We start from the raw sequence: 46,876 nt of genomic DNA on the forward strand, positions 1-46,876 counted from the left end.
TCGAGAATTGTACGAATCTGCAGGCATTGTCACTGAAGTCGGTGAACACGATCGGAGCCGGTGCCTTCGAAGGATGTACTTCGCTGACCAGCATCACGCTCTATGGCAACTTGCAGGGGGGCGCTACCCGTGCAACAGCGGCAGGTGGCATCACCGACGACTCGTTCAAGGGCATCAACCCCAACTGTATCATCTATGTAGCCAAAGGTCTGGAAGGCGGTCTCTCTTCCAAATCGAATGTCGTGTTCAATGGTGACGGCAAGTGCGAGGCACTGACGGATATCGTTCTCGATGATGCTTCCGCCTTCAATATACCTGCCAGCTTCAATCTTGGAGAGAGAAACATCTCTTTGTCGTTGACGCTGGACTATCCGGTGAAGGATGCCGGCAAGAGCTGGAAGGGAATCGTCCTGCCGTTTGTTCCTACTCGGATTTTTGACGAGAAGGGGAATGACTTCACAGTGGGGTCTTCCGCTTTGCACACGGTGAGTATGTTCTCGTTCAACGAAAATGCCCCAGCGCTCGAAAGCCAGGCAGCGATAGAGGTCAACAAACCTTATTTGATGCGTCTGAATGAAGAGGTGGTGGGAACGGTAGACTTGACCTTCACCGCAAGCAGCACTCAGGCGGCGACAAAGGCCGACGGCACGCTGGCGTTTGATGTTCCCATCACGCCGGAAGTGGAAACCATCGTGAAGGCAGGCAAGGAGTTCACCCTGCATGGAAACTATGTTCCGCAGAAGGTGGTTCCCGGCATGTATGTGGTGGATGAAGAAGGATATAGCTTCGAATGCGTCGATGGAGATGAGGAGAACGGTCGGACGATTGCTCCCTTCTCGGTTTATGCGACAGCCAATACGCCGGAAGCAGAGAAGTCGTTCAAGATTGGTGAAATCATCTTCACCGGCATTGAAGACGGCGTGCAACTGGAGGGAGATAAGCTGCAAGTGTATAAGGACGGTGCGAATCTCGTGATGGTTTCGGCTGTGGAACGCGACGTCCGTATCTTCACAGTGTCCGGCATCTGTATTGCGACAGTTACCGTGAAGCCTGGCATGAACACAATCTCCCTTACTCCGGGCGTGTACATCGTAGATGGCATCAAGGTGATTCTGTAGTCATATCTTTTTCCGGAGCCATCCGGATGGATATAAATGACCGATCGGTCATAGAAGTTCCTTTGGGGCTTCTATGGCCGATTGTTTTTTTGCTTTATTTCAGGATGATGCTGCAAACGCGATTCTGCTGATATTTGTTTGCTGATAGCTGCTTTTAGCTGACACATGCGTTGGAACGGAATGTGCGGAATTATAGGGCTTTCGCGCAAAACATATGGAGTTATCAGGCAAAACATACGGAGTTATCAGGCAAAACATACGGAGTTATCATGCAAAACATGCGGGGTTTTCATGCGAAACCTGTGGAGTTTTCAGGCAAAACCTGTGGGGTTATCACGCCAAACCTGCGGAGTTTCATGCAAAACATGCAAAGTTCTTGTGCCGGAAGTTGTTTTCTGCCTTGAAAAGTCGGCAAACGGGCGTCTTGAAATAGGGAAAGACGGGAGATGGAAATCTATTTCAAATGTACGTATTTCTGTATCGAACTGTCTGATAGTGATATATGAAAAAACTTTTTCTTGTTTCCTTCGCAGCTGTAGGTCGGGGCGAAATACGGCATTCTCGCTGCATTTGAAAATACAAAATGACAGTTCGGGAGTCACATTCGCTCCTACGAATGAAACACGGCTCTTTCATTTACAGGAGTCGGAGGAGTAGTGCGAATGAAAGCACCGTGGATAATTGCCCTATTTTTGGGTATTTCACTTTTTTGTCGTACTTTTGGATTGGGAATATTTGTGGGAGTTATCCGAAGCCTGCTTCTGGCAACTCCTGCAACAGCAACTAAAGCGATTGGTAAGATGAAAAAGAGTATGAACATAGCCATAACGGTGCTGCTCGTGATACTGGCAAGCTGCCGTTCTGCGAAAGAGGAAACAACAGTGGCGACAACAGGCAAACAAAAGATAGAAATGAATCTACAGCCGGGCGGAGGCAGGATATTGTCGGGCGGAACTCCGTTCTCCACATCGCCCGTGGTCTATATCTATAAGACGAAAGCCGACTATTCGCACCAGGTTCCGGTGCTGATGGACGAGAGCCGCACCCGTATCTTGTCCTATCCCGCACCTTCCGACCTGAAGCTGGGAGACGCTCTTCGGCTGCCTACCCCCCTGAACGACGGCTACCTGCTGGACAATAAAGGGATCGGACCGAATGTAGCCTTCCTCACTTATACCTACGAAGCATACAGCCAACTGGCGGAAGCCCCCTCAATGGACGAACTTCTGGCGAACATTGCCGAGAAATATCCGTTATTAGAGATACGCGCCTGCGGCAGACGTGCCGACTACCAGGACATCGTTTCAGAATTAAATGAAAAGATTTCTAACGGATTTCTGGAAAAATAATTATATTTGTCGCCGCTAATAAACTTAATAATCAAGTCATATAGTAAATGAAAGAATTTGTAATCTCCGAAGCACAGGTGGAAACCGCGGTATTGGTGGGGCTTATCACAAAGACCCAAGACGAACGCAAAACGAACGAATACCTCGATGAACTGGCATTCTTGGCTGAGACAGCCGGGGCGGAAGTTGTGAAACGTTTTACCCAAAAGCTGGATCAGGCACACTCCGTGACCTACGTCGGCAAGGGTAAACTGGAAGAAATAAAAGAATATATCCGAAACGAGGAGGAAGCCGAACGCGAAATCGGTATGGTGATTTTCGATGACGAGCTTTCTGCCAAACAGATACGCAACATCGAAGCGGAACTGAAAGTGAAGATCCTGGACCGGACTTCGCTCATCCTCGACATCTTTGCCATGCGCGCACAGACTGCCAATGCAAAGACGCAAGTAGAGCTGGCACAATATAAATACATGCTTCCCCGTCTGCAACGCTTGTGGACACACTTGGAACGTCAGGGAGGAGGCTCGGGCGCCGGTGGCGGAAAAGGTTCTGTGGGACTGCGCGGACCGGGTGAGACACAGCTCGAAATGGACCGCCGTATCATCCTGAACCGTATGTCGCTGCTGAAAGAACGCTTGGCTGAGATCGACAAACAGAAGGCGACACAACGCAAGAACCGCGGCCGCATGATTCGTGCCGCATTGGTGGGATATACCAACGTGGGCAAATCCACCCTGATGAACCTGCTTGCCAAGAGCGAAGTGTTTGCCGAAAACAAACTGTTTGCCACGCTGGATACGACCGTGCGCAAAGTGATTATCGACAACCTTCCGTTCCTGCTTTCGGATACGGTAGGATTTATCCGCAAGTTGCCCACCGACCTGGTGGACTCTTTCAAGTCGACACTGGACGAGGTGCGCGAGGCAGACTTGCTGCTGCACATCGTGGACATCTCGCATCCGGACTTTGAAGAACAGATAGAAGTAGTCAACAAGACATTGGCGGACATCGGCGCGTCCGGTAAACCAATGATTTTGATATTCAATAAAATAGATGCTTATACATTCATCGAGAAAGCATCTGACGACCTTACCCCCAAAACAAAGGAAAACTTGACACTCGAAGAGCTGATGAAGACGTGGATGGCAAAGATGGAGGATAACTGCCTCTTTATCTCCGCCCGCGAGAAAATGAATCTGGAGGAACTGAAAAACGTGGTTTACACCCGCGTAAAAGAACTGCACGTGCAGAAGTATCCTTATAACGATTTCCTTTATCAGACCTACGAAGAGGAAGTTTAATCAGACGAAAGTCGGAAGAAATGGAAAGTGGAAAATGGAAAGGTGAAAATGGAACTTTCCATTTTCCATTTCTTTAGGCTTTCGTCTAAAATTTAAAGTAGTATGAGTTACAGACATTTGACCGAAGACGAAGTACTTCGGTTGAAGAGCCAGTCCTGTCTGGCAGATGATTGGGGAAAAGTAATGGTGGCGGAAGGTTTCGCTACCGAGTTTGTGCACCACACTCGTTTCTCAGGCGATGTACGTTTGGGCGTGTTCCTTTCGGAATTCACGCTGCCGGGAGGAATCAAGAAGCATTCCGGTCTGCGCCACGTAACGCTCCATAACGTCACGGTGGGGGATAACTGTTGCATAGAGAACATCCAGAACTATATTGCCAATTACGAAATCGGGCACGATACATTCATCGAGAATGTAGACATCATCCTGGTGGACGGCGTAAGCAAGTTCGGCAACGGAGTGGAAGTCTCCGTGCTGAATGAGACAGGCGGACGTGAAGTGCTGATCAACGACAAGCTCTCCGCACATCAGGCATATATCCTGGCGCTCTACCGCCACCGGCCGGAACTGATCAGCCGGATGAAGTCCATCACGGATTATTATTCCAACAAACATGCCTCTGCTGTGGGCAGCATCGGCCATCATGTGATGATACTCAACACCGGTTCCATCAAGAATGTACGTATCGGCGACTATTGCCACATCTGCGGAACGTGTCGTCTCTATAACGGTAGTGTCAACAGCAACGAAGAAGCCCCGGTACATATCGGACATGGAGTAATCTGCGACGATTTCATCATCTCTTCCGGTTCGCACATAGACGACGGCGCCATGCTGAGCCGCTGCTTTGTGGGACAGGCATGCCGCTTGGGACACAATTATTCGGCGTCCGATTCACTCTTCTTCAGCAACTGCCAGGGAGAGAACGGTGAGGCATGTGCCATCTTTGCCGGTCCGTTCACGGTGACGCACCACAAGTCCACACTGCTGATTGCCGGTATGTTCTCTTTCATGAATGCCGGTTCAGGTTCCAACCAAAGTAATCACATGTACAAATTAGGTCCCATCCATCAGGGCACGTTGGAACGTGGTGCCAAGACCACTTCCGATTCTTACATCCTGTGGCCTGCCCGTGTAGGTGCTTTCTCGCTTGTAATGGGACGCCACGTCAACCATTCCGACACTTCCAACCTGCCCTTCTCTTATCTGATCGAGCAGAACAATACCACTTACCTCGTGCCGGGTGTCAACCTGCGTAGCGTGGGAACTATCCGCGATGCACAGAAATGGCCGAAGCGCGACGGACGTACGGATTCCAACAAACTGGATTTCATTAATTATAATTTGCTCAGTCCCTATACCGTGCAGAAGATGTTGAAAGGAATGGCGACATTGCAGAATCTGCGCTATGCTTCGGGCGAACTTTCGGATATCTACTCTTTCCATAGTGCCAAGATCCGTAATTCCGCTTTGGTGAAAGGTATTAAGTTCTATGAGATTGCTATCCATAAGTTCCTCGGGAACTCTGTCATCAAGCGGTTGGAAGGCATTGACTTTAAGAACAACGAGGAGATACGTGCCCGCCTGAAACCCGAAACCGCGACAGGCAGCGGCGAATGGGTGGACATCTCCGGTCTGATTGCCCCGAAGAGTGAGATCGACAACCTTATCAGCGATATCGAATGCGGCAAAGTGGACCGCTTGAAGCACATCAATGCCGCATTCGAAAAGATGCATCAGAATTACTATACCTACGAGTGGACCTGGGCATACGAGAAGCTGGAAGAGTTTTATGGCATCAATCCCGAAAATATTTCAGCGGCGGACATCATCCGCATTGTAGAGAAGTGGAAGGAAGCCGTAGTAGGACTGGACCGTATGGTGTATGAGGACGCAAAGAAAGAATTTTCACTGGCTTCCATGACCGGCTTTGGTGCCGACGGCTCCCGTGTGGAGAAGGAAATGGACTTCGAACAGGTGCGCGGCGACTTCGAAAGCAATCCCTTTGTGACGGCAGTGCTGAAACATATTGAGGTGAAGACCGCACTGGGCGATGAACTTATCGGGCGGATGTGTAAGGTGTCATCCTTCTCTTAATTCGTTATCCCTTAACCCAGCATCGATATCTGCCAATATCCGGCGGATATCGGTGAGAAGGGGATGAAGTTCAGAACGAGTTATGTCAAGCACCAATTCTGGGTCTATTGACAAATATTCATGGGAGATGATGTTACGCATGCCAATGATTTGTTTCCATGGGGTAGTAGGGTAAAGGGAGAAAAGTCGTCCTTCTGTTCGGTCATCCACTTGCCGTATAACTTCACCAATGCTTTGTAAACACATACAAGTGGAATTAAACAATACCATGGAGTCTTGTGAAGCCAGAAATTCATGGTATGTGCTTACTTTGGCTGTAGTTTCGATAGTGAATACGATTTGCCGTTCTACAAATCGTATCATGTCTGTAAGTTCATATTTAGATGTATATTGCATCTCGTTCAATGTTTTGACGAAACAGCTTGCGCATGTTTTCGTGTAAGGTTAATAAATCTATTTTTGTACAGAATATATTTTCAAGTTCTTCTTTGACTGCCATATATATGCGAAAAGTATTATTTCGCAATTTGATGCACACATCAATATCGCTCCCCTCCTTTTGTTCCCCACGGGCGGTAGAACCGAAGAGGGCAAGTTGTTCTATTCCGTACTTTTCGCCGGCAGTACGCTTGAATTCGCGCAAGATTTCGAGTACTTCCTCAGTTGTTTTCATATTGATATATCCTTTGTTTCTCACAAAGTTAATAAATTAATTGATGATTTGTCGCCTTTTTGCTCTAATTAAAGAATTATTTCGATAATAGTTTATACCTTTGCTTTGTAAAGGCGGATTTGTGTTGCCTTTACCATCAGAATCACTTTTAAACATTAAATATATTAATTATGGCAACAACACCTTCGTTCCACTATCAACCTATGTTTGAGCATGGGGAAGATAAGACTGAGTATTATCTGCTTACCAAGGATTATGTGTCCGTAAGCGAGTTTGAAGGAAAACCTATGCTGAAGATCGCAAAAGAGGGTCTTACAGCAATGGCTAATGCGGCTTTCCGGGATGTCTCATTTATGTTGCGCCGCTCACACAATGAGCAAGTTGCTAAAATATTGAGTGACCCCGAAGCAAGTGACAATGATAAATATGTGGCATTGACTTTCCTGCGCAATGCAGAAGTGGCTTCCAAAGGCGTACTTCCTTTCTGCCAGGATACCGGTACGGCTATTGTACACGGTGAAAAGGGACAACAGGTCTGGACCGGCTATTGCGATGAAGAAGCACTTTCGCTGGGTGTATATAAGACTTATACCGAAGAGAACCTGCGTTACTCGCAGAATGCTCCACTGAACATGTACGACGAAGTGAACACGAAGTGTAACTTACCCGCACAGATCGACATTGAGGCAACCGAAGGTATGGAGTATAAATTCCTCTGTGTGACCAAAGGAGGCGGATCGGCAAACAAGACGTACCTGTATCAGGAAACCAAAGCGATCCTGAATCCGGGAACACTGGTTCCTTTCCTTGTCGAGAAGATGAAGACGCTGGGCACGGCGGCTTGTCCTCCTTATCACATCGCTTTCGTCATTGGAGGTACTTCTGCCGAGAAGAACTTGCTGACCGTGAAGCTGGCTTCTACCCACTACTACGACGAACTGCCTACTACGGGTAACGAATACGGCCGCGCTTTCCGCGACGTAGAACTGGAAAAGAAAGTGCTGGAAGAGGCTCACAAGATTGGACTCGGTGCACAGTTTGGCGGTAAATACCTTGCTCACGATGTACGTATCATTCGTTTGCCGCGTCATGGTGCTTCCTGTCCGGTAGGTTTGGGTGTTTCCTGCTCTGCCGACCGTAACATCAAATGTAAAATCAATAAGGACGGTATCTGGATTGAAAAACTCGACAGTAATCCGGGCGAACTGATTCCTGCCGAACTCCGCAAAGCCGGTGAAGGCGATGTAGTCAAGATCGACCTGAACCAGCCGATGGCTGACATCCTGAAGGAACTGACCAAGTATCCGGTGTCTACCCGTCTCTCGTTGAATGGTACGATTATCGTAGGCCGCGACATTGCACATGCCAAACTGAAAGAACGTCTGGACCGTGGCGAGGAACTTCCGCAGTACATCAAGGATCATCCTATCTATTATGCCGGTCCTGCCAAGACGCCTCAAGGCATGGCATGCGGTTCTATGGGACCCACTACTGCCGGACGTATGGACCCGTATGTCGACCTCTTCCAAAGTCATGGCGGTAGCATGATCATGCTTGCCAAGGGTAACCGCAGCCAGCAAGTGACGGATGCCTGTAAGAAATATGGTGGTTTCTATCTCGGTTCTATCGGTGGTCCTGCCGCTATCCTTGCACAGAACAACATCAAGAGCATTGAATGCGTGGAATATCCCGAACTTGGTATGGAAGCTATCTGGAAGATTGAAGTAGAAGACTTTCCTGCATTCATCCTGGTAGATGACAAGGGTAATGACTTCTTCAAACAGCTGAAGCCGTGGAATTGCAGTAAGTAATCAGTTGCTCATTTTATATAGTAAAAGGGTATATCGAGCCATTCGGGAGTGTCATATTGCTCCGTCAGCGGCAAAGATATACCCTTTCTTTGTTATGAGAAAGGGGAAGTGTTCCCCCTTTTCTCTCTCTCTTCCTATCTGTTATTCTTCTTTTTCCACTGTTCGTACTTTTTCAGCACTTTCAATCCGTCGTCGTTATACCAGCTATATCCGTTGCGCCGTTCATATCCGATCTCAGAAATGTCGAACTTCTTCACTCCGTCGCGGTCGCAGAAGAAAGGGCGGTTGTCTTCCAATGTATAGAAACGTGCCCATAAGGGAAGGCAGTCCGTACACGGAACCATGCGGAAATCCTTTTTGCCTTCGCTGTTCGTGAAAGTCTCTTTTTTGATGTTTTCTATTTTTGACGTCTTGAACCATTCAACTGCATGCTCTATGGCGGCAATCACTCTCTCTGAAGGGTTGGGGAGGGACATCAGCAGGAGAACAATTTCATCAGATTCTTGACCACTCAATGACGGCAGTTCATAAGCACGGGCTTTGGCGGGTGCAAGGGTATGCTCGTCGTGTTGTGCACACCAGACGGTCGGTTTGCCGTTTATGACTACTTGGGTATTGAGGATGCACTCTACTCCCTTGTCGAAAGCGATGCGTGCACGTTGGCAAATGCTGTCGGGAACGTAAGTGTAGGGTGCTTTCTTCTCAACTATCTGGCGAAGCAACTCCATGACGTTCACCATGGCATTGTCGTTGTAGGTGATATGTGTATAGTAACCTTTGGGGCGGGGCCAGAATTGCGGCCAGCCACCATTAGGATATTGTGCCTTGAGCATGTAGCAGATACCGTCGATGGCGGCATCTTTGTATTTTTCGATGTTTGTAGCCAAATACAGGCGGGAGAGGTATCTGATTTCCGTGCTGGTCGCATCGTTGTCTATCGTACTTTCGTTGACGTTGTTTTTGGCAGCAAGCACCTTCTCACGCTCTTCCGCTGTCAGTTCAGCAGGCATGTATATGTTTTTAGGCCATCCGCCGGTGGTCTGCTGGTAGAGCAATACATTGTCTCCGATGCGGATAGCCTCAGGCGTCTGAAAGAATTCATCGCTTAACTTGGGCGCCGTTTTTACCCAACTTTTATAGGGTTTCTTCTCTTTATAGTTTGCGTTTTCCTGCGCAAACAAGCTTGTCAGGCATATCAAAGCCAGGCAACACAGGCAAAATCTTCTTGTCTTCATCGTTGTAGTTTTAAAAAGTTATGCTACAAAAGTAGGGGAAAAACATTTGCCTGATGGAGAATAATTGTTTTATTCCAGGTATTTTGTCACTTTACCGCTGATTTGCAGCAAGGAAATCTCGCACAACTTGGTGTTATACTCCGCGGAGAGGATTCTTTCTTCCGCATCGAGGAGGCTCTTTTGTGCTTCGCGCATCTCAATTCCGGAGAGATTGCCCAGCATGTAACGCTCCATGGCAATTTCGTGATTTTCCTTGGCTGCTACAAGGTTCTGACGTTCCAGTTGCAGCATCTGCAGGTTATTTTGGTATGCCTGCCACAGATTGCTTAGGTCGGCACGCAAAGCCTGTTCCAGTTGGTCGCGTTGCAGGCGTGCGTTCTGGATGGCAATCCGGGCATTGTTGCGCTCGCGGCGGCGGTTGCCGTCGAACAGGTTGAAGCCGATGGTCAGGCCAAAGTTTGCCCCAAGGTTGCCGCGCTGCACGTTGGCGGCAACGTCATACTTATTGAACGTATAGCCGTAGCCGCCGTTCAGTTTCAGATAAGGATAGTCTCTCGAACAAACCTTCTTGTAATCCAGCTGGGCGAGTGTACTGTTCTGCTGGGCCTTTAGCAAAGAAGCATTGGTTTGCAGGGTGGCGTTCCATAAGCTCTCGAAGTTCAGTCGGTTGTCCACATCGATCAGGCTGTCCCGGATGACGATGGGTTGGTCTACATCCTCATTGGCCATCAGCTCATTTAGCTGGATGCGGGAGGTGTGTAGGAGTTCCTGCTGTTTCATGTATTGCGCACTGTCGGCATTGAAGTCTACTTTTGCCTGCTGATAATCCAAGCGGGAGAAGTTACCGATGTGATACCGCTCCTCCACTATGCGCAGGCGTTCTTTGGACAGGGAGACGGCATAGCGGAAGTTGTTCAATCGGATTTTATGCTGCACGTAATTGTAATATTCGGCTGCGATGTTGGCTATCAGGTCTTCTATGGCGATGCGCGTATTGGTTTCTCCCTGCCTTTCCAGTTCTTTCAATTTCCGGTAGTTGGCGGTGATGTTAAAGCCATCGAAAATGGTCCAGTTCAGGTTCAGCCCTACATTCATGGTCTGGTCGAAGACGCCGTTCTCCTTGATGTGCTCTCCGGTGGAGCGTAGTTTGCTGTCGGTATTGTCTAGGGTTCCTCGGTAACTTGCCGAAAGGTCGGCAGTGGGCAGGTAACCCGCATTGCCCAAGGTGGCATTGTTCTTGGAAACCTGTTCTTCGTTGCGGGTAATGCGCAACGAATAGTTGTTCTGAAGCCCATACTCCAGGCAGGACTTTAATGTATAAGTTTGCGGAACCTGTGCCTGCAGGGCAAGCACAGTGCAACCGGCTGCTATGAGGGATACTATCGTACGTTTCATGATTTTCTTAACTTGCTTCGGTTAGTAGATACATAACTGTATATGGCGGGTACAATGTACATGGTCAGGAAGGTGGATACCAGCATACCGCCCACTACGGCTATACCCATTGCGATTCGTTGGTTGCATCCTTCGCCTTTGGCGAAAGCCAGCGGAATCAAGCCCAATATGGTCGAAGTGCTGGTCATCAGGATGGGGCGCAGACGTTGTAGGGAAGCATCCTTGATAGCATCCATCTTGTCTTCTCCCGCCTCCTGTTTCTGGTTGGCAAATTCCACGATAAGGATGCCGTTCTTTGCTACCAGACCAATCAGCATGATGATGCCGATTTGGCTGAAGATGTTCATGGTGATGTTGTTGAAGTACATGAAGACCAATGCTCCGGCAATGGCAAGCGGCACGGTGAGCATGACGACCAGCGGATCCTTGAAGCTTTCAAACTGCGCCGCCAGAATCAGGTAGATAAGCAGGATGGCCAATATGAAAGCGAACATAAGGCTGGAAGAACTTTCGCGATACTCCTTCGAATCACCGGTCAGTGCGGTACGGAACGTTTCATCCAAAGTCTCTTTGGCTATCTTGTCCATCTCGTCAAGTCCCTGTCCGATGGTCTTTCCATCGGCAAGTCCGGCAGAAATGGTGGCGGCGACAAAACGGTTGTAGCGATACAACTGCGGGGGAGCGATACCGCCTGTCAGTTCGATCAGGTTGTCCATCTGAATCATCTCGCCTTTCTCACTGCGGATATAGATACCTTTCAGGTCGGCAGGCTTGTTGCGTTGCTGACGGTTGATTTCTCCTAATATTTCATACTGCTTCCCGTTCATGTAGAAGTAGCCCATACGCTGCCCGCTCAATCCGTATTGTAGGGTTTGGGCGATGTTACGCGTACTTACTCCCATAATGCTCGCCTTGTCTCGATTGATGTTGATACGGGCTTCCGGTTTGCTGAATTTCAAGTTGACGTCCGCCATCTGGAATACCGGATTCTCATACACCTTTGCCATGAACACAGGCAATACTTCTTGCAGCTTCTCGATATTGGTTGCCTGCAACACGTATTGCACCGGCATGCCGCCGCGGCGCCCACCGAAAGATGAGGACTGTTGCACGAATGAACGTGCTTTGGTCTTCTTCTGCACAACCTTCGATATCTGCTCCGCAACTTGCATCTGGGTATAGTCGCGCTCTTTCATGTCCTTCAGAGTGATGCGTACGTTACCGCTTCCGCTCGACACGCGTGCCGTCACCGATTCGGCATCCGGAAGGATAGAGTCCACCAAGTTGTTGATATCTTCGGTGTAATCGCGTATATACTCATACGTCACACCTTCTGCACCACGGGTCGTGATGCTGATTTGCGAACGGTCTTCCAACGGCGCCATTTCGGCAGGAATCGTATTCCACAAGAATACGATAAGAACCAGCGTGCCCAATACAAGCGGCATGGCGAGCCAGCGTTTGTGGAGGAAAGATTCCAATGAACGGCTGTAGATGCGGTTCATGCCCTCGAAGAAAGGTTCGGTTTTCAGGTAGAACCAGTTCTTCTTCTCCTGCCGCACCAGTAGTTTGGTGGCAAGCATCGGGGTGAAAGTCAGTGCGGCAAACGAAGAAATAATTACCGAACCGGAAACCACGATACTGAACTCGCGGAACAGACGTCCCGTCATACCGTCCATGAACACGATGGGGAAGAATACGGCCACCAGGGTGATGGTGGTAGAGATAACGGCAAAGAAAATCTCCTTGGCTCCCTCGATACCCGCCTCTTTCGGCGGCATGCCGCGCTCTATGCGGACATAGATATTCTCTGTCATAACGATGGCATCGTCCACCACCAGACCCACCGCCAGCACCACTGCCAGCATGGAGAGCACATTGATGGAGAATCCAGCCAGATACATGACGAAGAAAGCGCCGATGAGCGACACCGGAATCACGATGCAGGGCACCAGGGTAACGCGCCAGTCGCGTAAGAAGAGGAAGATGATGATGATAACGAGGATGAAAGCCACGTACACCGTCTCTTTTACCTCATTGATGGAGGCACGGATGAACTTGGTGTTGTCGAAACCATACGAGTATTTTACATCCTCCGGAAGGTCTTTCTTCATTAATTCCATACGCTCGTAGACGGCATCGGCAATCTTGATATGGTTGGCACCGGGCTGAGGCACGACGACGATACCCACCATCGGAACGCCGTTCATTTTCATATAACTCTTGATATCGGCAGGTCCCAGTTCGGCGCGTCCGATGTCACTGAACCGGATGATGCGGTTATTGTCTTCCTTCAAGATCAGGTTGTTGAACTCTTCTGCTGTATGCATCAGTCCTAAGGTACGGATGGTGAGTTCCATCGTATTGCCTTCGATGCTACCGGACGGGAGTTCCACATTCTCCTTGTCCACGGCATTCTTGACGTCAATCGGGGTGATGCCGTAACCGGACATCTTGACCGGATCGAGCCACAGGCGCATGGAGTAGCGTTTCTCGCCCCAGATGCTGACACCGCTGACGTCTGCAATCGTCTGCAATTGCTCCTTCACAGTGAGGTCGGCAATCTCGCTCAGTTCCAGCAGGGAGCGCTTGTCGCTCTGCAATGCCACCATAAGGATGGGCATGGCGTCGGCATCCGCTTTCGATACGGTGGGCGGGTCGCAGTCGCGAGGCAGATAGCGCTGGGCACGCGACACCTTGTCGCGCACGTCGTTGGCTGCCGTTTCCAGGTCTACGGATAGTTCAAATTCCACTGTGATGCGCGCCGAACCTTGCTGGCTGACACTCGACAGGGAACGTATGCCCGGAATACCGTTGATGTTCTGTTCCAGCGGTTCGGTGATTTGGTTCTCTATGACGTCGGCATTTGCCCCCGGATAGGAGCAGGAGACGGAGATGATGGGGTTATCCACAGAGGGATATTCGCGTACGCCAAGGTAACTGTACCCGATAAGTCCAAAGAGTAGGATGATAAGGGTCAGTACTGTGGAGAGTACGGGGCGTCGTATACTGAGCTCAGATATGTTCATTGTTTGCAAATTGACAATTGACAATTGATAATTGACAATTGGGGGTTGATAACTGATGTTTGATAGATAATGGTTGAAGTTGGTAGATGATAGTGCAATTATCTACCAATGATTCTCTATCATCTAATAAATGTTGTCCAGCGTTACAGGCAAGCCGGTACGGAGTTGCAGCGTACCGGAAATGATGATTGTGTCTCCGGCCTGCAGGCCCTGCAACACTTGTGTCTCGGCTTCCGTGCGTATGCCGGCTTGTATTTCTACCGGATGTGCCTTTCCCGCTTTGTAGAGGAATATCTTGTCTTTACCCATTTCCGGTACGATGGCTTCCGAGGGGACGGCAAGTGCGTCAGGGATTTCGTTTTTGCTCAGGCGGATGTCCGCATAGCGGCCCGGCATGACTGTGCCATAGGCGTTAGGATAGAGGGCACGCAAGGTCAGTGTATGGGTACTCGGGTCCATACGGGACTCGCGGGCATATACTTTGGCATGGAATGTCTCGAGTTTGCCTTCCAGTCCGAAGTCGACCCCTGCACCGATTTTCACGTCGTTTGCATAACGCTCGGGAACGGAAAATTCGACTTTCAGCGGAGAGACTTTGGTCAGTTTGGCGACGATGGTAGAAGGTGAGGCATACGTACCGACGCTGACTTGCCGCAAGCCGATGACTCCATCAAACGGAGCGCGCAGTTCGGTTTGCGCGATGTTTGCCTTGATGAGGTCGATGTCGGCGTTGAGGGTTGCCAGTTCGGTTTTCACCTGTTCGTAGGCTTCTTTACTGACGGCATCTCTTTCCAGCAGAGCATTTTGGCGGAACACACGGTCTTCGGCAAGTTTCAGTTGGGCAACGAGCCGTTGCAGTTGGGCTTGCAAGGGACGGTCGTTCACTTTGGCAAGCAGTTGGCCTTTTTTTACCTGACTGCCTTCCTCGAAGTTGATTTCGATGATTTTTCCGGAGGTTTCGAACGAGAGGTCTACCTCTTCATCGGGCAACAGGCTACCACTGATCTTGATTTCATCCTTCAGTAGCTGCGGCTTTATGATTTTGGCATTTACATTTAATATCCTTTTGGTATTGCGGCTTTTGCTCATGGATTTGTCGGCAGCCGCCAGTTCTTTGTTCTCTTTGGGGAGTTGGGAATAAATACCCCCTCCAATCAGTCCGGCACTAATGAAAACAATAATGCCCCATTTTACTTTCTTATTCATGTATTGGTATTAGTATTATGTCAGCACAGTGTTTGACATGAAAGAAAAAGAAAGGTTTAATGAGGCAAGAGTTAAAAAAAGTGATTGAAAAGACTTTAAGCAGCCTCTAATAGGCCGCTCTGTATTTTCCCTCTTCTTTGTCGTCCAGCATATTGAGGTAGGAGGCATAACGCGATTCGCTGATGTAGTGCTCTTCTACGGCTTTCCGCACGGCACAACCCGGTTCTTGCCGATGGGTGCAGTTGCCATAGCGGCAGTCGGCAGCGAAGCGGAAGATTTCAGGGAAATAGTGTCCGATCTCCTCTTCTTCCATGTCGAAAGTGCCGAATCCCTTGATGCCCGGGGTATCGATGAGGTATCCGTCTTCTGCGACGGGAAACATCTCGGAGAACGTGGTCGTATGCATGCCTTTGTTGTGATAGGCGGAGATCTCACCGGTCTTTATCTCTTGCTCTGGCAGGATGGTGTTGATGAGTGTCGATTTGCCTACGCCGGAATGTCCGGAAAAGAGAGTTACCCGTCCGCTCAGCTCTTCCCGGATTTGCGCTACCCCCTCGCCGGTTTTGGCAGAGACCTTGAAGCAAGGGTAACCGATGGTGGTATAGAGATGGATCAGTCCGTCCAGATAGCGAAGTTCGTCCTCGTTGTAGAGGTCAACCTTGTTGAAGAGGATTTTGACGGGCACCCTGTAGGCTTCGGCGGAAGCAAGGAAGCGGTCGATGAACGTGGTGGACGTTTCCGGATAGTTGATGGTTACGATGAGCATGCACTGGTCGAGGTTGGCGGCCAGGATGTGCGATTGTTTGGACAGGTTGGAAGCACGCCGGATGATGTAGTTTTTCCGGTCTTCTATTTCGCTGATGAAGGCCGTGCCTTCCGCGTTGGATATGATTTGTACGTAGTCGCCCACGGCCACCGGATTGGTGCTGCGGATACCTTTCAGGCGGAAATTCCCTTTGACTTTACACTCTACGCATTTCCCTTCGTCGGTCTTCACCAGATACCAACTTCCTGTATTTTTGATTACCAGTCCCCTCAATGTAGTTGAAAATAGAAAGTGGAAAATGGAAAATAGAAGGGTGAAAGCGGAGAGGTGAACATTCCTCATTTTCCATTTTCACCTTTCCATTTTCCATTTCCTATGGATTAAACGGTCATGATTTCTTTGTCTTTTGCAGTCAGCATGTCATCAATCTGCTTGATGTACTTATCATGTATTTTCTGCAACTTCTCTTCGCCGCCCTTCTGTGCGTCTTCTGCCAGGCCGTCTTTCACGGATTTCTTCAGGGCGTCGATGGCGTCTCGACGTGCATTACGCACACTCACTTTGGCTGTTTCACCTTCTGCTTTACACTGCTTGGCGAGTTGTTTGCGTCGTTCTTCAGTCAATGGCGGGATGCCGATACGGATGATTTCACCGTTGTTTTCGGGCATGATACCAAGGCTGGAATCGATGATTGCTTTCTCAATTACCCGGAACATGCTCTTATCCCACGGCTTGATGACGATGCTGCGGGCATCCGGAGTATTGACAGCTGCTACATTGTTGATGGGAACCATGCTTCCGTAAGAGTCTACACGGATGCTGTCCAGCAGGCGGACGTCAGCTTTTCCGGCACGGATGTGGGCCAATGCGTCTTCCAGATACATGATAGCCATATCCATTTTCTCTTGCGATTCGTCTAAGATGTCTTTTACTTCTCTCATATTCTTTGGTTTTGGAATTGTACTATTCGTTACTTCTCTTGTTATTCTGCAAATATAGCTATTAAACTGAGAGCCTCTCTGTTTTTTCTCCTTAAAAGTTTTAAACCTGCTTCTTTTACCCTGTTTTCCGGTGTATCGCTTCGCTATTTTTGGGGTACGACTTTTGCCTCTTTTCTGCACCTGCGCCATGTCCGAACCCTGTCGCGGACGTAGTTTTGAGGTCGTATCTCCGGATAATCTCCGTGTCCTATAGTTTGGAGGAACTATGGAATTGGTATGGACCGGGTACGGAGCAGGTATGGAGAAAACATTAGGCTGTTGTCCGCTCTTGCAGGTAGGGAAGAAACAGAGAAATGCTCGATGAGGCTTAATTGTGTACCAGCGTTCCTATTTCTTCGCCCTGCATCACTTTCTTCAGGTTGCCCACCGTGTCCATGTCGAATACGATGATGGGCAGGTTGTTCTCCTTGCACATGCACGTGGCGGTGAGGTCCATCACTTTCAGGCCGCGTTTTAGTACTTCGTCGTAGGTGATGTGGTCGAATTTCGTGGCAGTGGGGTCTTTCTCCGGGTCGGCGGTATAGATACCGTCCACGCGCGTACCTTTCAGCATGACGTCGGCTTCAATCTCGATGCCACGAAGTGAAGAGCCTGTGTCGGTGGTGAAGAAGGGATTGCCGGTGCCGGCGGACATGATGACCACTTCGCCTGCTTCCATGCAGTCTATGGCTTTCCATTTGCTGTAGAACTCGCCGATCGGTTCCATGCGGACGGCTGTCAGCACGCGTGCCTTGACGCCGGCGGCTACCAGTGCGGAGCTTAATGCCAGACTGTTGATCACTGTGGCGAGCATGCCCATTTGGTCGCCTTTCACGCGGTCGAAGCCTTTGCTTGCACCGCTCAGCCCGCGGAAGATATTGCCACCACCTATCACTATACCTATCTGTACACCCAGCTCGTGGATTTCCTTGATTTGTGCGGCGTATTCGGCGAGGCGTTTTTCATCAATGCCATATTGCTTTTCGCCCATCAGGCTTTCGCCGCTGAGCTTTAAAAGGATTCTTTTATACTTTGCCATACGATATGAATTTTAGTTTTTTTGCAAATATACACTTTCTGCTTGTAAAGAGAGGAGACTGTCTGAATTTTCTTCAAAAAGTTTTCCGTTCTACTTATGTTCAACCACAGTTCAACTATTGTTCCGTTCTTGTTCTGTTTCTGTTCAGTTGCTATTCCGCTCCTGTTCAGTTGTCATTCTGTTCCCATTCCGTCTTCATTTAGTTTCCGTTCGGTTTTCTTCGAGTTTCTTTTCTGTAGGTTTTCCTCTTTTCATTTGCCACATCGTTCGTTGCGTCCTTCATGACAATGAGAAAAAATCCTCAGAGAGAGCCTTCGAAGGGATACCGGACAGAACCGGGGCAGACGTCTAACCTTGATAGAGGATTTTTCGGCTTAAGACTGTCTGCATAATGCCACGGAGGAGTAAGTAAACGATGAAAGCCAGCCATAAAGCGTGATTTCCCATCCATCTGGGTGAAGAGTAATAGACGATAAAGAAGCTGGCAGAGGCGGTCAGCATGGAGTAGAACATCTGTCGGGTGGCAGTGGCACCGATAAATATGCCGTCCCACAGAAAAGCAGCGAAGCCTGCAAACGGAATGGCCAGTATCCAGTAGAAGTAGTTTCCGGCTTCTTGGATGACTGACGTTTCGTTGGTGAGCAATCCTAAAAACGCCTTACCACCGAAGAAGTATAGCAGTGTGAAGCCTGTGGAGAGCCCGATACCCCAGAGAAAAAGTTGGCGGACGGTGCGATGCAGTACGTTCCGGTTGCCTGCACCGATATAATTGCCTGCCAAAGCTTCGCCCGAATAGGCGAAACCGTCCATGACATACGAGAAAAGGGTGAACAGTTGCATCAGCAAGGTATTGACAGCCAGTACCACTTCTCCCCGTGCAGCTCCAGCGGAGGTGAAGAAGAGGGTAACAATGACCAGGCAAAGCGTCCGCAGGAAGATGTCTCGGTTCACTTGGAAGAAGCGTAGCATGGCTTGTTTTTGCAACACATTCCGCCAGGCAACCTTTTCTGTCAGTCCGCCATAGTAGCGCTTCCATAGCATCAGGGCCATCAGAAAGCCGGCGTACTGGGCTGTAAGTGTACCGAAAGCCACTCCTGCCACTTTCATGTGGAGCAGGTAGACGAAACAGAGATTGGCGATGATATTCACTATGTTCTGCGTGATGGCAATGTACATAGGAAAGCGTGAGTTCTGCATGCCGATGAACCATCCCGAGAAGCCATAAAGCCCTAACATGGCAGGAGCTCCCCAAATGCAGATCCGAAAATAGAGTGTAGCCAGTTCTTCCACTTCTTTCGTTGTCTGTATGAAGGTGAATGCCACTTGGCGGATGGGGTACTGTAACGTCAGGAGGCAGGAGGCTATGAACAGTCCCGTGCCAACGGATCGTAGCAATAACCGCGTGACCTCTTCCGTGTCATGCCTGCCGTAGGCTTGTGAGGTCATTCCGCTGGTGCCCATTCGCAGGAAGCCGAAAATCCAGTAGATGATGTTGAACAACATACCTCCTACGGCAATGGCACCGATATAGGCGGCTGCTCCCAGGTGCCCGACGATCGTAACATCGATCAGTCCCAGCAGCGGTACTGTAATGTTTGAGATGATGGAGGGTATGGCTATCTGAAGAATCTTTTTATTGATAATGTTCGAACTTTGGGAAATCATTTTAGGACGTAATTTGTTCTGTTTGTCGGCAAAGGTACTCTTTTTGTTGGGAATGATAAAAGGACATCGGATAATAACCTTTGTAAATGGTGCATAATATTCTAAAAATGAATATATTTGTACGATAAATACTGGATAATATAAATAAGAGATGAGAACCTTAACTTTGCTATTTACATTGATGATGCTTTTCTCCGGTGCACTCTCTGCGCAGACAGCAGGAGAATTGTTGCGGAAAGTATCTGTGGCCTTGTCCAAGGGGCAGGATGACTATGCCGTGAGCTTGTTCCGCCAATCGGCAAATGCCGGCGCTGAGCAGGCGGAGATGTTTTATTTGACCCGCGTGGAAAAGGACAGTCCTGTGGCTCCCCGCCTGGCAAACGAATTGGCTGCATACTACGAACGTAAGCGGAGCTATGATAAGGCTTATTTGTTCTATAGGGAATATCTGCAATATCATCCCGAAGAGATTTCTGCTCTCGTGTCGTGTGCCGGTGTGGAGATGATGCGTGGAAAGGAAAAGGAGGCCATGCGGATTTATGAAAAAGTCTTGTTGCTTGATACCGACAACTTGCAGGCCAATATCTTCCTGGGAAACTATTTCTATTTACAGGCAGAGCGCGACAAGAAGAAGCTGGAAGAAGAGTATAAGAAGATCTCTTCTCCCACCCGAATGCAACACGCACGTTACCGGAACGGGCTTCATGATATCTATTATTATGGCTATGCCAAAGCAAAGGAGTATCTCCAAAAGGTGATGCAGCTTTTTCCTTCGACGGAGGCAGAGAGCTTGTTGCAAAAGATTGCGGTGTTGCAGAAGGAGATGGAGTGATGTCGATGCGTGCCTGGTAGTCTTACAACAGATATTGCACCTCCTTAAACAGATAGCCGCGTTCTCTTCCTTCCCGATCTTCGAGGAAGAAACGTCCGTCTGGTTCCACGCGCAACAGGCGTGCAAGAAATTCTCCCTCCGCATCAGCGTAACGATGAAAGCCTTCCTTGCGGAAAAGGGCGCGGGCATAGCGCCCGGCAATGTTACGGGCGACATCGTCCGCCGGGGAAGCCTGTAGTAAGAGATAGTAGTGTGCTATTCGTTTCATGATATGGGCCAGTATCAGGTAGCGGTCGTGCTCCTGTCCGGTAATCTGCTTCAGAGAGACCGGGTTTGGGGCATCACTTCGGAAAACCTCTTGGTTTATGTTGACACCAATGCCGGCAATGCAGCGCCCGATGTGATGTCCGGCGAGGTCATTCTCTATCAGTATGCCGCAAATCTTCTTTTCGTGCCAGTAGATATCGTTCGGCCATTTGATGGAAATGTCTTCCGTCCATTCGTCCAGTTCTTCTTTGATGGAGAGGGAAATGAACTGGGAGAGGAGGAACTGGCGGCGGACTTCGACGAAGGTGGGATAGAGCACGAAGCTGAACGTAAGGTTACGGTAATCTTCCGATTCCCAACTGTTGCCACGTTGCCCCTTCCCGGCGGTCTGGCGTTCGGCAATGACCGTAGTGAATTCTTTGACGGCAGCTTCCTGCTCGTTGCAAAGTTGGGACAGGTAATTGTTTGTAGAGCCTGTTTCAGGCAGTACGATCAGTGGAACAGGAAACCCGGAGGGGGTAGCAGTCCGTTCCGTTGTTTGCTTTGTGTCAGGGCAGGGCATCATATTCGGCGCGTTTCTTTTTGGTGAACTTCTTTAATACTTCCTCGTAGGCATGGTCGATGAGGCTTTTTATCAGTTTGTCGTCCGCATCGCCGTCCAGCAGAATCTGGTTCCAGTACTTCTTGTTGAAGTGGTAGGCTCCCTCGATGGAGGCGTATTGCTCGCGTAGCTCCAGCGCATATTCCGGATCACACTTCATGCTGAGTTTGTTGGCGCTTTCCAAGTCAATCAGTACAAACATCTTATCCATCACTTTCATCACAAGCGAATATTCATCGAACGGAAGGCATTCCGTTACAGCTTTCTTGGCGAGACAATACTCGCGGGCGGTTTCTATATCCATTGCATTCTTGTTTATAATTTCCGTATGGCCTGTCTTCAGGCGGAGGCAGGGAGAGGCTTCGGTCAGAACATCGGTGGGTAAAATGCATCCTCGATGTGTTCAATCTCGAATGCCCCCATGCTACCTACCACCGTAATGATGTCGAATCGGACAGGTAGGTCTATGCCGAAATGTTTGATGTAGGCATCAGCGGCTACTACGATATGGCGTATTTTCTGCCAGTTGACCGCTTCTTGCGGTTCGATATATTCCGTATTACTCCGCGTTTTTACTTCTATTATGACCAGTTGTTCGTCTTTGACTGCCACTATGTCCAGTTCCAGACGATTCTTCCGCCAGTTACGGTGAAGGATGTCATATCCTTTACGTTCCAGATATTCTGCTACGGCATCTTCTCCAGCTTTTCCGAGTGTATTGTGTGCAGCCATGCCTATGATTTGTTCTTATTTTATTGTTTCTATGCAAAAATACGCTTTTTCTGCTTTGTAATTACAAAAGGAAAGCTAATTTTGCAGGAGATATGAGGAAAAGAGACAAAACGTGTGCGAAATCAACGTCCGAAGCCCCCAAACGTAAACAGCGTATGGTATGCCTGATGAGCGAGGAGGAGTTGAAGATTGTGGATCGTTATCTTGAGAAGTATAAGATAACGAACAAGTCGCGCTGGCTTCGTGAAACGATTCTCATGTTTATTTATAAGAATATGGAAGAAGATTATCCCACTCTTTTCGGCGAGCACGATATGAGAAGGTGAATCTGTTCGGGAATTCTTTCTGAAAACAAGTCGGAGGAAAACTATCCGAAGCCCTTCAAAAGAGAACTAGGAACCGTTCAGACACATGCCGACGGAATAATCAAAAATAGAAGGAGGAGAAAACTTGGACGATAGTTTTTATATGAAGCAAGCGCTTCAGGAAGCGCGTGAAGCCGCCGGACGCGGAGAAGTGCCGGTAGGGGCAGTTGTTGTATGCAAAGATCGTATTATTGCACGTGCCCACAACCTGACTGAAACATTGACGGACGTGACAGCCCATGCTGAAATGCAGGCTATTACTGCCGCCGCTTCCACGCTGGGCGGGAAATACCTCAACGAATGTACGTTGTATGTTACGGTTGAACCTTGCGTGATGTGTGCCGGTGCCATTGGTTGGTCGCAATTGGGACGCCTTGTTTTTGGAGCAGAAGATGAGAAGCGGGGATATCAGCGTTATGCGCCGCAGGCCCTGCATCCGAAGACGGTAGTGGTGAAAGGTATGCTTGCCGACGATTGTGCAGCGCTGATGAAAGATTTCTTTGCAGCAAAGCGGCGCTGATAAGGCTATTCTCTGACCTCTTCAAAGTCTACATACTCTCCTTCATCCTTGGCAATGAATTTCTTACGCTTTCTGTGCGTGCCGTTTCCGTAAAAGGAAGTTTCGTCGTCGGTCGTTTGTGATGCATTGTCCTGCTGCCGATTGCCCGAGAATGAATATCCTTTGGATGATTGGGATTGGCTACTTCTTTGCTGATAGGTGTCGGAGTTTGTACGTTGCCTCCCTATTCCGAAGATACTTCGGAGGAGAGTTCCAATCAGGCTTAGTCCGGTGACCAGGACAAAGACCATGATAATAAACAAGAATCCTAAGAAATGAAACATGGGCTAATCAATTTTTATATTTGTTCGTCATTTCGAATGATAGTACAACAAACGTGCCAGAATTTTGTTTAGAGTTTCTTTCGTACAAGCCAGCACAAAATGATATACCAGCCGATAACAGCTGAAAGTCCCACGAAAATCAATAAAGGAAGACTGACGATCAAGAACAGATACCGGATTTTATTTTCTTCCCAAGAGAAGTTCTTCAACTTGAAAGCGAACATGGGGAACTCGGATACCAGCAACAAGGCGAATAGAACAATGCCTATCAGTACCCCGTACAATACTATCCCCCCTTGTATCAGCCAGTCGTGATACTGTGCCGCTGCAGCCGCCCAAAACAAGGTGTTGGCAGGAGTGTTCAGCCCTATAAAAGAACTGCTTTGGCGTTCGTCAACGTTGAACTTGGCCAGTCGTAACGCTGAGAATATTGCTATGAGAAAAGCAAAATAGGGAACATACTCCTGAAAACCATTCATCCAGTCGGGATAAACCGTCTCACGCAACAGAGAGAATAAGATAAGCGAGGGAGCTACGCCAAAACTGACATCGTCAGCAAGCGAGTCCAATTCCTTACCGATGGAAGAAGGTGCATGTAGCAGTCGCGCCGACATACCGTCGAAGAAATCGAATACCGCACTAATGATGATGAAAGTGAGTGCCCACTCATATTTGAATTCAAATGCCATAACGCATGCGATGCAACCACAGAACAGGTTCATGCATGTCAGTGTATTAGGTATGTGGCGGGTAATACAGTTAGCCATTGTTTCGTTATTTTAATTTGGCTATCACGGTTTGGTTTCCGGTAGTGTTTTGTCCCAGTTTCACCAGTACTTCGCTACCCAGCGGGAGGTAAACATCTACGCGGGAGCCAAACTTGATGAAACCCATGTGTTCGTCGATGTAACATTCTTCGCCCGGTTCGGCATATGTGACAATACGGCGTGCCATAGCGCCGGCAATTTGGCGTGCCATAACTTCTACGCCTTCGGGAGTTTCGATGACCACCATCGAACGTTCGTTGTCTGTACTGGCTTTCGGCAACCAGGCTTTCATGAACTTACCGTTCTGGTGCGCCACCTTCTTTATGGTTCCGTCTACCGGATACCAATTGGCATGTACGTTGATAACGCTCATGAAGATGGATATCATGAGACGCCGATCGTGGAAATACTCATTTTCTTCCACCTCTTCTATTACCACTATCTTGCCGTCGGCAGGTGCCACCACTATCTTTTCAGTATCTTCTTGTCCGAATAGACGGATCGGGCAACGGAAGAAGTTTACCAGCATTGCATATAGGAGAACGCTGATTGTAGCTATAATATAGAAAGGTAGCTTCCATTCCAATCCCAAGTATAGGGCGGAGTTTATGATTAACAGCAACAAGAAGCTGCTTGCCAGTGTATGTGTACCTTCACGGTGAATTCGTATCTTTTTCAGTTTCTTTAGTCGACTCATGCGTGTATTGCTTTATTCTTTGGGAATAGAAATTATCTGCAAAAATAGACTTATTTTGAAAATCAAACAAACATTTGACTGTAGAAATGCAGATGTTGATAACTTTTAGTGAAATATTTTTGTTAGGTCTTATATAGGTTGTACTTTTATGCTCTCAATTGAAAGAAGATATTTATGCAGGATTTTGTTCATTTGCACGTTCATACCCAATATTCACTTCTCGATGGTCAGGCAAGCGTTAGTGCTTTGGTTGACAAGGCAATGAAGGACGGAATGAAGGGAATAGCCGTGACCGACCACGGTAATATGTTCGGCATTAAAGAATTTACCAATTACGTCAACAAGAAGAACGGTGGTCCGAAAGGGGAAATCAAAGAACTTAAAAAACGGATTGCAGGCATAGAAAGTGGTGAGATTGCTTGCGAAGATAAGGAAGCGGAACTGGCGGACTGCCATACCAAGCTGGCGGAAGCCGAAAACAAACTGTTCAAACCCATCATCGGTTGCGAGATGTATGTGGCGCACCGCACTATGGACAAGAAAGAGGGAAAGTCCGACCAAAGCGGATGGCACTTGATCGTATTGGCAAAGAATGAGAAGGGGTATCATAATCTGATTAAGCTGGTATCCAGATCCTGGACTAAGGGATATTATATGCGTCCGCGTACCGACCGCAACGAGTTGGAGAAGTATCACGAAGGGTTGATTGTCTGCTCAGCTTGTATCGGTGGTGAGGTACCTAAGAAGATACTCAACGACCAGTTGGAAGAGGCGGAAGAAGCTGTACGCTGGTACAAGAATCTCTTTGGAGAAGATTACTACTTGGAGTTGCAGCGCCACAAGGCGACCGTATCTCGTGCCAATCATGAAGCATATCCTTTGCAGCAGCGGGCGAATGCCAAACTGATAGAGTATGCTAAAAAATATGATATCAAATTGATCTGTTCCAACGACGTCCATTTTGTGAATGAGGAACACGCTGAAGCGCACGACCGCCTGATCTGCCTGAGTACGGGTAAGGATTTGGATGATCCCAACCGCATGCTCTATACCAAACAGGAGTGGATGAAGACTAAAGCGGAAATGAACGAACTCTTTGCAGACATTCCCGAAGCACTATCCAATACCCTTGAGATTTTGGATAAAGTGGAATACTATTCTATCGACCATCCACCTATCATGCCTACTTTTGCCATTCCCGAAGAGTTCGGAACAGAAGAGGGGTATCGTAAGAAGTATAGTGAGAAAGACCTGTTCGATGAGTTTACGCAAGATGAGAACGGCAATGTGGTGCTGGATGAAGATACCGCCAAAGCCAAGATAAAGCGTTTGGGTGGTTATGAGAAGTTGTACCGTATCAAGTTGGAAGCAGACTATTTGGCAAAGCTGGCATTTGACGGGGCTAAAGAACGCTACGGCGATCCTCTGTCGGATGAAGTGAAAGAACGTTTGGTCTTCGAATTGTATATCATGAAGACAATGGGTTTTCCAGGTTATTTCCTTATCGTGCAAGACTTCATCAATGCTGCCCGTACGCAATTGGGCGTTTCGGTAGGGCCAGGACGTGGATCGGCTGCCGGTTCGGCAGTGGCATATTGTTTGGGTATCACAAAGATAGACCCCATCCAATACGATTTGCTGTTTGAGCGTTTCTTGAATCCTGACCGTATCTCCTTGCCCGATATTGATGTGGACTTTGATGATGACGGGCGTGGCGAGGTGCTTCGTTGGGTAACCGAGAAGTACGGACAAGAGAAAGTGGCGCATATCATTACGTATGGCACAATGGCCACCAAACTTGCCATCAAGGACGTAGCCCGTGTGCAGAAGTTACCTCTTTCAGAGTCGGACCGCTTGGCCAAGTTGGTTCCCGATAAAATTCCTGATAAGAAACTGAACCTGCGGAATGCCATTGAGTATGTACCTGAACTACAGGCTGCGGAGGCATCTCCCGATCCTTTGGTACGCGATACGTTGAAGTATGCCAAGATGTTGGAGGGAAATGTGCGCGGTACGGGTGTGCATGCTTGTGGTACGATTATCTGTCGCGACGACATAACCGACTGGGTGCCTGTCAGTACGGCAGATGATAAGGAGACAGGTGAAAAGATGCTCGTAACCCAGTATGAAGGTTCCGTTATTGAGGATACAGGGTTGATTAAGATGGACTTCTTGGGATTGAAGACATTGTCCATCATCAAAGAGGCTGTTGAAAACGTACGTTTGCATCGTGGTCTGGATTTGGATATAGATAAGGTACCTATTGATGATCCGGTTACTTATAAATTGTATAGTGATGGTCGTACTATCGGTACGTTCCAGTTTGAATCTGCCGGTATGCAGAAATACCTGCGTGAGTTGCAGCCTTCTACTTTTGAAGACTTGATTGCGATGAACGCTCTTTATCGTCCGGGACCTATGGACTATATTCCGGATTTCATCGATCGTAAACACGGGCGTAAGCCGATTGAGTATGATATTCCGATTATGGAGAAGTATCTGAAAGATACGTACGGCATTACGGTTTATCAGGAGCAAGTGATGCTTTTGTCCCGTCTGTTAGCCGACTTTACCCGTGGTGAGTCCGATGCTTTGCGTAAGGCTATGGGTAAGAAGTTGCGCGACAAGTTGGACCATATGAAGCCTAAATTCGTAGAAGGTGGGCGTAAAAACGGACATGATCCCAAAGTGCTCGAAAAGATTTGGGGAGACTGGGAGAAGTTTGCATCATATGCTTTCAACAAATCTCACGCCACTTGCTATTCGTGGGTGGCCTATCAGACTGCTTATCTGAAAGCGAACTATCCGGCCGAGTACATGGCTGCCGTCATGAGCCGAAGTTTGTCGAACATCACTGATATTACCAAGTTGATGGATGAATGTAAGGCGATGGGAATAAAAGTGTTGGGACCTGATGTGAATGAGAGTAATCTGAAGTTTACCGTCAACCAAGAAGGAAATATCCGTTTTGGACTTGGAGCCGTGAAAGGAGTGGGAGAAAGCGCCGTGATGAATATCATGGAAGAGCGGGAGAAGAATGGTCCTTTTAAAGGCATATTCGATTTCGTGCAGCGTGTTAATCTGACAGCGTGCAATAAGAAAAACTTGGAATGTCTGGCTTTGGCTGGCGGTTTCGATGGATTCTCCGAGTTAAAGCGTGAACAGTATTTTGCTGTCAATGCCAAGAATGAGGTCTTTTTGGAAACTCTGGTGCGCTATGGCAACCGTTATCAGGTTGATCAGGCTGTAGCTGCCAATTCGTTGTTTGGTGAAGAAAATGTAGTCGCTATAGCTACTCCTGAAATTCCCGAAGCAGAACGTTGGACGGATCTCGATCGCTTGAACAAGGAGCGTGATCTGGTGGGAATCTATCTTTCTGCCCATCCGTTGGATGAGTATTCTGTGGTATTGAATCATGTTTGTAATACGCGTATGGCAGAGTTGGAGGATAAATCCGTGCTTGTCGGACGGGAAATTACGATGGGAGGTATAGTGACTTCTGTGCGTCGGGGTATCAGCAAAAACGGTAATCCATATGGCATTGCTAAGATTGAAGACTATTCCGGTTCTGCCGAACTTCCCTTCTTTGGTAATGATTGGGTGACCTATCAGGGATATTTGGGTGAACGTACCTTCCTTTATATCAAAGCTCGTTGTCAACCTAAACAATGGCGGCAGAATGAGTTGGAGCTTAAGATCACTTCGATGGAATTGTTGCCTGATGTGAAAGAAAAGCTAATTTCCAAGATTACGATATTGATTCCACTTACTGTGCTGAATAAAGCGTTGGTCATGGAGCTTGCTGCATTGTTGAAAGAACATTCTGGCACGACGGAGTTGTATTTCAAAGTGGTAGACAAGGAGAGTAAGGCTGTATTGGATATGTTTTCACGTCCGGTGAAACTTTCTGTAGGACGTGATTTAATATCCTATTTAAATAATCACTCCGAATTGGAATTCCGGATAAATTAGTATCTTTGTTCGCCCTATTGCAGTATGTAGGGAACGAATATTGGTTTGATAATTAACAATTAAATAAAATAGTAAAAGAAATGGCTTTAGAAATTACAGACAACAACTATAAGGAAGTCCTGGCAGAAGGCAAACCTGTAGTGATTGATTTTTGGGCACCTTGGTGCGGTCCTTGCAAGATGGTAGGACCTGTTATTGATGAATTGGCTGGAGCATATGCAGGTCAGGTAATCGTAGGTAAGTGTGATGTGGATGAAAATAGCGATCTGCCGGTAGAGTTTGGCATTCGCAGTATCCCTACTGTTTTGTTCTTCAAGAACGGTGAGTTAGTTGACAAACAGGTTGGTTCAGCAGCTAAATCGGTTTTTGATGAAAAGATAAAGAACCTGCTCTGATAAGAGTAGTATATATAAATAAGGTATTCACCCTTAAAAAATAACTGTTATGGGAATGGAAGATGATTTCTTAAAAGATGATCTCGATGCAGAAAAGACTATCGAATATATCAAGAGTTATTTGCCTCAGGAATTGAAAGGAAAATTCTCTGATGATGAATTTTATTATTTCCTCGATCTGATTGACGAGTTTTATTCGGAGAGTGGTATTCTTGATGTAGCTCCGGATGAGGACGGATGCGTTGAAATTGACTTGGGAAAGGTGGTGGATTTCATCGTGGAGGAAGCCCATAAGGATGGGATAGATGATTATGATCCGGAAGAGATTCTGTTCATTGTTCAAGGAGAACTGGAATATGCAGAGTCATTGGGTGATGATGAATAAATAGTTTTCTGTTAAGTAAAAAAAGAGGTCCGGACGTTGTGTTCGGACTTTTTTGTGGAATTATTCCACAGTTGTGGAGTGGAATCTACACTTTATATAAGGCTTTTTGTGGAATGAGTATCAGTCGATCGTTCATTGGTTATACCATTCTTGTTCAATAGTTCTCCTGTTCCCACCCAGTCGTACTTCATTCTTTTTCAGCCGTATTTCATTTTTATAACAGTTGTTATATTCTTCCCTATTATCGGTTCTCATAGGTTATTCGTGAAATAATGGAAGATAATTGGTGAACTTTGGCACGTCGGTTGTGTTTTTCTATATAGGGTTTTTAACATTAACATAAACAGAGTGCTTATGAGATCGTTTTTTAAACAGAGAGAAGTTAGGATAACGAAGAAACAGAGTGTGATTGCCATACTGGGTATCGTGTTGTTGGTAGGGATTTATTGGGGTGTCACCCATCGTTCTGAGCCGATATCGAACGTGCCGGTAGTGGCTGTGGAGCCGGTGATGCGGGATGATGTAGAGATTTATGGTGAGTATGTAGGGCGTATCCGTGCCCAGCAATTTGTGGAGGTACGCGCACGTGTGGAGGGGTATTTGGAAAATATGCTTTTCGAAGAGGGTACTTATGTGACAAAGAACCAGGTGCTGTTTGTGATCAATCGTGACCAATATGCAGCCAAGGCGGATAAAGCACGTGCACAGTTGAAGAAGGACGAAGCTCAGGCTCGCAAGGCACAGCGTGATTTGGAACGTATCCGACCGCTTTATGAACAGAATGCTGCCAGTCAATTGGATTTGGATAACGCGATAGCTGCATACGAAACTGCCCAAGCCAGTGTGGCTATGAGCCAAGCCGATCTTGATCAGGCGGAACTTGAATTGGGATATACCATTGTCCGCTCTCCGTTGTCAGGGCATATCAGCGAGCGTTATGCTGATTTGGGTACGCTGGTAGGGCCGGGAGCCAAGTCGCTGCTGGCAGCTATCGTGAAGAGCGACACTGTATTGGTTGACTTTAGTATGACGGCATTGGATTACCTGAAGACCAAAGAACGCAATGTAAATCTGGGGCAAAAAGATTCCACCCGTTCCTGGCAACCGAACATTTCTATTACACTTGCCGACAATACGGTTTATCCGTACAAAGGGGTTGTTGATTTTGCCGAGCCGCAGGTTGATCCCAGCACCGGAACGTTTTCTGTCCGTGCCGAGATGCCCAATCCGAAACATGTATTGTTGCCGGGACAGTTCACGAAAGTAAAGTTGCTGTTGGATGTACGTGAGCAGGCAACGGTTGTTCCCTTGAAATCGGTGATTATAGAGAAAGGGGGGGCATACGTATTTGTCATGCGCCGCGATTCCACTGTAGAGAGGCGTTTCATAGAGTTGGGACCGGAGTTTCAGAACCAGGTGGTGGTGGAAAGAGGTTTGATTCCGAATGAAACCATTGTGGTGGAAGGATATCATAAACTAAGTCCGGGCATTAAAGTCAAGGTCAACAATGCACTGCTGAACAAAGAGGAAAAAGGGGATGAAAAGGAAGGAAATGAATAAATCGTTCTTACTTTTCTATAAAAAAAGAGAAATAATTATGTAACTGTCAGATTATGAATGTGCTGGTTCATCCCATGTATAGAGGGTACCTAATTACGTCTTTTAGGGTATCATAAGTATACTACTGAGATAACCTAAAAAAAGAATAGGGCACAAACTGATAGTTTTTATAATGAATATTCGTAATAACCATCAAGCAACATATCTATGAAAGTGAATTTCTTTATAGACAGACCGGTATTCTCGGCTGTCATCTCGATACTGATTGTCATTGTGGGCATCATCGGACTGACCATGCTTCCCATTGACCAATATCCCCAGATTACCCCTCCGGTAGTGAAGATCAGTGCATCCTATCCGGGCGCGAGTGCGCTGACGGTATCGCAGGCCGTTGCCACGCCTATCGAACAGGAGCTGAACGGCACGCCGGGCATGCTCTATATGGAGTCCAACAGTTCCAATTCCGGTGGTTTTTCGGCAACGGTGACGTTTGACATCTCCGCCGATCCGGATTTGGCGGCGGTAGAGATACAAAACCGTCTGAAGCTGGCGGAATCCCGTCTTCCGGCAGAAGTCGTGCAAAACGGTATTTCCGTAGAGAAGCAGGCAGCCAGTCAGTTGATGACCATCTGTCTCATGTCTTCCGACCCGAAGTTCGATGAAATCTATCTGAGCAACTTTGCTACGCTGAATGTGCTCGATTTGCTTCGCCGTATTCCCGGTGTAGGTCGTGTGTCGAATATCGGTAGCCGTTACTATGCCATGCAGATCTGGGTGCAACCGGACAAGCTGGCTAACTTCGGGCTGACTGTGGCGGACTTGCAGAATGCACTCAAAGACCAGAACCGTGAATCTGCCGCCGGTGTTTTGGGGCAGCAACCGGTGAAGGGGTTGGATATCACCATTCCCATTACCACACAGGGACGTCTTTCTACAGTTGCGCAATTTGAAGAAATCGTGATACGTGCCAATGCGGATGGCTCTATCATCCGTCTGCGCGATGTGGCGCGTGTCTCTCTTGAGGCCTCTTCTTACAATACGGAAAGCGGCATCAACGGTGGAAATGCGGCGGTGTTGGGCATCTATATGCTGCCGGGTGCCAATGCGATGGAAGTGGCGGAGAACGTCAAGAAGGCGATGGAAGAGATCAGTGCCAACTTTCCTGACGGACTGAGTTACGAGATACCTTTCGATATGACCACTTACATCTCAGAGTCTATCCATGAGGTCTATAAGACGTTGTTCGAAGCTTTGGTGCTGGTGATTATCGTCGTGTACCTGTCGTTGCAGAACTGGCGTGCCACATTGATTCCGATTGTGGCAGTGCCCATCTCGCTGATTGGTACATTCGGCTTCATGCTGATATTCGGTTTTTCGCTCAATATGCTTACGCTGCTCGGACTGGTGCTTGCCATCGGTATTGTGGTGGATGACGCCATTGTGGTGGTGGAGAATGTGGAGCGTATCATGTACGAAGAGAAACTTTCGCCCTACGATGCCACGAAGAAAGCGATGGAAGGACTGACAGGTGCCATTGTAGCTACGTCGTTGGTACTGGCGGCAGTATTCGTTCCGGTTAGCTTTTTAGGAGGCATCACGGGACAGCTTTACCGCCAGTTCACGGTGACGATTGTGGTTTCCGTATTGCTTTCTACGGTCGTTGCATTGACACTTAGTCCGGTGATGTGCTCGTTGATATTGAAGCCGGAGTCCCGTAAGCGGAAGAACAAGGTGTTCCGTTACATCAACTATGCACTGAATACGGGCAACCGTAAATATGTCCGTCAAATATCACATGTGATTGGTAATCCTCGGCGGGTGATGGGAGCGTTCGGAATCGTATTGGTTGGAATCTTCCTGCTGAATCGGTTAATACCGACCAGCTTCCTGCCGGTAGAAGATCAGGGATATTTCAAAGTGGAACTGGAACTGCCTGAGGGGGCGACACTGGAACGCACGCGTACCGTTACGGAACGTGCCGTAGAGTATCTGATGCAAAACCCGACAGTGGAATATGTGCAAAGCGTAGTAGGTAGCAGCCCGCGTGTAGGCAGCAGTCAGGCACGTAGCGAACTGACCGTTATCATGAAACCTTGGGAAGCAAGAGACGGGCAGACCGTTGACAAAGTCATGGCTCAGGTGAAGAAAGACCTGCAAGAGTATCCTGAGTGTAAGGTCTATCTGTCTACGCCACCGGTCATTCCGGGACTGGGCAGTTCGGGAGGTTTCGAGATGCAGCTTGAAGCACGCGGAGACGCCACATTCGACAATCTGGTGCAGGCAACCGATACTTTGATGTATTACGCGTCCCAATGCAAGGAACTCTCCGGGCTTTCCTCTTCCCTGCAGGCGGACATACCACAGCTCTATTTTGATGTGGACCGGGATAAAGTGAAGCTGGCGGGTGTACCTTTGGCGGATGTCTTCTCCACGATGAAGGCTTATACCGGTTCGGTCTATGTGAACGACTTCAATATGTTCAACCGCATCTATCGCGTATACATTCAAGCGGAGGCGCCTTATCGGGAGCATAAGGAGAACATCAATCTCTTTTTCGTGCGCGGGACGGGCAATGTGATGATTCCTTTGACATCCCTCGGAACAACGTCGTACACCACCGGTCCCGGCAGCATCAAGCGCTTCAACATGTTCAACAGTACGGTGATTCGTGGCGGAGCCGCCGAGGGTTATAGTTCCGGGCAGGCAATGGAGGTCATCGAGAGAGTGGCGCGTGAACATTTGCCGGACAATATCGGAGTGGAATGGAGCGGGCTCTCCTATCAGGAGAAGTTGGCAGGCGGCAAGACGGCATTGATCCTTGCTTTGGTCTTCCTGTTTGTCTTCCTTTTCCTGGCTGCACTCTACGAGAGTTGGTCAATCCCTGTCGCCGTATTGCTTTCGTTGCCGGTTGCCGCATTGGGTGCCTATTTGGGAGTATGGTTGGGTGGACTGGAGAATGACGTCTATTTTCAGATCGGACTGGTCATGCTGGTCGGTCTGGCTGCAAAGAATGCCATCCTGATTGTAGAGTTCGCCAAAGAGCAGGTAGATGGCGGGGCGAATGTGGTGAAGGCGGCTTTACGTGCCTCTCAGCTGCGCTTCCGTCCTATCCTGATGACGTCGTTGGCGTTTATTCTCGGCATGTTGCCGATGGTGATTGCCAGCGGACCGGGAGCTGCAAGCCGTCAGGCGATCGGTACAGGTGTGTTTTTCGGAATGATTCTGGCGGTGACGGTAGGCATCCTGCTGGTTCCCTTCTTCTTTGTGCTGATCTATAAGGCGAAGGCGAAAGCCAAAAGTGCGAATATCAAACAAGTTACCAAACGATTTAAACGATAAGTTATGAAACGGAGATATATGATATATTATGTGCTGGTATTGGCAGTAGCACTTACTTCTTGCCAGTTGGGCAAGCACTACGCCCGTCCGGAACTGAACCTTCCCCAGCAACTTGATGCTACGGAGCAGGATACCCTTTCCATTGCCGACCGTCGGTGGTGGGATATCTATACGGACACTACCCTTCAGGCGCTTATTGAACGTACGCTCGAATACAACAAGGACATGCAGATTGCCGCTGCCCGTGTAAAGGAACTGGCAGCGATGAAACGCATTGATTTAGCCAATCTCTTTCCGCAAGTCAGTGGCAAGGTGTATGCCGATAAGGAGGCGGAGAACTATGGCGGTGACAATTACTCTTCGGATAGAGGCTATGAAGCCAAAGCAGTTGTCTCATGGGAAGTAGATCTTTGGGGAAATCTGCGTTGGGCGAAAGATAAGAGTACGGCAGAGTTTCTGGGGTCGATCGAAGCACAACGCGCCTTAAAGATGAGTTTGGTGGCAGAAGTGGCACAAGCCTACTTCGAGTTGGTGGCTTTGGATAACGAACTGGCTATTGTGCGTCAGACGCTTGCCGCACGTAAGGAGGGTGTCCGCTTGGCTAAAATCCGTTTCGAGGGTGGACTGACATCGGAGACTTCCTACCAGCAGGCGCAAGTGGAGTTAGCACGTACGGCGACACTGGTGCCCGACCTGGAACGGAAGATATCCATCAAGGAGAACGACATCGCCTTCTTGGCTGGTGAATATCCCCGGAAGATAGCACGTGCCGTGTTGCCGAAGGAGCCGGAACTGCCGGAGAGTCTTCCGGTAGGACTTCCCTCCATCTTACTGGAGCGCCGACCGGATGTGCGTCAGGCGGAGCAGAAACTGATTGCTGCCAATGCGTCTGTGGGAATTGCCTATACTAACATGTTTCCCCGCTTGAGTCTGACTGCCCACTATGGACTGGAGAGCGCTGAGTTCGCTGATTTCCTGAAGTCCCCTTACCACTTCTTGAGCGGTTCACTGCTGACTCCCCTGTTTGCCATGGGGAAGAACCGCTCCATGCTGAAGGCGAAGAAGGCGGCATACGAAGCCGAATGTCATGCCTACGAGAAGTCGGTGCTGACTGCCTTCAAGGATGCGCGCAATGCTATTGTTGACTTCAACAAGGTGAAGGAAATCTACGAGTCGCGCCTGCAATTGGAGCAGTCGGCGCGGACGAATGTAGAACTGGCGCAGTTGCAATATATCAATGGAGTGATCGGATACCTGGATGTACTGGACGCCCAGCGTGGATACTTCGACGCCCAGATAGGGTTGAGTAATGCGATAAGGGACAAGCAGATAACGCTGGTACGGCTTTATAAAGCGCTTGGCGGAGGCTGGCAATGAGCGGGAGGCATTCTTGATCGGTTTATACAGGCGGTGTATTCAGAAAGAAGAACACCGCCATGCCGATCAGGATAATCCCCAGCACGCCATAAAACAGCCTTGCGCGTTGCCGTCCCACACTACGGACGGCAAACTGTGTGTTGTTGGCAGTGAAGAACCACTCCCAGTTGAACAGGGCAGCCAGCAACGAAACGATGCCGGCTGCCGCAAAAATGCCTTGAATGAGGTATTGGCTTGCCATATCTTACTCTTGGCTTTTCATGGTCAGTTTGCGCGAACCGTCTTCCTGCTCTTCGATGGTGACGCATACCGTGTTGCCCGGCAGCAGTTCTTCTATCAGTTCCGGCCATTCGATGAAGCAAAGCGCTCCGCTATAGAAGTAGTCTTCATACCCCATGTCATACACTTCCTCCAGCTTCTTGATGCGATAGAAGTCGAAGTGGTAAATCAGTTCGCCGGCTATCTCCGAACGATATTCGTTGATGACGGCGAAGGTAGGAGAGGTGACTACATCCTCAACCCCCAGTTCGCGGCAAAGAGCCTTGACGAAAGTCGTCTTGCCTGCTCCCATCTTTCCGTAGAAGGCAAAAACAGTGTTGTCGCCCATCGCCGCGATGAACTCGCGGGCGGCGTCGTGAATTTGGTCTAAAGATTGAATTTTAATTTCCATTGTTTATCGTTTTATTTAAGTTTATATCTGCTTGTCAGCGGTACTTCGCCTTCTCAACTGTTCAGTGTGATGAGCGGGATAATCATCTCCTCCATCGAGATGCCCCCATGCTGGAAGGTATCCGTGTAGTAGCCGGTATAGTGGTTATAATTGTTCGGATAGGCGAAGAAGTCCCGTCCGGTGGCGAAGATGTAGCGCGTGCTTACGTTGGGTGAAGGCAGATGGGCATCTGCGGGGCGGGCTATCTCGAACACCTGTTTGGAATTGTAGGTCATGTTGCGTGATAGCTTGTAGCGCAGGTTGGCGTTGATTTCCTTGCCGTTGCTCTGCACCTTGACCGGATTATTCACGCGGATGCTACCGTGGTCCGTCGTGATGACGACGTGTTGCCGGCTGTTGGCGAGGGCTTTCAGCAGCTCTTTCAGCGGTGAGTGCTTGAACCACGAGAGGGTGATGCTGCGATAAGCCGCTTCGGTGGAGGCAAGTTCGCGTATCATCTTGCTTTCCGTGCGGCTGTGGCTCAACATGTCTATGAAGTTGAACACGGCGACGTTGAGGCTGTTCTGCATCAGCGAAGGCAGTTGCGACAACAGGCGTTCGGCACCTGCGGCATCGTTTATCTTGTGGTAAGAGAAGGTATCGTTGCGCCGGAAACGCTCGATGATGGTGCGTATCAGCGGGGCTTCGTTCACGTTCTTGCTCTCTTCGTCGTCTTCATCTACCCATAGGTCGGGGAAAAGGTGTGCGATCTGGTCGGGCATCAGACCGGAGAAGATGGTGTTTCGTGCATACTGCGTGGCAGTGGGCAGGATGCTGAAGTAGAGTTGTTCGTCGAGGTTGAACAGGCCCGACAATTCGTTGGCGAGGACGCGCCATTGGTCGTACCGGAAGTTGTCGAGTACGATGAAGAACACCTTCTCCCCTTTGTCCAGCAAGGGGAAGAGGACGCGCTTGAAGATATCCGGGCTCATGAGCGGGCGGCTGTCAGCCTCTTTGCCGGATATCCAGCCTACGTAATGCTTCTTGATGAATTTGGCAAAGGCGGCGTTCGCTTCGGCCTTCTGCATGGCAAGCATCTCGTTCATGGGGCTGTCCGTAGCTTCCAGTTCCAGTTCCCAGTAGACAAGCCGCCGGTATAGTTCCATCCAGTCAGCGGCAGTCAGCGAATCATTGATTTGCATGCCTATCTTGTTGAAATTCTGTTGGTAACCGGTCTGTGCGGCTTCGCTGACGATGTCTCTGCGGTGCAGGTTCTTCTTTAGCGACAGCAATATCTGGTTGGGGTTGACGGGCTTGATCAGGTAGTCGGCTATTTTCTGCCCGATGGCCATGTCCATGATGTTTTCTTCCTCGCTCTTGGTAATCATGACAACGGGCACGGTAGGACGTATCTCCTTGATCAGCGCCAACGTTTGTAGTCCGCTTAGGCCGGGCATATTCTCATCCAGAAAGATAAGGTCGTAGGAAGAGGCATGGCAGCGGTCTATCGCGTCTTGTCCGTTGGTCACGGTGTCCACTTCGTAACCTTTGTTTTCGAGAAACAGGATGTGAGGCCTCAGCATGCTGATTTCATCATCCACCCAGAGTAATTTATCTTTCTTCATGTTATGTATAGTTACAAATTACGAGTTTTGAGCTACAAGTTATTAAGTTACTCGCGACTCTCTCGCTATTTCACTCCTCAAAGATAACGCTATTTTCCGGCTCCTCCTCTTCTGCAGGCCGATTTTCTTCTTTCCGGCGTTTCTCTTCTTCGGTGGGCAGGTTCAGCAGGGGTTCATCCAGTGTGTACCCTTTCAGTTCAGGCTCAGGGATAGAAGAGAAATGCGTGCGGTAGAAGGTATCATAGTCGTCGAAGCTGTATAGCTTGATGAGTTGTTCGTAGTTGGCTTCCGAGATGAGCAGGGCACGCATGCCGCTCAGCCGTTCGGCCATTTCGGGGGCGGCATAGAGCCTGCGGAAATATTGCAAGGCTTCGTCGTAGTTGCTGAACGGCTTCACGTGCAGCATGCCGATACCCCGTTCGTGGGCAAAGGCAAGGTCGAAGTTCTTCACCAAGAAGGTGGCGAAGTTGTAGCGTGCCACTTCAAACAGAAGCATGTTCTCGTTCACCTTTCCCTCTTCGTAGGCAAGGATGAAGAGGAAGGGCACCTCGCGTTCGGCACTGAACGCACTGTCGGGAGGAAGCGTGCCGGCATGCTCCAGGCTGTCGCCGGACAAACTGCCGACATCGGAGAGTGCACTGTTCCGCCTCTGCCAGATGGAGCCGAATGTATGGCTGTCTCGAGCCAGCAAACGTCCCTCCTGCACCCCTTTCAGAATATGGGCGGCAAGGTCGGTAATCTCGTTTTGCGGATATTGCTGCACAAGCTGTTTGAGGGTCGAGAGGAACTGTCCGGTTTCTCCTGCCTGTAGCCGCGTGACGGCATCGAGGAACATGAACTTCGGACGATGCTGCCCTAACGGATAGACCTCGGCGGAGCGGTGGGCGGCAGCGCGTACAGTGGTGGTGTCCCCCTCCACAAACGAACGGTAAGCATGCGCATAGAGCGAATCTTCCCGATGTTTGCCGTGTACGGCATTCTCCGCAAAGTCCGGGTCGGCAAGGGTCTTGGCATAACGGCTGTCGGGGAAGCGGGCGATGAGTTCCGACTTGCACGTTGCCGCCTTTTGCAGTGCCCTCTCCGCAACCTGCTGCGCAGAGAGGAGGCTGTCGGTACTGTTGTGACTGCCGGAAACGCGGTCGCTGCCGGCATAATGCGCTATTGCCGATTCGGTCAGGAAGAGTTGATAGTAAACCTCATCCAGCTGCCCGAATGTCGGGAACTGCTGTACCAACCGTTCAAACGCCGCTTCCGCCTTCCGGAAGTCCTGCATCTGGTCTTTGAATACTATGCCGGCGCCGTATAAGGCTTCCGACAACTGTGCGTTGGAAGCCTGCATAGCCTCTTCTGTCAACGGGATTTGTGCCAGATAATATTCGGGACGATGCGTATCCTTGTCGGGGCTGTCGGTGCCGGTCGCCTCCTTGCCGCCGTTTTCCGTTTTCCCCTTCCCGCTTTCTGTGGGAGAGGAGGGACGGGCTCCTGCTTCTTCTCCATGCCGGACAGAGTCTGCCGGTGCGGTCTGTTCCTGTTCGTTGTAGTCTATCTCTTCAAAATCGTCCAGTGCGACGACCGTCTTGTTTCGCCGCCTCCAGTTGTCTTCCAGTTTCCGTCGTCCCCATAGACGTTGGAATTCCGCTTTGCCCTGTTCCACCAGTTGCGGGTTGTAGAAGTACCAGGCTTGCTTTCCTCCCAAGGCGGGCTGTAGGGTTTGGTGAGCGTTGCTTTGCCCCGGCCGGGTCGTGGCGGACGAAACGACGGACTGGTCGTTTGCCGTCTCCAACATCTGCATACGCCTCTCTTCCCGTTCGGCTTCTTGGGCGGCTTTGCGTTCCTTCTCCTCTTGGGCAATGACCTGCGCGATGATTCCCTCGACGACCGCCATCCGCTCTTCCTCCGTCATTCCGGCAAGATGCTGCAAACTGTCTTGCAACTGTATGGCAGTGACGTGCGGCACCAGTTCATCCAATATCTTCGAGCGGTCGTTGGCGGTTTCATACTCCGGATGCACCTTGTCCATCAGTCCGATGGCTTCGGTATATGCCTTCTGCGCTTCGGCATAGCGCGTCTGCTGCCAGTACAGGTTTCCTAAGGTGAGTTGCAGCAGCCCCTTCTCCACACCGTTCCGCTTGCTCATTTCCGTGCCCTTCCGGTAGGCGGCGATGGCCTGCAAGGTATCTTTCTGAGCCAGATAGACATTGCCCAGTGCATAGTATATCTGGTCCAGGAACTCCTCATTCCTTTCGTCGCGGCTGAGGCGCAACAACTTTCCGGTGATGGAGCGCCCGTTTCCGGCAGGCATGACCTCCGTTTGCCGTATACGGGCACTGAGAGCCAACTCATAGGGCGGGTTGAGGCGGATGACTTTGCCGTAAGCCTGGAAAGCCTGTCCCGGTTGTTGCAATAGCTGGTAGGTCTGTCCGAGGAGGTAGTAACAGCGCGCTTTCTGCCTTTTGTCCTTTTCGTTCCTTGCCGTCTTCTCCAGATGCGGCACCGCCTCCCTGTACCGCTTGCCGGCCAGCAGGAAGTTTCCCGCAGCCGAGGCATACGGAGCGGCGAGCGACAAGGGGAGGCTGTCGTTGTTTGCCCGGTTCAGGGCATCTTCCGCATCATACTGCCAGCCCAGTGCGGAGTAGCAGCGTGCCAGCCAGATGAGTGCTTCGGAAGTGATGGTGACTTGTCCGCTGTAGAGGCGGGCAATGTAGGAGAATGTCGATGCGGCTTCCTGAAACTCCCCTTTCTGATATTGCGCCTTACCCATCAGCATCCATGCGCGGTGCAGGAAAGGATTGAACTCGCGGCGTGCCAGCCATTTCTTGTATTCATCCGTGTAGGTCCGTCCGGGGCGGCGTGCGGGACGGCGCTTGATGGAATGCTGCCGGATGGCCTTTTGTGCCTTCTCGATGGCGCGGTCGAAGTCGGAGGCGCCGATGCCGGCGGTCGTCGGGTTGCCTATGGGATAGAGGGGAAGCAGCTCCATGTAATTATCCTTGTTCCCTTGCTGTTGCGCCGCGAGACCTGCCTTGTAGGCTTCGTGGCCGTTGAAGTAGACGTTATAGCGGGTGGTCAGGGCATGATAGAAACGGGTACCGGCGGTGTTCTTGCGGGTGGAACATCCGGTAACGAGCATCAGGAGTAACAGGATGCCGATGGGGTAGGTTGCTTTACGTTTCAAACTATGCCAATGTTTTTTATGTATTCTGCATTTTTCGCTGTAAAGATAGATGAAAACTCTTTCCCAACTTGCATATCACATAAATTATGATGGAAAAGAATATGATGGCGGCTCCGGAGGGGACATTGAGGTAATAGGAGATCAGCAGTCCGCCCAGGCAACTGAGATAGCCGATGCCGATGGACAACCAGATAATCTGGTGGAAGCGGTGTGCGAAGAGGTTTGCTGTCATCTGAGGGATGGTGAGCAATGAGATGACCAGCACAATGCCCACCATGCGCAGGCAGGCGACGATGGTCAGTGCGATGAACATCATCAGCACATACTCGAACCGTTGCACCGGAATGCCCTGCGAACGGGCGAACTCCCTGTCGAAGGCGACGTAGATAATCGGGTGAAGATAGAGCGTAAAGAAGAGTGCGAGCAGCACGGCAAGCCCTCCTAACAGGGCGATGTCGCCCATCGTGATGGTCAGCACATTGCCGAACAGGTAGGCCGAAAGGTCGGGAGCAAAGCCGGGCGAAAGGAAGGAGAACATGATGCCCAGCGCCATGCCCAGCGTCCAGAAGACGGCAATGGCGGAATCTTCGCGCATGTCCTTGCGCTTACTCAGCCACTCCACTCCGAAGGCGGAAAGCACGGCGAAGACACCCGCTGCCAGAATCGGCGAGATGCCCGCATAAAGTCCCAACCCGATGCCGCCGAAAGAGGCATGGGTCAGTCCTCCGCTGATGAACACCAGGCGCCTTGTTACAATGTATGTACCGATAATTCCGCAGACGATGCTTGCCAGCAGACTGCCTGCGAGGGCATGTTGAAAAAATGTATATTGCAGTATCTCCATCTTGATTCAATTATAAAGCCTCTAATGAAACCCTGAAATTCAATCTATTCTCCGTCTCCTATTAATAAAGTATGAATAAAGAATAATTGTCAATTACCGATGACCAACCGTCAACTCGTTCTCTATATGATAAGAAACAATTGTCAATTGTCAATTGTCAATGCGTTCTCCGTTCTCCTATGATAAGGAACACTTCATCCTTGATATTGTTTGGCAGTGCAATGCCGCGCAGTTGCAGGCTTCTCACCCATCCGGCCACATCGGTATCCTGCATCGTATAGAATACGTCCCTGAATTCATCCTCCTGCTCCGGGGTATACTCTTCGGGGGCGGTGCCGATGTATTTGTCCAGTTCTTCGTCGTCGTAATACTCTATTTGCTTGCTGACGGCGGCCAACAGGCTATCCCGCTCGCATGTTTCATGTTGTCCGCAACATTCCGCATCCACCTCCTTCACCTCGGGCATGGCATCCAGTTCGCCGCGTTCTATCTTCTTCTGCAAGCGGCGGTTGCGGATGTATCCGGCCAAGAGGGCAATGCAGGCAAGCACAATCAGGCTGATAACCAGTATCCACATATCTTTTCTCGGTGTTTATTGTTTATTCAATGGTCTCAATCTCAAATCCCGCCTGCTGCAAATCCTTCCAGTATCCCGGATAAGACTTGGACACCACTTGCGGGTCGGCAATCTGCAAGTCCGCCATCTGCAGGGCGGCAGGTGCAAAGGCCATTGCCATCCGGTGGTCTTCGTAGGTCGCTATCACAGGACTGGCATCCGGTTGGCAACGCTCGCCGTCCCACAGCAGTATGCTGTCCTCTTCCGACTTCACCACGTAGCCCAATTTGCGTAGCTCGGTGATAAGTGCCTGAATCCGGTCGGTCTCCTTGATTTTCAGGCTTTGCAGTCCGGTGAAGCGGAAAGGGATATCCATCAGGCAGCACGTGGTTACAAACGTTTGTGCCAGGTCGGGTATGTCGACCAGGTCTTCTTCCATGCGCGTGACGGGGGTGCCGCATTTGGATAATGCCACTCCACGGTCGGTGTACGTTGTCCGTACGCCCAGTTTGCCGAATAACTCGGCTCCCCGGCTGTCGCCCTGATAGCTGTGCGCAAAGAGACCTGTCAGTTCCACGGTCTGCACTGTGTTGTCTTTCCCGTTGGCTTTTCCGTTGGCGGCGGTGCCCTGGCTCAGGGCGACCATCTGATACCAGTAGGATGCGGCGCTCCAATCGCTTTCCACGGTGAAGGGGATGTCTTTATAGGCTCCCGGATGCACGGTGATGCAATCTTCGGCGCTCCATGCGGCGGTTGCACCGAACTCTGTCATCAGTTGCAGGGTCAGGTTGATGTAGGGGCGCGAGATGATTGTCCCCGTCAGTCTTAGATTCAGTCCGTTCTTCAGTACGGGACCTATCATCAGCAGGGCGGAGATGTATTGCGAACTGACGTTTCCTGCCAGGGTGATTTCCTTTCCTGCCAGTTCGGTGCCCGTGATGCGCAGCGGGGGGAAACCCTCCTTGCCGGCATACTCTATCTTCGCACCCAGTTCACGCAGGGCGTCCACAAGAATCCGTATGGGGCGTTGTTGCATCCGTTCGGTACCCGTGATGATGCGTGTGCCGGGCGTGGCGCTCAGGTAGGCGGTGAGGAAACGCATTGCGGTGCCTGCGGCGAGGATGTCGATGTGTTCGGGTGCTCCGTCCAAGGCTTTGACCATGACACGGGTGTCGTCGCAGTCGCTCAGGTTGGCAGGCGTAATGCTTCCCTGTGCCAGTGCGTGTAGTATTAATGCCCGGTTGCTGATGCTTTTGGATGCCGGGAGCTGGATCGTGGTGTGTAAATTGGCAGGTGCCGAAAGTTTATAGCGCATAGTCGTATTCTTTCTTGGAATCTGATAGCTGGTTTACAGACAACAAAAGTACAACAAATATCCGAATAAAGAAACATCGGTGGTTGATTCTGACACGGCTTCTTCATTTACAGGAGTTATCACTTCGTTAGGAGTTAAAGCCAATAGTGTTGGCTTATGAAGTTACCCGTAGTTTACTCAAGGCTTGAACACGGGGTAGCCGAATTTCCCGCGTTGCATGGTCAGTACTTTATGCTGCCCTATTCGGGTCTTGTTGTAGGTGCGCAGGGTGACGCTTTGTTTTTTCGTGCTGCCGTTGTCGAAGGCTATCGTGATGTAATACTCTATTCGTTCGCCATCGGGTATGTAACGATGTCTTCCTACCCGTCGTGTCTTTTTGTGTTTTTCCTGGTATTTGTTCACGATGACCACTTCTTCTTGGTACGTGGAGGCAGGGTCGGCGAGCAGGAGGTTTCCCGAAAGAAACAGGGTGTAGCCGATGATGCCGGCACACACAAAGTGGCACAGGAGGTTGGCTGCCTTGTTGTCCGTAGTTGTCATCCAAGCCCATTTACGGTAACAGAAGACGGTCAGGGCAGCCGTGCATAGGGCTATTCCGGCGGGAATCCACCACTTGACCAGTGTTCTTGTGTATATGCCGTAACTGATGCCACAGGCACAAAAGAACGCGATAAAAAGCAGGGCACGTATCAGTTTGCTGAAAAAGTTTCTCATGATGTATTTTGCTTTTGGTTTTGTTTCTTATCGATGTTTTTTGGGGCATGCGTTATGCCAATGTGGGTACAAAGATAATGCGCCTTCCCTGCGCTGCAAAAATAAACAGGCTTATTTTTGGTTCATCCGGCATATTGGGTGATGGTGCACTTTTTATTCGTTTTATCATTCTTCCAAATTGTCGGATTGTCCCGGGCTTTGTGTCCGATTCCCGTGGGGTTTTCCGGACAAATGCGGGGCAACGTTCCGGCAAACCCCAGGGGATACGGACGCAAATGCGGCGGCTTTTTATCCGTACTCCGGCTACTTGTGTTGCAAGCGGGCGTTCCACAGGGAGTGGTCGTCAGGCCGTGGAGGGGAGTTGTCGAGGATGGGGCGGCCGTTGTATATGCGGCGTCCTCCCGGCTGCAGCTCGTGGCGGCAGGAGGTGGCGGACGGGACGTTCCGGTCGTTCACGGCATTTTCTTCTTTTTCTTCTTCTTCTTTTTCTGTAGAAGAAATATTTTTTCTTTCTTTCTCTTTTTCTTTTTTTATATATATGGGCGTGTTTGTGTTGCTTGTTTCAAGGAAATTGCAATCAAACACTTGTTTATCAGTATGTTCAGGCTGTTTTTGTGACGTTTCTCTTACTTGTTTTCCACTGTTTTTCGCTTGTTTTCCGTCAAAAAACGCTTGTTTTTCGTCATTTTTCGTTCGTTTTTTGCCATTTTCTGCTTGTTTTCCGCTGTTTTTTGATGGATTTTCATCGTTTTTCACTGAATTCTCGTCATTTTTCAGCGGATTTTCGTCGGAAACGGATGGATTTTCGCTGTTTTTTGTTCGTTTTCTGCTGTTTTTTGCTTCGGTTTTGCTGTTTTTTGCTTCAGAACTATCATCAGAAATGATAAAATCAAAGTTGTTTTTTGCTTTGGTTTTGCTGTTCTTCCGGTTTGTTTTGTTTCCTCTCTGCGGCTTGGCGGGAGTGTTTCCGCAGGTCGCTTCTTCGTCGATTGTCCCTCCTTCGCATACCAGTTTCAGGGGGATGATGTATCCTTTTTCAATCTCGAACAGGCCGGATTCCAGCACCACTTGTTTCATCAGTCTGTAGGTGTAATACCTGGTTGCAAAAGGCTTCAAGTTTTCCAGTCGGCAACACTTTTGGGGGAAGTAGGACAGCTTTTCGCGGATATACCAGTACAATCCGTAGCCTTTGCCGTGCAGCTTTTCTTCCAATGCATGTATTCGCTGGTCGAACGAAGCCGCGATGGGATGTGTGAAATAGAAGTTTGTCGTCATTGTTTTTTCTCCTTTCTGAAAACGTTCGTAAAATGTAGGATCAAGTTCGTAAGCTCAACTTTCGCAGCGTACAAGGGAACTTTCGCAAGATATAAGTTTGTGTTATGCTAATATGGGTACAAAGATAATACGTCCTCCCTGTTTTGCAAAATAAATAGGCTTATTTTGTTACACAAGGAGGGCGCTATTGGGGTTTAGGTGTTCTTTTTTTGATTTAGGATGAAACGGGGGGTACATCCACTTTCACTTTTGGGGATTTATTCCCATGTGAAAGTGGAAACATCTGAGTACCCCTCATCTTCATTAATTATAGTGAAACTTTCTATATATCCGTCTTTGTCAAATGTATAAGTGTATTTAACTGTGGATTCGTGGTTACCGGAACGATGTATCCTTTGATCGGGTAACTGTGTGCAGCGTAAACCAATTAATTCGGGGTGTGCATAGATGATACCTTCTCCACTGACACCATTTCTAATAAAAATATCGTAGAGTGGAAAATATCCTTTACAACTCTTTCCGCTATAAGTATATTCGATTGTGATATCGTGATTATCTTTATAGTTTTCTACAACTTTTACAATCCGATCTTTTCCCCAAGTAAAAGTACGGCGGGTTGAATGTACATCCTTTAGTTCTATTAATTGATTGGAGGAATTATAGGAGAATGTGGCGTTGTGGTTCTGTTCATGTAAACTTCTAATTAGATTGTTATTTCTGTTTATAGAAAAAGTCGTAGTTTTCTGATCTCTCCCATTGTTATATTCCCAAATTTCCGTGATAGTTCCATCACCCCAAGTATAATTATATGTATAATTATAATAAAACATAGTACTCAATCGACCTTTTGAATCGTAGATAAAGTCATGTATACCTGTTGGTTGAATTAAATTAGTGAATATTTTATCTGTCCAATCGGACGGT

The 46,876-nt window shown here is 49.1% G+C and carries 40 protein-coding genes (1 of these 40 running past the window's edge); 14 read left to right on the plus strand and 26 right to left on the minus strand.

Annotated features, from left to right (window positions below):
* The 4 genes from QZ323_RS03635 to QZ323_RS03650 all read left to right on the plus strand — a co-directional run.
* A protein-coding gene (locus QZ323_RS03635; protein ID WP_294632864.1) for a C10 family peptidase crosses the window boundary here: on the plus strand, positions 1-1,118 show its 3' end. The gene continues 4,555 nt to the left of window position 1, outside the view; the window shows 1,118 of its 5,673 coding nt (coding positions 4,556-5,673); its start codon lies beyond the left edge, outside the window; it ends in the stop codon at positions 1,116-1,118.
* A gap of 800 nt (positions 1,119-1,918) precedes the next feature.
* Positions 1,919-2,467, plus strand: a complete 549-nt coding sequence (locus QZ323_RS03640; protein ID WP_294632866.1) for a hypothetical protein — start codon at positions 1,919-1,921, stop codon at positions 2,465-2,467.
* Between the two features lie 47 nt (positions 2,468-2,514).
* The gene (hflX, locus tag QZ323_RS03645) at positions 2,515-3,771 is read left to right on the plus strand and encodes a GTPase HflX (RefSeq protein ID WP_294632868.1); all 1,257 of its coding nucleotides are present in this window, start codon (positions 2,515-2,517) and stop codon (positions 3,769-3,771) included.
* Positions 3,772-3,873: 102 nt separating this feature from the next.
* On the plus strand, positions 3,874-5,868 hold the full coding sequence (locus QZ323_RS03650) for a DUF4954 family protein (RefSeq protein WP_294632870.1): 1,995 nt from the start codon (positions 3,874-3,876) through the stop codon (positions 5,866-5,868).
* Here the strand turns inward: QZ323_RS03650 and QZ323_RS03655 are convergent.
* Both QZ323_RS03655 and QZ323_RS03660 read right to left on the minus strand, forming a co-directional pair.
* Positions 5,854-6,231, minus strand: coding sequence for a HepT-like ribonuclease domain-containing protein (locus tag QZ323_RS03655; protein ID WP_294632872.1), 378 nt, complete (start codon positions 6,229-6,231; stop codon positions 5,854-5,856). The genes QZ323_RS03650 and QZ323_RS03655 overlap by 15 nt on opposite strands.
* A 16-nt stretch (positions 6,232-6,247) precedes the next feature.
* Positions 6,248-6,541: a nucleotidyltransferase family protein gene (locus QZ323_RS03660; RefSeq protein WP_294632874.1), complete on the minus strand. Its 294-nt coding sequence runs from the start codon at positions 6,539-6,541 to the stop codon at positions 6,248-6,250.
* Positions 6,542-6,711: 170 nt separating this feature from the next.
* Here QZ323_RS03660 and QZ323_RS03665 point away from each other — a divergent pair, with 170 nt between their 5' ends.
* The gene (locus QZ323_RS03665) at positions 6,712-8,352 is read left to right on the plus strand and encodes a fumarate hydratase (RefSeq protein WP_294632879.1); all 1,641 of its coding nucleotides are present in this window, start codon (positions 6,712-6,714) and stop codon (positions 8,350-8,352) included.
* A 134-nt stretch (positions 8,353-8,486) separates the two neighbouring features.
* On the opposite strand, the gene pelA is transcribed toward QZ323_RS03665, so the two are convergent.
* From pelA to QZ323_RS03705, 8 genes are all read right to left on the minus strand, one after another.
* A complete protein-coding gene (pelA, locus tag QZ323_RS03670; RefSeq protein ID WP_294632881.1) occupies positions 8,487-9,587 on the minus strand; it encodes a pectate lyase in 1,101 nt (366 codons plus the stop codon).
* A gap of 69 nt (positions 9,588-9,656) precedes the next feature.
* The gene (locus tag QZ323_RS03675; protein WP_294632885.1) at positions 9,657-10,982 is read right to left on the minus strand and encodes a TolC family protein; all 1,326 of its coding nucleotides are present in this window, start codon (positions 10,980-10,982) and stop codon (positions 9,657-9,659) included.
* Entirely contained in the window at positions 10,979-14,011 is a 3,033-nt protein-coding gene (locus QZ323_RS03680) for an efflux RND transporter permease subunit (RefSeq protein ID WP_294632886.1), read from the minus strand. Before QZ323_RS03680 ends, QZ323_RS03675 begins: the two co-directional genes overlap by 4 nt.
* A gap of 123 nt (positions 14,012-14,134) precedes the next feature.
* On the minus strand, positions 14,135-15,217 hold the full coding sequence (locus tag QZ323_RS03685) for an efflux RND transporter periplasmic adaptor subunit (protein ID WP_294632887.1): 1,083 nt from the start codon (positions 15,215-15,217) through the stop codon (positions 14,135-14,137).
* 106 nt (positions 15,218-15,323) lie between these two features.
* A complete protein-coding gene (gene rsgA / locus QZ323_RS03690; RefSeq protein WP_294632890.1) occupies positions 15,324-16,256 on the minus strand; it encodes a ribosome small subunit-dependent GTPase A in 933 nt (310 codons plus the stop codon).
* Positions 16,257-16,363: 107 nt separating this feature from the next.
* Positions 16,364-16,924 carry a ribosome recycling factor gene (frr, locus tag QZ323_RS03695; RefSeq protein ID WP_294632891.1) on the minus strand — a complete coding sequence of 187 codons (561 nt, stop codon included), beginning with the start codon at positions 16,922-16,924 and terminating at the stop codon, positions 16,364-16,366.
* A gap of 367 nt (positions 16,925-17,291) precedes the next feature.
* Positions 17,292-18,002 carry a UMP kinase gene (pyrH, locus tag QZ323_RS03700; protein WP_294632893.1) on the minus strand — a complete coding sequence of 237 codons (711 nt, stop codon included), beginning with the start codon at positions 18,000-18,002 and terminating at the stop codon, positions 17,292-17,294.
* A 348-nt stretch (positions 18,003-18,350) separates the two neighbouring features.
* Positions 18,351-19,667 carry an MATE family efflux transporter gene (locus QZ323_RS03705; RefSeq protein ID WP_294632897.1) on the minus strand — a complete coding sequence of 439 codons (1,317 nt, stop codon included), beginning with the start codon at positions 19,665-19,667 and terminating at the stop codon, positions 18,351-18,353.
* Between the two features lie 151 nt (positions 19,668-19,818).
* Between QZ323_RS03705 and QZ323_RS03710 the strand changes: the two genes are divergently transcribed.
* Positions 19,819-20,499 carry a hypothetical protein gene (locus tag QZ323_RS03710; RefSeq protein WP_294632899.1) on the plus strand — a complete coding sequence of 227 codons (681 nt, stop codon included), beginning with the start codon at positions 19,819-19,821 and terminating at the stop codon, positions 20,497-20,499.
* 22 nt (positions 20,500-20,521) lie between these two features.
* Here QZ323_RS03710 and QZ323_RS03715 read toward each other — a convergent pair whose 3' ends face one another.
* The 3 genes from QZ323_RS03715 to QZ323_RS03725 form a co-directional block, all read right to left on the minus strand.
* Positions 20,522-21,331, minus strand: a complete 810-nt coding sequence (locus tag QZ323_RS03715) for a biotin--[acetyl-CoA-carboxylase] ligase (protein ID WP_294632900.1) — start codon at positions 21,329-21,331, stop codon at positions 20,522-20,524.
* The gene (locus QZ323_RS03720) at positions 21,315-21,671 is read right to left on the minus strand and encodes an MmcQ/YjbR family DNA-binding protein (RefSeq protein WP_294632901.1); all 357 of its coding nucleotides are present in this window, start codon (positions 21,669-21,671) and stop codon (positions 21,315-21,317) included. The genes QZ323_RS03715 and QZ323_RS03720 overlap by 17 nt, the downstream gene beginning before the upstream one ends.
* A gap of 62 nt (positions 21,672-21,733) precedes the next feature.
* A complete protein-coding gene (locus tag QZ323_RS03725) occupies positions 21,734-22,099 on the minus strand; it encodes a YraN family protein (protein ID WP_294632902.1) in 366 nt (121 codons plus the stop codon).
* A gap of 92 nt (positions 22,100-22,191) precedes the next feature.
* On the opposite strand from QZ323_RS03725, the gene QZ323_RS03730 reads away from it, so the two are divergent.
* Positions 22,192-22,425 carry a hypothetical protein gene (locus QZ323_RS03730; RefSeq protein ID WP_294632905.1) on the plus strand — a complete coding sequence of 78 codons (234 nt, stop codon included), beginning with the start codon at positions 22,192-22,194 and terminating at the stop codon, positions 22,423-22,425.
* A 142-nt stretch (positions 22,426-22,567) separates the two neighbouring features.
* Positions 22,568-22,984, plus strand: coding sequence for a nucleoside deaminase (locus QZ323_RS03735; protein WP_294632907.1), 417 nt, complete (start codon positions 22,568-22,570; stop codon positions 22,982-22,984).
* A 5-nt stretch (positions 22,985-22,989) separates the two neighbouring features.
* Here QZ323_RS03735 and QZ323_RS03740 read toward each other — a convergent pair whose 3' ends face one another.
* The 3 genes from QZ323_RS03740 to QZ323_RS03750 all read right to left on the minus strand — a co-directional run bounded on the left by QZ323_RS03740 (position 22,990) and on the right by QZ323_RS03750 (position 24,771).
* Positions 22,990-23,307 carry a DUF4834 family protein gene (locus tag QZ323_RS03740; RefSeq protein ID WP_294632908.1) on the minus strand — a complete coding sequence of 106 codons (318 nt, stop codon included), beginning with the start codon at positions 23,305-23,307 and terminating at the stop codon, positions 22,990-22,992.
* 68 nt (positions 23,308-23,375) lie between these two features.
* Positions 23,376-24,074, minus strand: a complete 699-nt coding sequence (pssA, locus tag QZ323_RS03745; protein WP_294632910.1) for a CDP-diacylglycerol--serine O-phosphatidyltransferase — start codon at positions 24,072-24,074, stop codon at positions 23,376-23,378.
* A 7-nt stretch (positions 24,075-24,081) separates the two neighbouring features.
* Positions 24,082-24,771, minus strand: a complete 690-nt coding sequence (locus QZ323_RS03750; protein ID WP_294632913.1) for a phosphatidylserine decarboxylase family protein — start codon at positions 24,769-24,771, stop codon at positions 24,082-24,084.
* Positions 24,772-24,945: 174 nt separating this feature from the next.
* On the opposite strand from QZ323_RS03750, the gene dnaE reads away from it, so the two are divergent.
* The 6 genes from dnaE to QZ323_RS03780 all read left to right on the plus strand — a co-directional run bounded on the left by dnaE (position 24,946) and on the right by QZ323_RS03780 (position 35,799).
* A complete protein-coding gene (gene dnaE, locus QZ323_RS03755; protein ID WP_294632916.1) occupies positions 24,946-28,743 on the plus strand; it encodes a DNA polymerase III subunit alpha in 3,798 nt (1,265 codons plus the stop codon).
* Between the two features lie 80 nt (positions 28,744-28,823).
* A complete protein-coding gene (gene trxA / locus QZ323_RS03760; protein WP_294632919.1) occupies positions 28,824-29,138 on the plus strand; it encodes a thioredoxin in 315 nt (104 codons plus the stop codon).
* Between the two features lie 49 nt (positions 29,139-29,187).
* Positions 29,188-29,523, plus strand: a complete 336-nt coding sequence (locus tag QZ323_RS03765) for a hypothetical protein (protein ID WP_294632923.1) — start codon at positions 29,188-29,190, stop codon at positions 29,521-29,523.
* A gap of 354 nt (positions 29,524-29,877) precedes the next feature.
* Complete coding sequence (locus QZ323_RS03770; protein WP_294632926.1) at positions 29,878-31,083, plus strand: efflux RND transporter periplasmic adaptor subunit; 1,206 nt, start codon at positions 29,878-29,880, stop codon at positions 31,081-31,083.
* A gap of 207 nt (positions 31,084-31,290) precedes the next feature.
* Positions 31,291-34,422: a multidrug efflux RND transporter permease subunit gene (locus tag QZ323_RS03775; RefSeq protein WP_294632930.1), complete on the plus strand. Its 3,132-nt coding sequence runs from the start codon at positions 31,291-31,293 to the stop codon at positions 34,420-34,422.
* A gap of 3 nt (positions 34,423-34,425) precedes the next feature.
* A complete protein-coding gene (locus tag QZ323_RS03780; protein ID WP_294632932.1) occupies positions 34,426-35,799 on the plus strand; it encodes an efflux transporter outer membrane subunit in 1,374 nt (457 codons plus the stop codon).
* A gap of 22 nt (positions 35,800-35,821) precedes the next feature.
* On the opposite strand, the gene QZ323_RS03785 is transcribed toward QZ323_RS03780, so the two are convergent.
* The 10 genes from QZ323_RS03785 to QZ323_RS03830 all read right to left on the minus strand — a co-directional run.
* Positions 35,822-36,040, minus strand: coding sequence for an immunity 17 family protein (locus tag QZ323_RS03785; protein ID WP_294632934.1), 219 nt, complete (start codon positions 36,038-36,040; stop codon positions 35,822-35,824).
* Between the two features lie 3 nt (positions 36,041-36,043).
* Entirely contained in the window at positions 36,044-36,469 is a 426-nt protein-coding gene (gene tsaE / locus QZ323_RS03790) for a tRNA (adenosine(37)-N6)-threonylcarbamoyltransferase complex ATPase subunit type 1 TsaE (RefSeq protein ID WP_294632936.1), read from the minus strand.
* Positions 36,470-36,522: 53 nt separating this feature from the next.
* On the minus strand, positions 36,523-38,073 hold the full coding sequence (locus QZ323_RS03795; RefSeq protein WP_294632938.1) for a bifunctional response regulator/alkaline phosphatase family protein: 1,551 nt from the start codon (positions 38,071-38,073) through the stop codon (positions 36,523-36,525).
* Between the two features lie 70 nt (positions 38,074-38,143).
* A complete protein-coding gene (locus tag QZ323_RS03800) occupies positions 38,144-41,203 on the minus strand; it encodes a tetratricopeptide repeat protein (protein WP_294632953.1) in 3,060 nt (1,019 codons plus the stop codon).
* Between the two features lie 61 nt (positions 41,204-41,264).
* Positions 41,265-42,092: a metal ABC transporter permease gene (locus QZ323_RS03805; protein ID WP_294632940.1), complete on the minus strand. Its 828-nt coding sequence runs from the start codon at positions 42,090-42,092 to the stop codon at positions 41,265-41,267.
* A gap of 157 nt (positions 42,093-42,249) precedes the next feature.
* A complete protein-coding gene (locus QZ323_RS03810) occupies positions 42,250-42,669 on the minus strand; it encodes a phospholipase (protein ID WP_294632942.1) in 420 nt (139 codons plus the stop codon).
* Positions 42,670-42,691: 22 nt separating this feature from the next.
* On the minus strand, positions 42,692-43,963 hold the full coding sequence (locus QZ323_RS03815) for a 3-phosphoshikimate 1-carboxyvinyltransferase (protein ID WP_294632944.1): 1,272 nt from the start codon (positions 43,961-43,963) through the stop codon (positions 42,692-42,694).
* A gap of 177 nt (positions 43,964-44,140) precedes the next feature.
* The gene (locus tag QZ323_RS03820) at positions 44,141-44,677 is read right to left on the minus strand and encodes a hypothetical protein (protein ID WP_294632945.1); all 537 of its coding nucleotides are present in this window, start codon (positions 44,675-44,677) and stop codon (positions 44,141-44,143) included.
* A gap of 303 nt (positions 44,678-44,980) precedes the next feature.
* Complete coding sequence (locus QZ323_RS03825) at positions 44,981-45,952, minus strand: hypothetical protein (RefSeq protein ID WP_294632947.1); 972 nt, start codon at positions 45,950-45,952, stop codon at positions 44,981-44,983.
* A 257-nt stretch (positions 45,953-46,209) separates the two neighbouring features.
* On the minus strand, positions 46,210-46,876 hold a 667-nt coding region (locus tag QZ323_RS03830; RefSeq protein WP_294632949.1), incomplete at its 5' end, for a hypothetical protein.

This window comes from uncultured Bacteroides sp., assembly GCF_910585845.1.
GTDB lineage: Bacteria > Bacteroidota > Bacteroidia > Bacteroidales > Bacteroidaceae > Bacteroides.

What these genes read in the sequence shown, in the direction of transcription:
- QZ323_RS03640 (WP_294632866.1), top strand. Translation starts at nt 1,919, where the DNA reads ATGAAAAAGAGTATGAACATAGCCATAACGGTGCTGCTCGTGATACTG.
- hflX (WP_294632868.1), top strand. Translation starts at nt 2,515, where the DNA reads ATGAAAGAATTTGTAATCTCCGAAGCACAGGTGGAAACCGCGGTATTG.
- QZ323_RS03650 (WP_294632870.1), top strand. Translation starts at nt 3,874, where the DNA reads ATGAGTTACAGACATTTGACCGAAGACGAAGTACTTCGGTTGAAGAGC.
- QZ323_RS03655 (WP_294632872.1), bottom strand. Translation starts at nt 6,231, where the DNA reads ATGATACGATTTGTAGAACGGCAAATCGTATTCACTATCGAAACTACA.
- QZ323_RS03660 (WP_294632874.1), bottom strand. Translation starts at nt 6,541, where the DNA reads ATGAAAACAACTGAGGAAGTACTCGAAATCTTGCGCGAATTCAAGCGT.
- QZ323_RS03665 (WP_294632879.1), top strand. Translation starts at nt 6,712, where the DNA reads ATGGCAACAACACCTTCGTTCCACTATCAACCTATGTTTGAGCATGGG.
- pelA (WP_294632881.1), bottom strand. Translation starts at nt 9,587, where the DNA reads ATGAAGACAAGAAGATTTTGCCTGTGTTGCCTGGCTTTGATATGCCTG.
- QZ323_RS03675 (WP_294632885.1), bottom strand. Translation starts at nt 10,982, where the DNA reads ATGAAACGTACGATAGTATCCCTCATAGCAGCCGGTTGCACTGTGCTT.
- QZ323_RS03680 (WP_294632886.1), bottom strand. Translation starts at nt 14,011, where the DNA reads ATGAACATATCTGAGCTCAGTATACGACGCCCCGTACTCTCCACAGTA.
- QZ323_RS03685 (WP_294632887.1), bottom strand. Translation starts at nt 15,217, where the DNA reads ATGAATAAGAAAGTAAAATGGGGCATTATTGTTTTCATTAGTGCCGGA.
- frr (WP_294632891.1), bottom strand. Translation starts at nt 16,924, where the DNA reads ATGAGAGAAGTAAAAGACATCTTAGACGAATCGCAAGAGAAAATGGAT.
- pyrH (WP_294632893.1), bottom strand. Translation starts at nt 18,002, where the DNA reads ATGGCAAAGTATAAAAGAATCCTTTTAAAGCTCAGCGGCGAAAGCCTG.
- QZ323_RS03705 (WP_294632897.1), bottom strand. Translation starts at nt 19,667, where the DNA reads ATGATTTCCCAAAGTTCGAACATTATCAATAAAAAGATTCTTCAGATA.
- QZ323_RS03710 (WP_294632899.1), top strand. Translation starts at nt 19,819, where the DNA reads ATGAGAACCTTAACTTTGCTATTTACATTGATGATGCTTTTCTCCGGT.
- QZ323_RS03715 (WP_294632900.1), bottom strand. Translation starts at nt 21,331, where the DNA reads ATGATGCCCTGCCCTGACACAAAGCAAACAACGGAACGGACTGCTACC.
- QZ323_RS03720 (WP_294632901.1), bottom strand. Translation starts at nt 21,671, where the DNA reads ATGGATATAGAAACCGCCCGCGAGTATTGTCTCGCCAAGAAAGCTGTA.
- QZ323_RS03725 (WP_294632902.1), bottom strand. Translation starts at nt 22,099, where the DNA reads ATGGCTGCACACAATACACTCGGAAAAGCTGGAGAAGATGCCGTAGCA.
- QZ323_RS03730 (WP_294632905.1), top strand. Translation starts at nt 22,192, where the DNA reads ATGAGGAAAAGAGACAAAACGTGTGCGAAATCAACGTCCGAAGCCCCC.
- QZ323_RS03735 (WP_294632907.1), top strand. Translation starts at nt 22,568, where the DNA reads ATGAAGCAAGCGCTTCAGGAAGCGCGTGAAGCCGCCGGACGCGGAGAA.
- QZ323_RS03740 (WP_294632908.1), bottom strand. Translation starts at nt 23,307, where the DNA reads ATGTTTCATTTCTTAGGATTCTTGTTTATTATCATGGTCTTTGTCCTG.
- pssA (WP_294632910.1), bottom strand. Translation starts at nt 24,074, where the DNA reads ATGGCTAACTGTATTACCCGCCACATACCTAATACACTGACATGCATG.
- QZ323_RS03750 (WP_294632913.1), bottom strand. Translation starts at nt 24,771, where the DNA reads ATGAGTCGACTAAAGAAACTGAAAAAGATACGAATTCACCGTGAAGGT.
- dnaE (WP_294632916.1), top strand. Translation starts at nt 24,946, where the DNA reads ATGCAGGATTTTGTTCATTTGCACGTTCATACCCAATATTCACTTCTC.
- trxA (WP_294632919.1), top strand. Translation starts at nt 28,824, where the DNA reads ATGGCTTTAGAAATTACAGACAACAACTATAAGGAAGTCCTGGCAGAA.
- QZ323_RS03765 (WP_294632923.1), top strand. Translation starts at nt 29,188, where the DNA reads ATGGGAATGGAAGATGATTTCTTAAAAGATGATCTCGATGCAGAAAAG.
- QZ323_RS03770 (WP_294632926.1), top strand. Translation starts at nt 29,878, where the DNA reads ATGAGATCGTTTTTTAAACAGAGAGAAGTTAGGATAACGAAGAAACAG.
- QZ323_RS03775 (WP_294632930.1), top strand. Translation starts at nt 31,291, where the DNA reads ATGAAAGTGAATTTCTTTATAGACAGACCGGTATTCTCGGCTGTCATC.
- QZ323_RS03780 (WP_294632932.1), top strand. Translation starts at nt 34,426, where the DNA reads ATGAAACGGAGATATATGATATATTATGTGCTGGTATTGGCAGTAGCA.
- QZ323_RS03785 (WP_294632934.1), bottom strand. Translation starts at nt 36,040, where the DNA reads ATGGCAAGCCAATACCTCATTCAAGGCATTTTTGCGGCAGCCGGCATC.
- tsaE (WP_294632936.1), bottom strand. Translation starts at nt 36,469, where the DNA reads ATGGAAATTAAAATTCAATCTTTAGACCAAATTCACGACGCCGCCCGC.
- QZ323_RS03795 (WP_294632938.1), bottom strand. Translation starts at nt 38,073, where the DNA reads ATGAAGAAAGATAAATTACTCTGGGTGGATGATGAAATCAGCATGCTG.
- QZ323_RS03800 (WP_294632953.1), bottom strand. Translation starts at nt 41,203, where the DNA reads ATGCTCGTTACCGGATGTTCCACCCGCAAGAACACCGCCGGTACCCGT.
- QZ323_RS03805 (WP_294632940.1), bottom strand. Translation starts at nt 42,092, where the DNA reads ATGGAGATACTGCAATATACATTTTTTCAACATGCCCTCGCAGGCAGT.
- QZ323_RS03810 (WP_294632942.1), bottom strand. Translation starts at nt 42,669, where the DNA reads ATGTGGATACTGGTTATCAGCCTGATTGTGCTTGCCTGCATTGCCCTC.
- QZ323_RS03815 (WP_294632944.1), bottom strand. Translation starts at nt 43,963, where the DNA reads ATGCGCTATAAACTTTCGGCACCTGCCAATTTACACACCACGATCCAG.
- QZ323_RS03820 (WP_294632945.1), bottom strand. Translation starts at nt 44,677, where the DNA reads ATGAGAAACTTTTTCAGCAAACTGATACGTGCCCTGCTTTTTATCGCG.
- QZ323_RS03825 (WP_294632947.1), bottom strand. Translation starts at nt 45,952, where the DNA reads ATGACGACAAACTTCTATTTCACACATCCCATCGCGGCTTCGTTCGAC.